General features: G+C 51.5%; 41 protein-coding genes. 20 read left to right on the forward strand and 21 right to left on the reverse strand.

Translation table 11 applies throughout. The annotated features are described in order from the left end of the window. The 6 genes from BZG83_RS04190 to BZG83_RS04215 form a co-directional block, all read left to right on the forward strand. Positions 1-1,041, forward strand: a 1,041-nt coding sequence (locus tag BZG83_RS04190; RefSeq protein WP_077479511.1) for a YfcC family protein, incomplete at its 5' end; no start/stop codon positions are given. Between the two features lie 633 nt (positions 1,042-1,674). Further along, complete coding sequence (arcA, locus tag BZG83_RS04195) at positions 1,675-2,895, forward strand: arginine deiminase (protein WP_077479483.1); 1,221 nt, start codon at positions 1,675-1,677, stop codon at positions 2,893-2,895. A 58-nt stretch (positions 2,896-2,953) separates the two neighbouring features. Next, positions 2,954-3,916, forward strand: coding sequence for a carbamate kinase (arcC, locus tag BZG83_RS04200; RefSeq protein ID WP_069589240.1), 963 nt, complete (start codon positions 2,954-2,956; stop codon positions 3,914-3,916). Positions 3,917-3,942: 26 nt separating this feature from the next. Then, positions 3,943-4,947, forward strand: a complete 1,005-nt coding sequence (gene argF, locus BZG83_RS04205; RefSeq protein ID WP_069589241.1) for an ornithine carbamoyltransferase — start codon at positions 3,943-3,945, stop codon at positions 4,945-4,947. A 168-nt stretch (positions 4,948-5,115) separates the two neighbouring features. Continuing rightward, positions 5,116-5,604 (forward strand): arginine repressor, encoded by a 489-nt coding sequence (locus BZG83_RS04210; RefSeq protein ID WP_069589242.1) that lies wholly within the window; start codon positions 5,116-5,118, stop codon positions 5,602-5,604. A gap of 66 nt (positions 5,605-5,670) precedes the next feature. After that, positions 5,671-6,063, forward strand: a complete 393-nt coding sequence (locus tag BZG83_RS04215) for a RidA family protein (protein ID WP_069589244.1) — start codon at positions 5,671-5,673, stop codon at positions 6,061-6,063. A 61-nt stretch (positions 6,064-6,124) separates the two neighbouring features. On the opposite strand, the gene idi is transcribed toward BZG83_RS04215, so the two are convergent. The 8 genes from idi to nudF all read right to left on the reverse strand — a co-directional run bounded on the left by idi (position 6,125) and on the right by nudF (position 14,411). Then, positions 6,125-6,685 carry an isopentenyl-diphosphate Delta-isomerase gene (gene idi / locus BZG83_RS04220; RefSeq protein WP_077479484.1) on the reverse strand — a complete coding sequence of 187 codons (561 nt, stop codon included), beginning with the start codon at positions 6,683-6,685 and terminating at the stop codon, positions 6,125-6,127. A gap of 14 nt (positions 6,686-6,699) precedes the next feature. After that, positions 6,700-7,434: a 1-acylglycerol-3-phosphate O-acyltransferase gene (locus BZG83_RS04225; RefSeq protein ID WP_077479485.1), complete on the reverse strand. Its 735-nt coding sequence runs from the start codon at positions 7,432-7,434 to the stop codon at positions 6,700-6,702. Positions 7,435-7,542: 108 nt separating this feature from the next. Beyond that, positions 7,543-9,801, reverse strand: a complete 2,259-nt coding sequence (parC, locus tag BZG83_RS04230; protein WP_069589249.1) for a DNA topoisomerase IV subunit A — start codon at positions 9,799-9,801, stop codon at positions 7,543-7,545. Positions 9,802-9,826: 25 nt separating this feature from the next. Then, positions 9,827-11,719 carry a DNA topoisomerase IV subunit B gene (gene parE, locus BZG83_RS04235; RefSeq protein ID WP_077479512.1) on the reverse strand — a complete coding sequence of 631 codons (1,893 nt, stop codon included), beginning with the start codon at positions 11,717-11,719 and terminating at the stop codon, positions 9,827-9,829. Positions 11,720-11,882: 163 nt separating this feature from the next. After that, positions 11,883-12,461 carry an esterase YqiA gene (gene yqiA, locus BZG83_RS04240; RefSeq protein ID WP_077479486.1) on the reverse strand — a complete coding sequence of 193 codons (579 nt, stop codon included), beginning with the start codon at positions 12,459-12,461 and terminating at the stop codon, positions 11,883-11,885. Between the two features lie 4 nt (positions 12,462-12,465). Continuing rightward, a complete protein-coding gene (cpdA, locus tag BZG83_RS04245) occupies positions 12,466-13,290 on the reverse strand; it encodes a 3',5'-cyclic-AMP phosphodiesterase (RefSeq protein ID WP_077479487.1) in 825 nt (274 codons plus the stop codon). Between the two features lie 22 nt (positions 13,291-13,312). Further along, positions 13,313-13,759, reverse strand: a complete 447-nt coding sequence (locus BZG83_RS04250) for a DUF1249 family protein (protein ID WP_108742936.1) — start codon at positions 13,757-13,759, stop codon at positions 13,313-13,315. Between the two features lie 13 nt (positions 13,760-13,772). Continuing rightward, complete coding sequence (gene nudF, locus BZG83_RS04255; protein ID WP_077479488.1) at positions 13,773-14,411, reverse strand: ADP-ribose diphosphatase; 639 nt, start codon at positions 14,409-14,411, stop codon at positions 13,773-13,775. Between the two features lie 231 nt (positions 14,412-14,642). Between nudF and tolC the strand changes: the two genes are divergently transcribed. Continuing rightward, entirely contained in the window at positions 14,643-15,953 is a 1,311-nt protein-coding gene (gene tolC / locus BZG83_RS04260; RefSeq protein WP_077479489.1) for an outer membrane channel protein TolC, read from the forward strand. Positions 15,954-16,025: 72 nt separating this feature from the next. Here tolC and hldE read toward each other — a convergent pair whose 3' ends face one another. Beyond that, entirely contained in the window at positions 16,026-17,453 is a 1,428-nt protein-coding gene (gene hldE / locus BZG83_RS04265; protein WP_077479490.1) for a bifunctional D-glycero-beta-D-manno-heptose-7-phosphate kinase/D-glycero-beta-D-manno-heptose 1-phosphate adenylyltransferase HldE, read from the reverse strand. A gap of 226 nt (positions 17,454-17,679) precedes the next feature. Between hldE and lpxL the strand changes: the two genes are divergently transcribed. Further along, on the forward strand, positions 17,680-18,600 hold the full coding sequence (lpxL, locus tag BZG83_RS04270) for an LpxL/LpxP family Kdo(2)-lipid IV(A) lauroyl/palmitoleoyl acyltransferase (protein ID WP_077479491.1): 921 nt from the start codon (positions 17,680-17,682) through the stop codon (positions 18,598-18,600). Between the two features lie 36 nt (positions 18,601-18,636). Here the strand turns inward: lpxL and glnE are convergent, their stop codons facing one another. From glnE to BZG83_RS04285, 3 genes are all read right to left on the reverse strand, one after another. After that, the gene (gene glnE, locus BZG83_RS04275; RefSeq protein WP_077479492.1) at positions 18,637-21,486 is read right to left on the reverse strand and encodes a bifunctional [glutamate--ammonia ligase]-adenylyl-L-tyrosine phosphorylase/[glutamate--ammonia-ligase] adenylyltransferase; all 2,850 of its coding nucleotides are present in this window, start codon (positions 21,484-21,486) and stop codon (positions 18,637-18,639) included. A 92-nt stretch (positions 21,487-21,578) separates the two neighbouring features. Then, on the reverse strand, positions 21,579-23,180 hold the full coding sequence (locus tag BZG83_RS04280; protein WP_077479493.1) for a methyl-accepting chemotaxis protein: 1,602 nt from the start codon (positions 23,178-23,180) through the stop codon (positions 21,579-21,581). Positions 23,181-23,519: 339 nt separating this feature from the next. Continuing rightward, positions 23,520-25,043 carry a CYTH and CHAD domain-containing protein gene (locus tag BZG83_RS04285; RefSeq protein ID WP_077479494.1) on the reverse strand — a complete coding sequence of 508 codons (1,524 nt, stop codon included), beginning with the start codon at positions 25,041-25,043 and terminating at the stop codon, positions 23,520-23,522. Between the two features lie 222 nt (positions 25,044-25,265). Here BZG83_RS04285 and BZG83_RS04290 point away from each other — a divergent pair, with 222 nt between their 5' ends. From BZG83_RS04290 to BZG83_RS04305, 4 genes are all read left to right on the forward strand, one after another. Further along, a complete protein-coding gene (locus tag BZG83_RS04290) occupies positions 25,266-25,946 on the forward strand; it encodes a TIGR00153 family protein (RefSeq protein ID WP_069590816.1) in 681 nt (226 codons plus the stop codon). Positions 25,947-25,974: 28 nt separating this feature from the next. Then, positions 25,975-27,231, forward strand: a complete 1,257-nt coding sequence (locus tag BZG83_RS04295) for an inorganic phosphate transporter (RefSeq protein ID WP_077479495.1) — start codon at positions 25,975-25,977, stop codon at positions 27,229-27,231. A 128-nt stretch (positions 27,232-27,359) separates the two neighbouring features. Continuing rightward, entirely contained in the window at positions 27,360-27,971 is a 612-nt protein-coding gene (locus BZG83_RS04300) for a TIGR04211 family SH3 domain-containing protein (RefSeq protein WP_069590822.1), read from the forward strand. 166 nt (positions 27,972-28,137) lie between these two features. Next, positions 28,138-29,388 (forward strand): multifunctional CCA addition/repair protein, encoded by a 1,251-nt coding sequence (locus BZG83_RS04305; protein ID WP_077479496.1) that lies wholly within the window; start codon positions 28,138-28,140, stop codon positions 29,386-29,388. Here the strand turns inward: BZG83_RS04305 and BZG83_RS04310 are convergent. The 4 genes from BZG83_RS04310 to BZG83_RS04325 form a co-directional block, all read right to left on the reverse strand. After that, positions 29,385-32,450 carry an error-prone DNA polymerase gene (locus BZG83_RS04310; protein ID WP_077479497.1) on the reverse strand — a complete coding sequence of 1,022 codons (3,066 nt, stop codon included), beginning with the start codon at positions 32,448-32,450 and terminating at the stop codon, positions 29,385-29,387. The two genes, BZG83_RS04305 and BZG83_RS04310, sit on opposite strands and share 4 nt — an antisense overlap. A gap of 11 nt (positions 32,451-32,461) precedes the next feature. Beyond that, positions 32,462-33,865 (reverse strand): Y-family DNA polymerase, encoded by a 1,404-nt coding sequence (locus BZG83_RS04315; protein WP_077479498.1) that lies wholly within the window; start codon positions 33,863-33,865, stop codon positions 32,462-32,464. Next, positions 33,865-34,557, reverse strand: coding sequence for a translesion DNA synthesis-associated protein ImuA (imuA, locus tag BZG83_RS04320; RefSeq protein WP_077479499.1), 693 nt, complete (start codon positions 34,555-34,557; stop codon positions 33,865-33,867). Before imuA ends, BZG83_RS04315 begins: the two co-directional genes overlap by 1 nt. A gap of 94 nt (positions 34,558-34,651) precedes the next feature. Then, positions 34,652-36,067, reverse strand: coding sequence for a transporter substrate-binding domain-containing diguanylate cyclase (locus tag BZG83_RS04325; RefSeq protein WP_158074931.1), 1,416 nt, complete (start codon positions 36,065-36,067; stop codon positions 34,652-34,654). Positions 36,068-36,667: 600 nt separating this feature from the next. Between BZG83_RS04325 and pykF the strand changes: the two genes are divergently transcribed. The 5 genes from pykF (at position 36,668) to treC (ending at position 43,414) form a co-directional block, all read left to right on the forward strand. Further along, positions 36,668-38,080 carry a pyruvate kinase PykF gene (gene pykF / locus BZG83_RS04330; protein WP_069591007.1) on the forward strand — a complete coding sequence of 471 codons (1,413 nt, stop codon included), beginning with the start codon at positions 36,668-36,670 and terminating at the stop codon, positions 38,078-38,080. A 129-nt stretch (positions 38,081-38,209) separates the two neighbouring features. Then, the gene (locus tag BZG83_RS04335) at positions 38,210-38,887 is read left to right on the forward strand and encodes a hypothetical protein (RefSeq protein WP_077479501.1); all 678 of its coding nucleotides are present in this window, start codon (positions 38,210-38,212) and stop codon (positions 38,885-38,887) included. A 283-nt stretch (positions 38,888-39,170) separates the two neighbouring features. Further along, positions 39,171-40,127: a trehalose operon repressor TreR gene (gene treR, locus BZG83_RS04340; protein ID WP_077479502.1), complete on the forward strand. Its 957-nt coding sequence runs from the start codon at positions 39,171-39,173 to the stop codon at positions 40,125-40,127. A gap of 145 nt (positions 40,128-40,272) precedes the next feature. Next, a complete protein-coding gene (gene treB, locus BZG83_RS04345; protein WP_069591000.1) occupies positions 40,273-41,691 on the forward strand; it encodes a PTS trehalose transporter subunit IIBC in 1,419 nt (472 codons plus the stop codon). 58 nt (positions 41,692-41,749) lie between these two features. Then, positions 41,750-43,414: an alpha,alpha-phosphotrehalase gene (gene treC, locus BZG83_RS04350; RefSeq protein ID WP_077479503.1), complete on the forward strand. Its 1,665-nt coding sequence runs from the start codon at positions 41,750-41,752 to the stop codon at positions 43,412-43,414. A gap of 60 nt (positions 43,415-43,474) precedes the next feature. Here the strand turns inward: treC and ilvN are convergent, their stop codons facing one another. The 5 genes from ilvN to BZG83_RS04375 form a co-directional block, all read right to left on the reverse strand. Further along, positions 43,475-43,972: an acetolactate synthase small subunit gene (gene ilvN, locus BZG83_RS04355; protein ID WP_077479504.1), complete on the reverse strand. Its 498-nt coding sequence runs from the start codon at positions 43,970-43,972 to the stop codon at positions 43,475-43,477. Continuing rightward, entirely contained in the window at positions 43,972-45,690 is a 1,719-nt protein-coding gene (locus BZG83_RS04360) for an acetolactate synthase 3 large subunit (RefSeq protein ID WP_077479505.1), read from the reverse strand. Before BZG83_RS04360 ends, ilvN begins: the two co-directional genes overlap by 1 nt. Before the next feature lie 398 nt (positions 45,691-46,088). Then, the gene (locus BZG83_RS04365; protein WP_077479506.1) at positions 46,089-47,879 is read right to left on the reverse strand and encodes an AMP-dependent synthetase/ligase; all 1,791 of its coding nucleotides are present in this window, start codon (positions 47,877-47,879) and stop codon (positions 46,089-46,091) included. 157 nt (positions 47,880-48,036) lie between these two features. Further along, on the reverse strand, positions 48,037-49,164 hold the full coding sequence (locus BZG83_RS04370; RefSeq protein WP_077479507.1) for an MJ1255/VC2487 family glycosyltransferase: 1,128 nt from the start codon (positions 49,162-49,164) through the stop codon (positions 48,037-48,039). Next, positions 49,161-49,700, reverse strand: coding sequence for a phosphatase PAP2 family protein (locus tag BZG83_RS04375; RefSeq protein ID WP_077479513.1), 540 nt, complete (start codon positions 49,698-49,700; stop codon positions 49,161-49,163). Before BZG83_RS04375 ends, BZG83_RS04370 begins: the two co-directional genes overlap by 4 nt. 521 nt (positions 49,701-50,221) lie before the next feature. Between BZG83_RS04375 and leuA the strand changes: the two genes are divergently transcribed. From leuA to leuC, 3 genes are all read left to right on the forward strand, one after another. Next, the gene (gene leuA / locus BZG83_RS04380) at positions 50,222-51,784 is read left to right on the forward strand and encodes a 2-isopropylmalate synthase (RefSeq protein WP_077479508.1); all 1,563 of its coding nucleotides are present in this window, start codon (positions 50,222-50,224) and stop codon (positions 51,782-51,784) included. Between the two features lie 2 nt (positions 51,785-51,786). Continuing rightward, positions 51,787-52,881 (forward strand): 3-isopropylmalate dehydrogenase, encoded by a 1,095-nt coding sequence (gene leuB, locus BZG83_RS04385; RefSeq protein ID WP_077479509.1) that lies wholly within the window; start codon positions 51,787-51,789, stop codon positions 52,879-52,881. A 21-nt stretch (positions 52,882-52,902) separates the two neighbouring features. Then, positions 52,903-54,115 (forward strand): 3-isopropylmalate dehydratase large subunit (leuC, locus tag BZG83_RS04390; RefSeq protein WP_077479510.1); only part of this gene is annotated, 1,213 nt, incomplete at its 3' end.

Consider the following 54,115-nt stretch of genomic DNA (forward strand, 5'->3'; position numbering starts at 1 on the left):
ATCCCTATCCTAATGGGCCTCTTTGCCGCAGGCGGTACGATTTACGGGATGGCCGAAGAGTCCTTGCCTTTTTATACCCTACTCGTTCCTGTGATGATGGCGGCGCGCTTTGACCCTGTAGTAGCAGCGGCTACCGTACTCCTCGGTGCCGGTATTGGTACTTTAGGGTCAACCATCAACCCGTTTGCCACTGTCATTGCCGCGAATGCCGCCGGTATCCCTTTTACCGATGGTATTCTGTTACGCCTCGCTATTTTGGCCATTGGCTGGCTTATCTGTGTTGCCTATGTGATGCGTTATGCCCGCAAAGTGCGCGCTGACCAGAGCCAATCCATTGTTTATGATCAGTATGAGAGCAATAAAAAACACTTCCTTGGCGATCATGACGAAACACAAACGCTTGCCTTCACCACCACACGTAAAGTGATCTTAGGCATTTTTGCTGCCGCGTTTGCCGTGATGATCTATGGCGTCTCCTCACTAGGATGGTGGATGGCCGAGATCTCTGCCGTTTTCCTCGGTGCTGCAATTATTATTGGYCTGATTGCACGYATGAGYGAAGAAGARATCACCACCAGCTTTATTGATGGSGCAMGAGACCTWCTSGGTGTRGCSCTSATCATCGGTATTGCCCGCGGKATCGTGGTGATWATGGATAAAGGCATGATCACAGATACCATCTTGAACAGTGCTGAAGGTATGGTGACTGGGCTATCGTCTTTTGTTTTTATCAACGTTATGTATTGGCTGGAAGTCTTGCTGTCTTTCTTGGTGCCATCATCATCTGGTTTGGCAGTCCTCACCATGCCTATCATGGCGCCACTGGCTGACTTTGCAAACGTTGGGCGCGAGTTAGTCGTGACCGCTTATCAATCTGCATCCGGTGTCGTCAACCTCGTCACCCCCACCTCCGGCGTGGTGATGGGTGGCCTTGCTATCGCTCGCGTTCCCTATGTTAAATGGATCAAATGGGTGGCGCCTTTACTCGGTATTCTTACCATCATGATTATGGTTATGCTCAGTGTGGGTGTCATGCTGTAACCCCTATTAATACACCGACTAGCGCGCTCACGTATTCGTCAGCGCGCTTTTTTATGTCTGCCACTCCCTCGCTCAACCATGCCTCACCACGGTGATATATTCCACTTCTCAAAACAACATGGCACCGTATTTCTCTTTTTTACACAGTTCCGTTACCGGTATAAAACGGATTCCCGCCATCCAGACAATAAACACAGTTATTTTACACTTTTAACAAAAAAAGTATTTATATCGACATCAATCACAGTTTTGAGGAAAAAAACGGCTTTATTTGTTAACAAAGAAAAAATAGAAAGATAGCCATTCACTTATTACGCATACCCTCATCATTCAAAGTAATACTGATTGGCATAAAAAAGAAAATAGATCCGCATTAACAAAGGGAAATTAAAAAATATTTCGTTAGACACTCACAATTCCTGCTTAATTATTAAAAAACCAAAAAACCTCATACCATAAATACCATTAACACAGGGTAAAAAAGGCAAAAGACAATGATTTAATTCACTGTGATCTAACTTCAAGAATACCCCAGACACCGCGTTAGAATGAATCTGTACCCAATAATACATCTGCACTTTTTATTCATCCCTTCCGATAAAAAGCCWAGCAGAGATATACGGAGAAAGAAAGATGAACAACTTCTATGTCGGCTCTGAAATTGGTCAATTACGTACCGTGATGCTGCATCGTCCTGAGCGTGCGCTCACCCACTTAACACCATCAAACTGTCATGACTTACTGTTTGATGATGTTCTGTCCGTTGAACGTGCAGGTGAAGAGCATGACAAATTTGCTCAAACCCTACGTGATCAAGGCGTTGAAGTCCTCCTGCTCCAAAATCTACTGGCTGAGACTCTGGATGTACCTGAAGCCAAAGAATGGCTGATGAACCTAAAAATCTCGGATTATACCTTCGGCCCTTCGTTTGCTAATGACATCCGTTGTTATTTGAATGACCTGCCTCACCATGAACTCGCATCGATGTTCTTAGGCGGATTGGCCTATTCTGAGCTGCCAATCGCAACAACCTCTATGTTGCAAGCCATGCACGCACCGTCCGACTTTATTATTGCTCCACTCCCCAACCACCTATTCACCCGCGATACCTCCTGCTGGGTTTACGGTGGTGTATCAATTAACCCTATGGCCAAACCCGCGCGTAAACGTGAAACCAATCATCTTCGCGCCATTTATAAATGGCACCCTCGCTTTGCGAACGGTGATTTTATTACCTACTTCGGCGGCGAAAATATCGACTATGACAACGCCACCATTGAAGGCGGCGATGTTACCGTCCTCGGCAAGGGCGTGGTGCTTATCGGTATGTCCGAGCGCACAACCCCACAAGGGGTAGAAAACTTGGCTTCTAGCTTATTTAGACACGGCCAAGCCAAACAAGTGATTGCGATGGAGCTACCGAAACACCGCTCTTGCATGCACCTTGATACCGTGATGACCCATATGCGCGAAGATACCTTCTCGGTATACCCAGAAGTGATCCGTAAAGACATCAAATGCTGGAGCCTCACCGGTGATCGCACCGGCAAGCTAAACGTTCGCGAAGAGGATTACTTCCTGACCGCGATTGAAAAAGGACTGGATGTTGGCCCACTAAATCTGATCACCACAGGGGGTGACAGCTTCGAAGCCGAACGCGAACAGTGGAATGATGCTAACAACGTACTGACTGTCCGTCCTGGCGTAGTCGTGGGTTATGAACGCAACACCTATACCAATGAAAAATATGACAAAGCGGGTATCACTGTGTTGTCGATTCCTGGTGACGAATTAGGTCGCGGTCGTGGCGGAGCACGCTGCATGAGCTGCCCAATCCATCGTGACGGCATCTAATCGCCTTGTTGGGCTGAGCAAGTAGCTCAGCCCCCACCGACTGTAGAGAGTATTAAGTATGAAAAAACAAACTGTGGTGGTGGCACTCGGAGGCAATGCACTCCTTCGCCGGGGTGAGCCTTTAGAAGCTGACATTCAACGCGCCAATATTGCCAAAGCAGCAAAAACCATTGCAGCGATTGGCGAACAATACAACGTGGTGCTCGTGCACGGTAATGGTCCACAGGTTGGCCTACTCGCCTTACAGGGGCTGGAGTATAAATCCGTCACGCCATATCCACTTGACGTTCTCGGTTCAGAAACCCAAGGCATGATTGGCTACATGTTAATGCAAGAGCTGCATAACTTAGCCCCCGAGCAACACGTTTCTTGCATGCTCACGCAAATGACCGTCGATCCAAATGATCCCGCGTTTGCCAATCCCACCAAGCCCATTGGTCCCGTTTACGACCAACAAGAGGCCTCGGCGCTGGCTGAAAAATACGGCTGGGACATCAAACCAGATGGCCAATATTATCGTCGTGTTGTACCCAGCCCACAACCAACCGGCATTGTGGAAGATGACGCCATCGCTAGCCTGATTGCGCAAGGACACCTTGTGATTTGTACCGGTGGTGGCGGCATTCCTGTGATTCAAGAAGGGAATCAACTTAAAGGGATTGAGGCTGTGATTGATAAAGACATGTCAGCGGCTTTCCTTGCTCGTCAAATCAATGCCGATGCCTTGCTGATTTTGACCGATGCCGACGCGGTGTATTTGGACTATGGCCAACCCACCCAACGCGCATTGGCGGATACCACCCCTGATGATCTGAGCCAATACACCTTCGACGCAGGCTCCATGGGACCCAAAATTGACGCGTCCTGCGAATTTATCCGTCAAGGCGGAAAACTGGTTGGCATCGGAGCCTTAGAGGATGGCCTTGCTATTCTTGCCGGCCAAGCCGGAACACGTATTCGTGCCCAAGCAGTCAATAACAACAATATTTCTCACGGCCAACCTGCACCAGCGCAAGCCTGAGACCAATAACGAGAGGATTACCCACTATGGCATTTAATCTACGTAACCGTAACTTCCTAAAGCTGCTGGACTTCACACCCCGTGAGATCCAACACTTTATCGACATGGCCATTGAACTCAAAAAAGCCAAATACAATGGCTATGAAACCCCACGTTTAAAAGGTAAAAATATCGCGCTGATCTTTGAGAAGTCGTCGACTCGTACCCGTTGTGCGTTTGAAACCGCCGTGTTCGACCAAGGCGGACAAGTCAGCTATATCGGCCCAACAGGCTCTCAAATTGGCCACAAAGAATCCATGAAAGACACGGCCCGCGTGCTTGGTCGCATGTATGACGGCATTGAATACCGTGGCTTTGGCCAAGCGATTGTTGAAGAGCTGGGCGAATATGCTGGTGTGCCGGTCTGGAACGGTTTAACCACCGAGTTTCACCCCACCCAAATCTTGGCGGATTTGATGACCATGATTGAACATGGTCGTGGAAAACAGCTTCACGAAATGCGCTTTGCGTACCTCGGTGATGCCCGAAACAACATGGGCAACTCTCTGATGGTCGGTGCGGCTAAAATGGGGATGGATATTCGTCTAGTGGCGCCAAAAGCATTCTGGCCTGAAGAAGAGCTGGTCGCACAATGCCGCGCGATCGCTGAACAAACGGGCGCACGCATTACCCTCACCGAAGACGTGCAGGAAGGTGTCAAAGACTGTGATTTCTTGTACACCGACGTGTGGGTATCTATGGGTGAATCCAAAGAAGCATGGGATGAGCGTGTCGCATTGATGAAGCCTTACCAAGTCAATATGGACGTGGTCAAAGCAACCGGCAATCCACACGTAAAATTCATGCATTGCTTACCCGCTTTCCACAACAACGAAACCACCGTGGGTGCGGAGATCGAAGCCAAATATGGCTTAAAAGGCCTTGAAGTGACAGAAGATGTCTTCGAGTCTGACTATTCGATTGTCTTTGATGAAGCAGAAAATCGCTTGCACACCATCAAAGCGGTCATGGTTGCCACTCTCGGCGACTGATCCACGCGCCGGGTGCCTATGCATCCGGCGTCTATTCTTTGCGTCAAGCAGTGACCATCATCAAGGTTTGCCCCCGCCAACACTGATACTATGCGTTTAAAATCACCAGAAAGCAGTGAAATTCACTATTTTCGAGGTTAATAGCCATCGATTATAAAGGAGTGACCGGTGAGTGATTATGCAATTCCGTCGGTGACAGCCTCCAATCCGGAGGAGAACATCCTCTCAGCCTGCCGGCATTTATTACAAACCCAAAGCTTTACCACCCAAGACGAAGTGCGTCAGCAGTTGGTCCAACTGGGGTATCTCGACGTCAGCCAATCTACCGTCTCTCGTTTGCTCTCCAAACTTGGAGTGGCAAAGATCCCCAATGCACATGGACAGAAGGTGTATTCGATCAGCGGCGATATTGAGCCCGTTTACGCGGTGTCATCGGTGGGATCTCAAATTGATGAAATCACGTGCAGTCATGCCATGGTGGTAATCAAAACCCACCCTGGTGGTGCGCAGTTGATCGCGCGCTTAATCGATCTGAATCGTCACCCTGCGATTTTAGGCACGGTAGGCGGTAACGACACGATTTTTGTTGCACCTCGCCGTGTGAGCGAGTTGAACTTATGCGAAAAAGCAGTACGAGAACGTCTGGCAAGCGAGTAAGTACTTTACCTCGCCGCGCAACCGTTGCAGACTATTAACGTCGCTTTTTTAACAAAGGAATACAGCATGACCCAAGTACTGCAAACTGAGCAGGCACCTGAAGCTATTGGCCCATATTCACAGGGTGTCGATCTCGGCAACATGGTACTGACTTCCGGTCAGATCCCTGTCAATCCAGTGACTGGTCAAATTTCACCAGAGATCACTGCTCAAACACGCCAATCACTCGATAACGTTAAAGCCGTTGTTGAAGCGGCGGGCCTCAAAGTGAATGACATTGTTAAACTGACTGTCTTCGTTAAAAACCTTGAGGACTTTGCGGAAATCAATAAAGTCTACGGCGCTTTTTTTGATGAGCACGGCGTAGAAAACTATCCCGCCCGTTCTTGTGTGGAAGTCGCTCGCCTTCCTAAAGATGTAGATATTGAAATTGAAGGGATTGCGGTGCGTCACGCGTAACCTATGCCGTTGCATACAAGAAAGCGGCGTTTAACGCCGCTTTTTTTATGCTTTCTCACACCTAAGCCATAGCATGCGTCGGCGTCATCGCACAAATGTGAGCAAATACCTGTGAGAACCAAGCCGTAAATTGCTCCGGCGAGTCCGCCAGTGCGACTTGTATATCTTGCTCCGACCACCAGCGACAATCCGATACCTCATCGGGGTTTAAAATCATCTCCACATGATTCACTTCACACGCAATCACCTGATCCCACTCGTGCTCAACCAGACCGTTATCCAGTTCAGCACGGTAGATAAAGGCAGGCCCCATGGCGAAATCAAGCGGACGCGCAATACCAAGCTCTTCATATAAACGCCGCTTGGCCGCGGCAGCCACAGGTTCATCTTTTTTGGGGTGCGAGCAGCAGGTATTGGTCCATAACCCACCGCTGTGATATTTGCTGTCAGCACGACGCTGAAGCAAGAACTCACGCTCACCGTCTTGGTTAAGACGGTATAACATGAGCGAAAAGGCCGAGTGCAGCCATCCTTGCTGATGGGCCTCCAACTTTTCAGCGGTCCCCTTGGGTTCACCCTCAGGTGACACCAAGACCACATGGTGACGCTGGGTTGGGGTCATGAGACACTCCTCTGTTATGCAGACTGCTTATTACGCTCAGCCACTTCCGCATCCAACTGCTCAAGTTTCGCTTTCATCAGTTGATGACAGTGTGCAGCAAGTTCGCGCACATTCTCTTTACTGTAGCCCTCGACCGATATCGGTGCCATCACTTCCACAATCACATGGCCGTTGTTCCAACGGTTCGCTTTGCAATGATGGGTCGAGCTACATACCACAGGCACCAGCGGCACTTGTGCGCCAATGGCGGCATGGAATGCGCCCGTTTTAAACGGCAATAAGCCACGGCCACGCGAACGTGTTCCCTCTGGGAATAACCATACGCATAATTGCTTCTCACGGATCTTTTCAATCACTTGAGCAATGGTTCCCATCGCTTTACTGCGGTTAGCGCGATCAATCAATACGTTACCGGTAAGCCAATACAACTGACCAAAAATCGGGATCCACAACAGGCTTTTTTTGCCCACAGTGACCGCACCCGGCATCAGTGCATTCGAGAGCGTGACCATGTCCCAGTTACTTTGGTGGTTAGCAATACACACACTCGCGCCCGGTTCACGTGGTGCGCCCTCGGCAAAGCGCAGCTCTACCTTGGTACCAAATAAGCCAGATAGACGACCAAACCATTTACTAATCTGGTAGCAGTTGCGTGGGTTACGTGGACTGAGTAGGCAATACAGCCCACCAAACACAAATAGCAAGATTGCGACAATCAGTACGGCAATCAGCCGTAACACAATAATCATTTCTCTCTCCAAAAGAGCAGACTGTCAAAGGCGAGTCAGTATACGGATTCGGAACAAAAATGCACCTAGTGAAAAAACGCACCTTCCAAAGAAGGTGCGTTCATTGGACTAGCTGTCTTGCTCGTCAATAAGGATTTCTACCGCGGAGACCCGTTGCAGGCCTCTTGGCAGCATGCTGCCACGACGACCCCGTTCACCACGGAAGTTGTCGAGGTCAGCGGCTTTTAGGGTCAACTTACGCTTGCCTGCATGCAGGGTCACCCCTGCTCCTTGCGGTAAGACATGTAACTGACTGAGCACCTCATCACGTGATTTGGCGCGCGCACCAGGGATATTGATAATCTTGTTTCCTTTACCTTTGCCCAACTGTGGCAAATCATGGATAGGGAATACCAACATCCGCCCCTCATTGGAAATGGCCAAGATCTGATCCGTTTCTAAGTCGTGAATACGGCGAGGCGGCATCACTTCGGCGTGCTCAGGCACAGTTAATAGCGCTTTACCACTACGGTTTTTCGACAGCATGTCTGCCTGTTTACACACAAAGCCATAGCCTGCATCCGAGGCAAGTAACGTCAGTTGGCTTTCATCCGCCATCATCACATGACGAATCGACGAGCCTGGAGTGATATTGATACGGCCCGTGATCGGTTCACCCTGACTGCGCGCCGACGGCAAGGTGTGCGATTCAATGGCATAGCTACGTCCGTCTGACCCCAAGAACACCGCGGGTTGATTGCTCTTGCCCGGCGCCGCATCGAGAAACTTGTCTCCCGCTTTATAGTTCAGCCCAGCCGCATCAACATCGTGCCCCTTGGCATGACGGATCCAACCTTTTTCCGACAGCACCACGGTGATCGGCTCACTGGGGATCAAATCACGCTCCGTCATGGCTTTGGCTTCTTCACGTTCCACCAACGGCGAGCGTCGATCATCACCGTACTTTTCAGCATCGGCGAGGATCTCTTTTTTGATCAAGGTATTCAACCGACGCTCTGAGCCTAACAGGGTTTGCAACTTGTCCCGCTCTTTGCTGAGCTCATCTTGCTCACCACGGATTTTGATCTCTTCGAGTTTGGCCAATTGACGCAGTTTGATCTCTAGAATCGCTTCCGCTTGCTTCTCACTAAGCCCAAAGCGCTTGATCAGTTCTGCCTTTGGATCATCCTCACTGCGGATGATTTCAATCACCTCATCAATATTGAGGTACGCGACCAATAAGCCCTCAAGAATGTGCAAACGCGCCAACACCTTCTCGAGACGATACTCCAAGCGACGACGCACCGTATCCCGACGGAACGTCAACCACTCCGACAGGATCATTTGCAGCCCTTTTACTTGCGGGCGTGCATCGAGGCCGATCATATTGAGGTTAACGCGATAGTTTTTCTCAAGATCCGTTGACGCGAATAAGTGATTCATCAACTGATCACTATCAACTCGGTTAGAGCGCGGCACCACCACGATACGTGTCGGGTTTTCGTGGTCAGACTCATCACGCAAGTCATCGACCATCGGCAGTTTTTTCGCCCGCATTTGGTTGGCGATTTGCTCGAGTAACTTGGCGCCAGAGACTTGATGCGGCAGTGCTGTGATCACAATGTCGCCGCTTTCTTTGTGCCAACGAGCTCGCATCTTGATGCTGCCACGACCACTGGTATAGAGCTTTTTCAGCTCGTGATGAGGTGTAATGACTTCTGCTTCAGTCGGATAATCCGGCCCTTTGACGTATTCCATCAGGCCATCCAGATCGATACTGGGTTTATCAATCATCGCCGCCAGCGCGTTAGCAAGTTCGCGCGCATTATGCGGGGGAATATCGGTGGCCATACCAACCGCAATCCCGGTCACCCCATTGAGGAGAATATGAGGAAGGCGCGCAGGTAAGGTTTTCGGCTCTTTCATGGTGCCATCAAAGTTTGGCACCCAATCCACAGTTCCTTGTCCCAGCTCTTGTAAGAGGACTTCCGAGAAGCGCGACAGGCGTGATTCGGTATAACGCATCGCCGCGAACGATTTGGGATCGTCCGGCGCCCCCCAGTTACCTTGACCATCCACCAGCGGATAACGATAAGAGAAAGGTTGCGCCATCAATACCATGGCTTCGTAGCAGGCAGAATCACCATGAGGGTGATACTTACCGAGCACGTCGCCAACGGTACGCGCTGATTTTTTATATTTGGCGGAGGCAGACAGCCCCAGCTCAGACATTGCATAAATAATTCGGCGCTGTACCGGTTTTAATCCGTCACCGATAAACGGCAGCGCACGGTCCATGATGACGTACATCGAGTAGTTGAGGTAAGCATCCTCTGTAAACTTGCGCAAGGCAAGCTGCTCGACGCCATCATAAGTCACCTCTGTCATGCTGATAGTATCCCGTTATATTTGTTTAAATCTCGGTCAGCTCGGCCATGTCGCCTTTTTGCTGCAACCAGTTACGACGATCTTCTGCCCGTTTTTTACCTAGCAGCATGTCCATCATTAATTGGGTTTGCTCAGGATCATCAATCGTCAGTTGCACCAAACGGCGTGTATTTGGATCCATCGTGGTTTCACGCAGTTGCAAAGGGTTCATTTCCCCCAGCCCTTTAAAGCGCTGTACGTTGATTTTTCCGCGTTTATTACTTAATCGCTCAAGGATGCCTGCTTTCTCGTCTTCATCGAGGGCGTAAAAGACTTCTTTTCCGCAATCAATACGGTACAAAGGCGGCATCGCAACATATACATGTCCTGCTTCGACCAGGGCACGGAAATGCTGCACAAACAACGCACATAACAGCGTCGCAATGTGTAGACCATCAGAATCCGCATCGGCGAGAATGCAGACTTTATCGTAGCGCAATCCGGACAGGTCACCGGAGTCAGGGTCTATCCCTAGCGCCACCGAAATATCATGCACCTCTTGGGAGGCGAGGACTTGGTCAGCTGATACTTCCCACGTATTAAGAATTTTACCGCGCAGCGGCATCACCGCCTGAAACTCACGATCACGAGCCTGTTTCGCTGAGCCGCCTGCYGAGTCACCCTCCACCAAAAAGAGTTCGGTGCGACTGGAATCTTGCATCGCGCAGTCTGTCAGCTTACCGGGCAACGCTGGTCCCGAGGCGACTTTTTTCCGTACCACCTTTTTCGCGGCGCGCATACGGCGATGCGCGCTGGCAATGCACACCTCAGCCAAACGCTCGGCCAAGTGAGGACGCTCGTTCAGCCACAAGCTAAAGGCATCTTTGACCACGCCAGACACAAAGGCCGCACATTGACGTGAGGACAAACGCTCTTTCGTTTGGCCGGCAAATTGCGGATCTTGGATTTTCACTGACAAGACATATGCACAGCGCTCCCAGATATCATCCGCGGTGAGCTTCACACCACGAGGTAATAGGTTGCGGAACTCGCAGAACTCGCGCATCGCTTCCAGCATACCTTGGCGCAAGCCATTGACATGGGTGCCACCTTGCGGCGTCGGAATTAAGTTAACATAGCTTTCAGTGGTTAATTCACCACCTTCCGGTAACCAAATCACCGCCCAATCGACCGCTTCGTTCTTGCCACTGAACTCACCGACAAAGGGAGTGTCAGGCAACAGTTCAAAGCCCTTCACACTGTCGGCAAGATAGTCTTTTAGGCCCGCTTCGTAGCACCAGCTAATGGTTTCATCGGTATTTTTGTCGGTGAAATTGATGGTTAAGCCCGGGCAAAGGACAGCTTTGGCTTTTAATATGGTTTTTAAGCGTGACAGCGAGAACTTACCGGAATCGAAAAACTGACTATCCGGCCAAAAGTGCACCCGCGTGCCACGGTTGCGTCGTCCGCACGTGCCAGTCACGGTCAAGTCTTGCACTTTGTCACCGTTTTCGAAGGCGATGTCATAGACTTGCCCATCGCGCTTGACCGTGATCTCAACACGACGAGACAAGGCGTTAACCACAGAGATCCCGACCCCGTGCAAACCACCACTAAATTGATAGCTTTTGTTGGAGAACTTGCCGCCAGCGTGAAGCTTACAGAGGATCAGCTCAACCCCAGACACCCCTTCTTCTGGGTGAATATCTACAGGCATCCCTCGACCATCATCAATCACTTCTAATGATTGGTCGGCATGAAGGATCACATCGATTTTACTCGCGTGGCCGGCAAGGGCTTCGTCGACACTGTTATCGATCACTTCTTGCCCTAAATGGTTAGGGCGACTGGTATCTGTGTACATACCCGGGCGTCGGCGCACTGGCTCGAGCCCGTTGAGGACTTCTATCGATCCTGCGTTATAACTTTGCTCTGTCATAATCGATTGGCTTAATAAATGTGATGACATGGTCAGCAAGGGGGCCTAGCTTGTCAAGCTCCGCCCCCTGTTACCGCGAGTTTATGTGAACTGCCATCCGCCTCGTACGCCGCCATGTTCAGACGAGACAAGGTTTGCCTAAGACGTTGGCAATAAAAGGAGGCTACAATCCAAGGAACTGGATAATGTCGGCGCAGTAGCGTTCAAAGCCAACAAAGCTATGATCGCCCTCTGGCTCAACCGTTTGTCGACTGGCACTAAATTTCTCAACCGCTTGACGATAGTCGAGCACTTCATCCCCCATTTGCTGCAGCAGCCAAAATTGCGAAGGGTGCGTCAAGGTAGGCACATCCAGCGTGCGCAGCGCCAAAATATCGTCAGCATCGAGTTGATAGCGCTCATGGGTGTAAGGATTCACCTGCTCGCCGATATAATCTTGCAATAACTCATATGGGCGTACCGCGGGATTGACCAACACCGCCGGTATATCATAGCGCTCACTGAGCCAAGTGGCGAGAAATCCCCCCAGTGAACTGCCAACGAGCCCCAGCTGATGGGTGGCACCATAGGTATCGACCAACTCAGTCAACAGGTTCACGGTGGGTTGTGGGTGGCTAGGCAGTTGCGGGACGAGTACCTGAATATCCGGGCGCATCGTTTGACAATACGCCCGCATTTGTCGTGCTTTTAACGACTGCGGAGAGCTATTAAAGCCATGGAGATAGAGCAGTGCTGAGGCCATAGGGTTAGTATCCACTGGAGTCAAAATCAGGACGGAACTGTTGCCCCGTCACACGCTCGACTTGGCTCTCAATTCGTCCATCACTATGCAAATCCAACCAGCGCCAGCCGGGGTTTTGGTTATCCAATGCAAAATCATGCGAGTCCGGCATAAATTGGATACAGGTTGACGGCGATGCCATAACTTGTACACCTTGATGGCGAACATTCAGCGCTTGGTGAATGTGCCCACACACCACAGCTTTTGCCTGTGGGTGGGCCGCCATGATCTGCCAAAACCGTTCGCGATTGACCAGTTTGTGCTGATCAAGCCAAGTACTGCCGGCCTCTAGGGGATGATGATGCAATAATACCAGCGCATGGCGCTGTGGGTAGTCGCTTAAATGCTGCTCCAAAAGGCGTAACTGTTCGCTAGACAATTCACCATGTGGCACGCCCGACACTTGGCTGTCGAGTAATATCATTTGCCAGTGTTTGCCAAGCAACACTTGTGAACAATGCGACAGCGAGCCAGATTGCAACACCGAACGCATTTCGGGTTGAAAATCATGGTTTCCCGGCAGCCAAAAACAGGGTTGCTGCCAACGCTGAATTCCATCTACAAAGCGGCGATAAGATAAAGCTGAGTGATCTTGAGATAAATCACCGGTCGCAATAATGGCGTCAAAGGTACGTTGTGTGGCGCTTATCGCATCAAGCACCGCATGATAGCTATGCAGTGTATTAACACCCAGCAAACTGCCCTGTTCGTCCGCGAACAGGTGCGTGTCGGTGATTTGCAGAAGGCGAATACAATCGCCGTTCGCGTTCTCAATCTGGCAAGGCTGCAACGTTGAAAATACCTTTGCTGGTTTAGTTTAACGATGATTTATACACGGAGTCTGAGGCGGTCACGCCGCGGCGCAAACAGTGCGCCAGCCAATCAGACAAAAATGCATTAACCTGATGTTTTTCATTGCGCTGATGCATGCGCGGATTCGGATAATCATAACGCGGTTTTAGTCGTGAAATCTGCTGCGTGGTACACACTTCAGCAACACGTGCATCATGGTATAGGCGCACGGTTAAATTCGCGCGTAAGTAGTCGGGTGCTTGGCCTTTGCCGAGCTGGGCAATGTCCAGTAAGGTAGTGTAACGGGTTGACTCACGGACAACCAACGCATATTCCTGCCCTTGAATATCGTATCGACACACTTGCCCGACCTCGTCGCGTTTAGGCATTAAACGGACAAGTTTGGCGTAGTTGGTTTCATACAGGCGCATCATCGCCGGCAAGTCGACTCGATAATCTGTTTTCACACACACCTACTGTTTATTGATTGTTTTGTTCATTATAGCTTTGACGTAGCCGACTAGCATTGAGTTCCAACCATTGCAGCGCAATGATGGATGCCGCGTTTTCAATCTCGCCATCGACCACCTTTTGATACGCCTGTTGACGTGAGAATCGATGAACCAAGATATCTTCATTTTCGCTTACCAATCCGTGTACGCCAGTCGCTTCAGACGCATCGACAATCGCCACAAAGACCTCTAATTGTTCCGAGCAGCCGCCGGAGCTGGATAAATAGCGGGTCACTCGCTCCATCTGCTGCAATAAAAGGCCGGCTTCTTCCCGCGCCTCGCGATGTGCCACTTGCTCGGGAGACTCTTGCTTATCCATCATGCCCGCAACAATCTCAAGCTGCCATGGCGAAGCCCCTGCTGCCATCGCACCGACGCGAATTTGTTCTAGCATAACCACTTCGTCACGCACAGGGTCATAGGGAAGTACTGCCACCGCATGACCACGCTCAAACAACTCGCGAACCACGGTGCCACTCCAACCGCCTTTAAACAATCGGTGACGAAACTGATAGCGATGAATTGAGAAAAACCCTTGATAGCATGGTGAGATATCTTCAATCACAATGTCTTCACGGCCAAACTGACCGGGGGGATGGCTGGACATACTCGCTCCTTGCTATTCGTGGTGGCGGTGCAGTCATATCATTGGCACGGCTGCGCCGCAAACCTTAAACTTAACTTTTTTGATAAAAGTTACAACTATTTTTAAGTCCCAATCGCAAACCGGATAGTTTACACTCAATATCTCAACAAATTGTCAGTTTCACGCAAGCATAATTGCGGTAAGCTAGTTGTCGTATTCTTATTGAACAGCTCAAATTCAGGGATTCTACCTATGAAAAAATTGCTCCCTTTGGCATTAGGCTTGGCACTCGGCAGCCTAAGCTCCGTGGCTCTAGCCGACGATCTCGCCCAAATTTACCAACAAGCGAAGCAAAGTGATCCCACACTCAATCAAGCCGCTGCTGAACGTGACGCTGCGTTTTCAGCCGTGGATGCAACGCGCGGTACATTGCTACCCCAAATTGGGTTAAATGCTGGCTATTCGATCACCCGCAATGACAGCAACGATCAGCGTGACAGTAACACCACCAGCGCAGACATCAGTCTAAGCCAACAAATTTTTAAGCGTGATAGCTGGATCAACCTCGATATCAGCGAAATGCAAGCGCGTCAGCTAGATGCCGTTTACGCCGCGCAACAGCAAGGCTTGATGCTGCGTGTCGCACAAGCCTACTTTGATGTACTCCGTGCCATGGACAAGCTGGAATTTGTCAAAGCAGAGAAAGCGGCGGTTGGCCGTCAGCTTGAGCAAACCAAACAACGTTTCGAAGTCGGGCTCTCCGCGATTACCGACGTACACGATGCACAAGCGCAATATGACGCAGTACTCGCCGACGAAATCTTGGCCCAGAATGCCCTAACCAATAGCTATGAAGGCTTGCGTGAGATCACTGGTGAAGCGCCACGTGATTTGCGCGTGTTAGATACCGCACGTTTTAGCGCGAGTAAACCTCAGCAGCAGCCTACCGCGTTGGTTGAAACTGCCGAAGAGAAAAACTTGAAGCTGTTGGCAAGCCGCATTGCGCGTGATACGGCCAAAGAGCAGATCAAGCTAGCTGAGTCTGGCCATCTTCCGACTTTAACGTTTAGCGCTAAATATGGCATGACAGATGTCGATAATCAGCATACTCCAGGCTCAGTCGATTCTAACGAAGGGACTGCCGGACTCACCTTTAGTTTGCCACTGTTTACGGGCGGAAGCACCTCAGCGAATGTTGAGAAAGCGCAGTATAACTACGTTGCAGCCTCGGAAAGTTTGGAAGCCACGTTCCGTTCAACCGTTAAGGACGTTCGCGCCTTCTATAACGACATTAACGCTTCTATCGGTGCCTTGCGTGCCTATGAGCAAACGGTCATTTCTGCGCGTTCAGCCCTTGAGGCGACAGAAGCTGGCTTTGAAGTGGGCACACGTACCATTGTGGATGTGCTTGATGCCACACGCCGCCTGTACGATGCCAACCGTAATCTGTCGAATGCGCGTTACGACTACATCTTGAGCCGCCTTCAATTGCGTCAAGCCGTGGGGACACTTAGCGAGCAGGACTTGCTAGAAATCAACAAAGGCTTGATTGAAAAGCGCTAAGCATTAGCCGCTATTCTTGATCTAAAAAGGTGCCCTCAGGCACCTTTTTTATTGACGGTTACTCGCTCGGTTTTATTGACCGCGACGAATTGACTCAATGATTTCGGTGGTGGAACAGCCGTCTTCAAAATTCAGCACTTTCACCTCGCCACCGTTATCCATCACCGCCTCAGCACCCGCTATCTCATCAACCTGATAATCGCCGCCTTTGACCAATAGGTCAGGCAAGACAGCACCAATCAGGCGCGCAGGTGTTTCTTCACTAAAGGGCACCACCCAGTCGACCGCCCCCAAGCCAGCCAATACTGCCATACGTCGGTCAGTCGGGTTGACGGGACGTCCAGGCCCTTTCAAGGCTTGAACCGATGCGTCGGTATTCACCGCCACAATCAGACGATCTCCCAGTTTGGCGGCTTCATTCAGGTACGCCACATGGCCAGCATGTAAAATGTCAAAGCAGCCATTGGTCATCACCACTTTTTCGCCGCGCCCTTTGGCGACTTTCACCGCCTCAATCAACTGCGCTTCTGTGGTAACACCAAACCCAGATTCGTGCGAGCCATGAATCGCTTCGGTCAACTCTATGGTAGATAAGGTAGAGGTACCGAGTTTACCGACCACTACACCAGCCGCCGCATTCGCCAGTGCGCAGGCCTCTTCGATGGGTTTGCCCGCTGCCAACGATGCCGCCAACACCGAAATCACAGTATCGCCGGCCCCGGTCACATCATAAACTTCTTTAGCCAGTGTCGGCAGATTCAGTGGGGCGACATCGGGACGAAGTAGCGTCATACCGTGTTCACTGCGGGTCACCAATAATGCACCCAACTGATATTTTTCAATCAGCGCAACGCCTTTTTCGACCAAGTCTTCATCACTGTCTACCCGTCCAGCAACCGCTTCAAACTCAGCCATATTTGGGGTTAATAAGCTGGCACCACGATAGCGCTCAAAATCAGTACCTTTCGGATCCACCAAGGTGGTCACACCGGCTTGCTTGGCCGCCTGAATCAAAGGTTGGACTTGCGACAGTGCACCTTTCGCGTAATCGGACAAAATCATGGCCTGACATTGCGGTAAAGCCGCTTCGACTTTTGCCAACATAGGGGCCACATCCACGCCCTCAAACCCCTCTTCAAAATCAAGACGGATCAGCTGCTGGTTGCGACTCATCACCCGCAGTTTGGTAATCGTGGGGTGGGAATCGAGCGCGACAAAATCGCACGCAACCTTGAGCGAGTGAAGTTTCTGCGTGAGCGCATCGGCTTGCTCATCCTTGCCTGTCAAACCAATGAGTTGGGTATGACCCCCTAACGCAGCTATGTTCATGGCAACGTTAGCTGCGCCACCGGGGCGCTCTTCTGTTTGATTGATCTTCACTACAGGTACAGGTGCCTCAGGCGAAATTCGCCCCGTTGGGCCATACCAATAGCGATCAAGCATCACATCACCCACGACCAAGACTTGGGCTTGGCTGTAGTCAGGAAGGCTAAGTTTCATCTGGATCTCCGATACTGTCGTTACTGGGCGATAGTAGCACAGCCCCAATAAAAATGACCTATTGTGAGATGGCGCGCCGTACAAAAAACACGCAAAAACATTTCGATACCGTCACAGTGAGGCAGGTTCGCGCACGATTGTGGCGGGACAGCTTTTTAATTTTGCTCTACAATAGCGCAAGCCTCTCGGCCCCTTCTGGTTTTGGTTTTCATGAGTCATTAACGCTATGAGCGATTTTTCAGCGCCCACTTTTCGGATTGGGTTTGTTCACCCTCGGTATTGGCACACTTGGCTTGGTGTCGGATTTATGTATCTGGCAAGTTGGCTTCCTTATCGCGTCCAGTTTTATTTGGGCCGCGGTCTGGGTCGACTCATGTATACGCTGATGAAACGCCGCGTTGGCATCGCCGATCGTAACCTTGCGCTCTGCTTCCCAGAAATGACCCGCGCTGAGCGTGCCGCGATGGTCAAAGAAAATTTTGCGAATTCGGGCCTTGCCTTGTTCGAAACGGGTATGGCGTGGTTTTGGCCCAAGTGGCGAATCAACAAGCATGTCACCATTGAAGGGTTGGACACTCTGATTGATCTGGAAAAGCAAGGTAAAGGGGTTTTGCTGATCGCCGTCCACTCGCTCAATCTAGAAATCGGTGCACGTGGCCTTAGTGACCAAACACCTGGCGTTGGCGTTTACCGCCCCAATACCAACCCTGTCTATGACTGGTTCCAGTTTCGTGGCCGAATGAAACGTAACATTGGCGTGGATCGAAAAGACGTCAAGTCCATGATCCGCTACCTCAAAGAGGGACACCGGATGTGGTACGCCCCCGACCATGACTATGGCCGACGCCGCTCAACCTTTGCGCCGCTTTTTGCGGTCGAAAAAGCCTGTACCACCACAGGGACGAGCTTGCTCGCTACTGCCGGCCATGCAACCGTGGTGCCTTTTTCCGTGATACGCCAACGACGCAATGGGCAGTATCACGTTAAGATAGAGGCGTCAATCAAACACTTTCCTAAAGACGCCCATGAAGCCGCCGTGGTTACCAACCAAGCGGTTGAACGTTTAATTCTTCGCGCCCCTGAGCAATACATGTGGCTACACCGACGTTTTAAAACACGCCCCGAAGGTGAGCCTTCGTTGTATTGAGTTAAAAAAGGGCTGCTCGCGCGGCCCTTTTTGCGGCTATGGCTGACCTAACCACTGATGCCAAGCCTGTTCGACCACCTCTCTTTGCGTCACAAATTCGCTTTGAGGCACCACCCCTGATTCACCAGCAAGGTGGCTGCGATGAAGCGCATTACGCATACCGGTATACGCCTCTTTCAGCGCCAAAGCTTGTGATATCGGCATCACACCAGTCTCTCCGGCTTGTTCAAAAATACGCGCATTATCGCTGTAGCGCGTTAAGGCCGGATACTGCTGGCTATGGCTTAACACCAAGTACTGCGCCAGAAACTCAATATCCGTGATCCCACCTTTATCTTGCTTAATCGCAAACACGGCTGGGTCATGTCGGTGCGCATGCTGGCGCATTTTCTCTCGCATCGACGAGACCTGCTCACGCAGTGTCTCTGGGTCTCTTGGGATGGTAAGAATGCGCTGACGAACCTCAGAAAATGCCCGGCTTAAAGACGGATCGCCATAGATCATGCGCGCACGCACTAGCGCCTGATGCTCCCAAGTCCACGCTTCGTTTTGCTGGTAATCCGCATACGCTTCCAAGGTACTGACTAACATTCCTGAGGTACCCGAGGGACGCAGACGGGTATCAATTTCATATAACACCCCAGATGCCGTGCGGGTTGAGAAAAGATGCACAATGCGTTGCGCCAGTCGTAAATAAAACTGACGGCCATCGATCACCTTGCGGCCATCGGTTTCTATATGGCTTGGACAGTCATGCAAAAACACCACATCCAAATCGGAGTTGTAACCTAACTCCCAACCGCCGACTTTGCCATAGCCGACCACGGCAAAGCCGCGCCCTTCACGGTCGGTTAAATGCGTAGGCTGACCATATTTTTCGGTCATTTGGTACCACGCTTGATTGACCACCGCTTCCACAATTGCTTCGGCTAAATAGGTTAAGTGGTCACTCACTCGCATCACCGGCAATACCCCCGCAATATCAGCGGCGGCAATTTTCAGTAACTGGGTTTGCTTGAATTGACGCACCGCTTCCATCTGCTGTTCCATATCTTCAACCGGGATCCGCGCCAGATAGTCCCCAAGCTCACTCCGATACGCGTCGGGCGCTAACGGTTGATAGAGATGGGTTAAATCCAATAGCTCATCCAACAGCATGGGGTAACGGGCAAGCTTTTCTGCGACCAAGGGACTCGCGGCACATAAGCGTAGGACTTGGTCAATGGCGCTAGGGTGTTCGTCCAGAAGCTCAAGGTAGGTCGTGCGTGTCGCAATATTGACCAATAAGTGAGTAATATGCGGCAGTACGCGTTCAGGATGAGGCTGCGCCAGTAATTTACTGAGTAATACTGGCATAAGGCGGTTTAGCACATCCCGACCTCTCGGGCCCAAGGTCCGCTTTGCCAGCTCTTGCTTAAAGCTCAGCAATTGATCTGCGATGCTGGTCTCCGGCACGCCAAGATCGGCCAAGATCAAATTCGCATTATCGGGATCCCGCGCCATCGCCCACAAGTCATGATATTCGCTATCAACGTCGGCATCGCCTTCTTGCTCATCATCCCCAATCAAGCCAGAAAACACCTGATGGACCGCATGCATATGCTGGTGAATTTTAGCGACCAAGGATGGCCAATCCGATTCATTTAACGCCGCACACAGACGTGCTCGATCAAGCTCCGTCTCAGGAAGGGTTTGGGTTTGTTTATCGTCAATCGCTTGCAGCAGGTTTTCTACCCGACGCAAGTAAAGGTACGCGGCCTTCAACTGCGCCACATCGTTAGCGGGTAATAACGCCAGCTCATCCAGCGCCGCCAAGGTCTCTAACAAGCCCCGCTGACGCAAACTCGGCTCTCGGCCCCCGCGGATCAGCTGAAAAGATTGGGCAATAAACTCAATTTCGCGAATACCGCCGGCGCCTAATTTAATATTGTCCGTCAAACCACGTCGACGGACCTCACGCTGAATCAACTGCTTCATACGACGCAGTGCTTGAATGGCACTAAAGTCGATATAGCGACGAAAGACAAACGGGCGCAACATCTGACGCAAGCTTTGATAGCAATCGTATTGCTCTTTGCCCATCACCCGCGCTTTGATCATCGCATAACGCTCCCAATCTCGGCCTTGTTCTTGATAGTAATCTTCGAGCGCAGCAAAGCTCATCACTAAAGGACCACTATCGCCAAAGGGGCGCAAACGCATATCAACCCGATAGCAAAAACCATCCACGGTCGGTTGGTCGAGCGCTTTAATCAAACGTTGTCCTAATCGGGTAAAAAACTGCGCATTGGCGATACTGCGTCGCGCACCTTGCGTTTCGCCATTGTCGGGATAGGTAAAAATTAAATCGATGTCTGAGGAAAAGTTCAGCTCACCGCCCCCCAGCTTGCCCATGCCAAGGATCAACATAGGTTGCGCCTCACCTTCCGCATTCATTGGCGTGCCCCATGACTGAATGCAATGCGCATAAAGCCATTGATAGGCGGCCAGTATTTGCGCCTCAGCCAATGCCGATAGATGCTGCAAACTTTGTTCTACTGACCAATTACCTTGGATATCTTGCCAAGCAATCCACACCAGCTCTTGTTGGCGCACCTGACGCAACACGCGATGGAACGCGGCTTCATCGTTAACCGATTCAAGTGCTTGGGCTAATAAGGATGGGTACTGACTCGCGCGACATGGATCATCACGATGTTGGTATAACCAGTCCAATAAACCGGCTTGCTGTAATAGGGCGGCCGCAATAAATTCACTGCATCCAAGCGCCCGCTCGAGTTGCTCGAGGGCACTATCTTGCCAGCGCGCCWATGCGTCTGCACAGTGCGCTTCAAGCTGGGAGGTATGATGATTGATGGTTGGGGCAAGCATATCAGGCAAAGCCATGGTGATTCCTTGTTGCGCTATCCTGCTTTGACATTAACAAAAAACGGCCCGCATGCGCAGCGGGCCGTTCCAGAGTGTGAAAAACGCGTCGATTAAATCTTGAATGCGCCAATTTTTTCATTAAGCGATTGGGCACTTTGCTCCACCATTTCTGCAGTTTCATGCAACTCGGTGACCACGGTCACAGAAGCTTGCACCAGCTCTTTCACGTTGGTGAGATTTTGGTTCATTTCACCCGCGACCGAAGCTTGTTGCTCAGACGACGAAGCAATTTGGAAATTCATATCATTGAGAGAACGGATCTGCGCCACGATTTGATCGAGTTCCCCGCCCGCTTRGCTGACCGAATCAACACTGCTATCAGCCTCACTCACACTACGCTCCATCAAGCTCACTGCTTGTTGTGCACTTTGCTGCAATTGGGTGATCATATCCTGAATCTCCACCGTCGCCTCTTGGGTATGTTGTGCCAACTTACGCACTTCATCGGCAACCACCGCAAATCCACGTCCGCTATCCCCAGCACGCGCCGCTTCTATTGCGGCATTGAGAGCCAGCAAATTGGTCTGCTCAGAAATCCCTTGGATAGTGACAACCACAGTGCCAATTTTTTCCACTTGCGATTCAACTTGGCTCACTACGTGTGAGGACTGACTAATGTCGCTAGACAACTCGTTGATGGTGTTGATGGTCGTTCCCACATAGCGCTGACCACTTGCCGCCTGTTCATTCGACGCTTCAGTGGCTTTCGAGGCTTCACGCGTATGTTCAGCCACATTCTGCACCGTGGCACTCATCTCACTCATCGCTGAAGCAAGCTGATCGATTTCGGCAAACTGTTCCTGCGCAGATTCTTTTGTCTCCGCCATACTGATGGTCATAATCTCTGCTAACGAGGATAACTCATCAGCGGCTTGACGCTGTGCATCAATCACATCCACCAGTTGTTGGCGAGAGGTCTCGAGCTCACGCGCCAGATCGCCAAACTCATCACGGCTGTTCATTTCGATTGGCTCGCTTAAATCTCGCTGCGCCAAGGCTCGAATTCTATCGGTGAGGTAATTGATTTGCCGCAGCATAATATTGGAGCCACCCAGCAAAATGACCATAAAGGAGATAATCATCAGTGCCGTCTGCCAAGCTATTTGGATCATATAGTCGTGATAATACGACTGGGCTTCCGACGTTGGCTGAGAGGCAACAATCCACCAATCACTGCCGGCAACAGGCACCGCATAACCATGTCGTGCACCGTCATACACCGTATAGCTGAATGCGCTGGATTGATTGAGAAATAGGTCAGCCACGTCGCTATCTTGGTGATCATCTGGCACGCGTAGCTCAGCGAATTGGGTCATTGAAGGATGTGCCCACACCTGACGCTTTTTAYCATTCACCAAGTACAAATAGGCACCTTCGTTAAACTCGGCATTCATACTCTCGACCGCTTCTCGCATCAGCCGCTCACCGTCAGGCTGTGCCATCAATGCTTTGGTCATGGCAGCGCCCGAGCGCGCCAATTCTTGTGTCTGTTTGAGGGTAAAATCCACCACAGATTGACGGAATGTTTGTGCATCCCATAATTGCTTACCCACCAACAACACGGTGCTAAATACCATCAAAATAACCAGCTTGGGAACTAAACGCAGATTGGTTACTGGTTTTTCCCATGCATAGAAGCTATGTTTCGCCATAATCCTGCACACTCCATGCCCACATCAATGCTGACTCGCGACCCTACGAGGCGGGCGATAATTATTCTCGACAATTCGTTATATCGGTAAATCCGGCGATGACTAAACCCTTGTTTACCTTATTTGTGATAATTGCCCACATCCATATTCAATAATGATAAGTTAATCAGCACAACAGATGCCCCTGATACCTCACCGCGCGGTTATAACTAACCGAGTAACCTAGCGTTTTGATGTAGATTGCGTTTCTTTCCGCTTGGAGAAGATCGTTATTCAATTTGCGATCGCACACGCAGTATAAAAAAAGCAGCTCCTTGAGCTGCTTTTATAAGAAGGCATTTAATCTTGCCAATAGKGGGTAAGCGTCAGGCCTGTTTGTCGACTTTGCGTCATCGCGTGTAATAACGACTCTTCTTTACGCGCCAACCATTTTTCTGCTTGCTTCTTATCTTCGTCGTCATCCAACTCTGCCACCAGTTCACGCACAGGCTCGAGTAGACGCAGCTCTTCAATGCCTTGCAACATATCCAGCCAAGGCAGGCGGAACGCTTTACGCCGGCTTTTATCAAACAAAGACGCGAGGCAGGTACCCAGTAACAAGTTGCGTTGCAGTCTTGGATACTGATCAAAATAGTCGTGCCGCGTCAGGGTTTTGGTCTCATCAAAAACCGCCAACAGCTCTTGCCAAGAATCAGGCAAGGCTTTGTCGGCAAATTGCTGGATAGGCTGGGCAAGCTTTTCTTCCGCTTTGTCATCTAGGAAAGGCTGCCATCCTTTGGATAAAATCCACCGACTTAAATCCAACAGCAAGTTGCAGTAACGTGACGCATGGAGTAGCGCAACCACGTCTTCTCGCTCAGGCAAGGTTTCGTGCTTGTCTTTCAGTGCCTTAACCAAGGATTTACGGGCATTAAGTTTGCGTAAATATTGCCCCTTATCTTCGCATAAACGAGCAATGGCAGTGGCATGGTCAAGCCAAGCTAGCTCGCCTTCAAACCATTGCAGCTCTTGGCGCAAAAGGGTGCTAGCACGGCGAGGCACCACGCTACCAAACAACGCAAGCGCTTGACGGATCAGTAATACCGCGTAGCGAATTTCTTGCAGCGCATCGAGCGATTCTCGCTCAATGTAGATTTGCTCATGGTAATGCCAATGGCTCAGCGCATGCTCCAAAATACGGATCAGCGCTTTCTCTTGAGAGTCGTCATCACGTAACTTCACAATCGATAGTGCCGTGACCGGATCGCCTTGGTAACCCGTTGCTAAACGATAGCCACGCGCAGCCTTACTTAAATTACCAAGACGCACGCCGCCTTCATCAGCCAAGTTACGCGCCAGTGAGAACAATGCATCGGTTTGACCAGAAATCAACTCCAGTTCAACCTCAGAAATCACGTCTTTATCACCCGCATCCGTCGACACTTCGCCTTGATCACAGGCCAGTTCGATCTGGCTGCCGTCTTCGGTCGCCAAAAGCCACTGACGGCGCACAAAATCAGTCGAAAATAGCGGCTGAAGTTGACTCGCAAGCGCTTGTATATCTAATCCATCGGGCCATGCTTCGACCGGGATCAAAGAAAGGTCCGGCTCAGGTCCGTTAAGCTCGGCGTTGTACTCAGGGCGTTGATGTAGCCCTGCGACCACCCGGCCCGCCGTTTTCAGCGTTTGAATGTAAACGCCGTCAAAGCGGCGCACCCGCAAACCGATATCGTGTTTGCGTAGGGTAAAATCTGGCGTATCAAAGTAGATGTTTCCCAGCTCGCGCTGGCTCTGCTGTAGCTGCTTTACACCGACAATTTTATCGCGAATGCGGTGAGAGAAGTCAGAAGAGACAAAAAACTTGAGCTCTATCTCAGTGTCCATACGGGTACCTATAGCCAATTGCCAGACAAGGATATGAACAATTGATCCTGTCGGCAAGTACTGGAGTTATCAGGCTTGATCAGGCGCAATGAGGGTGAGATCACAAAAGCTGTTTCTTTAACCAATGTTCTGCGCTACCATTCGCCGCTCCGATATACCATCGTTGAACGTTTGGCCTCCATTTTGCCCTTTGGGCACGAGGCAACCAGGTAGATTACGGCTATGCCAGTAAATACAATTGTCGGGCTGTTTGCAAAAAGCCCAATTAAACCCTTACAACGCCATGTTAATCGTGTGAACGATTGCTGTGCGTTACTCATTCCTTTTTTTAACGCCTGTGAGCGTCAAGATTGGGAACAGGCTAACCAACTGCGTCAGCAAATTTCTGATATTGAGAAAGACGCAGATACACTGAAACGCAATATACGACTCAAACTTCCCCGCGGTCTCTTTATGCCTGTTGATCGGACAGACATGCTGGAGCTGCTCACCCAACAGGATAAGTTGGCAAACTTGGCAAAGGATATCGCTGGCCGCGTGATTGGCCGTCAGCTCCGTATGCCCCCCTCGATGAATGATGCCTTTATCGCCTACGTCCAGCGTTGTTTGGATGCAGCCGATCAAGCACGCCGTGTGATCAATGAACTGGAAGAGTTACTAGAAACTGGGTTCAAAGGCCGCGAAGTGACCTTGGTGGCAGAAATGATTCATCAGTTGGATGTGATTGAAGACGATACCGACTCCATGCAAATCCAACTTCGCCAAGCATTGATGGCTGTCGAACACGAATATAACCCGGTCGACGTCATGTTCTTGTACAAAATCCTTGAGTGGGTCGGTGAAATCGCCGATCAAGCGCAGCGTGTTGGCGCGCGCTTAGAGGTGATGCTTTCCCGTTCCTAACCGAGTGATGTAATAACAAGGTACTACAATGGAAATCCTGATGAATCACGGGACCATTTTAATTATGGTCGCCGCGGCTTTTGGTTTTTTAATGGCAATTGGTATCGGCGCCAACGACGTCGCCAATGCAATGGGCACGTCGGTCGGCTCTAAAGCGCTGACCGTGAAACAAGCCATTATTGTTGCCATGATTTTTGAATTTGCTGGCGCTTATCTTGCTGGCGGCGAGGTAACAGACACCATCCGAAAGGGGGTAATTGACACCGCACTCTACGCGGATCAACCGCTTGAGTTGGTGTTTGGTATGATGTCAGCCCTGCTGGCGGCTGGCACTTGGTTACTCCTTGCCTCATACATGGGCTGGCCAGTATCGACGACCCACTCTATCATCGGCGCCATCATTGGCTTTGCCTGCCTGTCTGTCGGCTCTGAGGCGGTGGATTGGCACACCGTACAAAGCATTGTGGGCAGTTGGATTATCACACCGCTTATCTCGGGCATCTTTGCCTACCTCATCTTCCTCAGTGCACAACGCCTTATCTTCGATACCGATCATCCGGTGCTAAACGCCAAACGCTTTGTTCCCATTTATATGTTTATCACTGCGTTTATCATCGCGATGGTAACCATTAAAAAAGGCCTCAAACACGTTGGTCTTCACCTCTCCGCCTTTGAGGCCATTAGCGCGTCTATCGTGCTCTCTGCGCTGATTATGTTCTATGGGGTGTACTATATTTCCCGTAAGTATCGCGGCGACGAGAATCAAGGCTTTCAAGGCGTTGAACGTATTTTCAGCTTGTTGATGGTCGTCACCGCCTGTGCAATGGCATTCGCTCATGGTTCTAATGATGTGGCTAACGCGATTGGTCCTCTGTCTGCGATTGTGGCCACGGTACAAAACCTAGGGGAAGTGGCTGAGAAAACCCATATCGCTTGGTGGATTCTGCCTATGGGCGGCATCGGGATCGTAGTCGGTTTGGCTACACTCGGACACCGCGTGATGGCCACCGTGGGATCAGGCATTACTGAACTCACCCCAAGCCGCGGTTTTGCTGCACAATTGGCGACCGCAAGTACCGTCGTCGTCGCTTCAGGAACAGGCCTGCCTATCTCGACCACCCAAACCTTGGTGGGAGCGGTGCTCGGCGTCGGCTTTGCCCGTGGTATTGCCGCACTCAATTTAGGCGTAGTGCGTAACATTGTCGCCTCTTGGCTTATCACGCTACCGGCTGGCGCCTTGCTAGCTGTGATCTTTTACCATGTGATGACCGCTGCATTTGCGTAAACTGAGCGAGTGATGTCAAATCACGGTCAAAAAAAGGGGAGCATGGCTCCCCTTTCCTTTTGGCCTATGGCACTATGCGCAACAAAGGCGATGTGTACCATACTGAAAAAACGCAAAGGACCCCAGACGTGAAACACCTGTATTCTGCTCTTATGTTGCTGATTGTACTTGTGGCCCCCCGTGCAATGGCAGAAAACTATATTTCCGACGAATTGTTTACCTACATGCATTCTGGTCCAGGTACACAATATCGCATTATTGGTAGCGTCGATGCGGGCGATAAAATCACCGTATTAAGCCGCGACCGCGATGCTGGTTATACCCAAGTGGTTGATAGCCGTGGCCGTAAAGGCTGGGTAAAAAGTGATTACGTCACCACGCAACCGGGCTTAAAAGAGCGACTGCCTGCACTAGAAGCGGAGCTGAAAAGGGTTAAATCCGCGCTGGCAAGCGCCCAAGATGATGCCAAAGCACAACAAAAAGGCTTGGTTGAATCGCTAGCAAAACGCAACGAACAAATTTCCAAGCTGGAAGCACACAGCAGCGATCTCAATAAGAAGTTGATTGAGGCACAAAGTGAAATTCGTGCACTGCGCGCCAAGATTGATACCCAAAAAGACGACCTGCTGATGCGCTGGTTTACCTACGGCGGTATGGTGGCTGGCGGCGGCTTACTGTTTGGCCTTGTGCTGCCACATCTTATCCCACGTAAAAAACGTCGCCGTGACGGCTGGGCATAATGACTGAAAAAGGCTGCCTCGGCGGCCTTTTTTATTGCAACCGCCACGCCAATTTTCAGGCACAAAATATCCGTGCTGCATTTCAATATGTATACTTGGAAAAGAAATCGGAGTCAGCATGGTTGCCATGCCGGATTCCAAGGTTAATCCAAACAAGGAGTCTCGTGTGAAACATTATCTTGTCGGCGGAGCAGTACGTGATGCGCTATTAGGCTTGCCGGTCACAGATAAAGATTGGGTGGTCGTGGGTGCGACCGTCGAGCAAATGCAAGCGGCCGGTTACCAGCAAGTCGGCCAAGACTTCCCCGTGTTTTTACACCCCACCACACACGAAGAATATGCCCTCGCCCGTACCGAGCGTAAATCAGGCCAAGGCTACACCGGGTTTATTTGCGACTTCTCACCAGATATCTCACTGGAAGCGGACCTTCAGCGCCGCGATCTCACCATCAACGCCATTGCCCAAGACGAAGATGGCAGCTTGATTGACCCGTATGGCGGTCAGCAAGATTTACACAACCGGATTTTGCGCCATGTCTCGCCCGCCTTTAGCGAAGATCCATTGCGGGTACTCAGGGTGGCACGGTTTGCCGCTCGTTTTGCGCCGCTCGGCTTTACCCTTGCCGATGACACTCTCACGCTGATGAAGACGATGGTCGCCAAGGGCGAGCTCGCCCACCTCACCCCTGAGCGGATTTGGCGCGAGTGGGAGAAAGCGCTTGGCAGTGATTGTCCCGATGTGTTTCTTGCTGTGCTGCGCGATTGCGGTGCCCTAGCGGTGGTGCTTCCTGAAATCGACGCCCTGTACGGCGTGCCAAACCCAGCCAACTGGCACCCTGAAATCGATACCGGCGTCCACACGGAAATGGTCAGCCGTTATGCCGCCTCATTGACCGACGACAAAGCCATCCGCTTTGCCGCACAAGTCCATGATCTCGGTAAGGCCCTCACCCCAGCCTCTATTTTGCCCGGCCATCGCGGCCACGGCGATCGCGGGCTGCCCGTGATTAAAGATCTGTGCGAGCGACTACGTATCCCCAACGCTTATCGGGATTTGGCCTTGGTGGTCAGTGCGCACCACTCCAAAATTCACAAGTGCGATCAACTCAGTCCTGAGCATTGGGTGGCGCTATTTAATCAAATCGATGCGTGGCGCAAACCCGAACGGGTCGAGCAATTGGCCTTGGCGTGTTTAGCTGATGTGCGTGGCCGCAAGGGGCGTGAAAACTATCACTATCCACAAGCCGATGCCTTACGCGAGCGCTTTGCTTGCGCGCAACAGGTAGACGTTAAGCCGATTGTCGACGCCGGCTTTAAAGGCGCGGCGATTCGTGATGAGCTGCATCGCCAGCGTATTCAAGCGGTGGCCGCGTGTCCGGCGCCCGCCTGTCCCGACGCGGTTAGCGCATCGCGTTAACGGAATTCTCGCGCGGCCACCGACAAGGTGGTGAGCGTCGGAGTCAGGTCAATCAACTTACCGGCAATCACGTGCACCACCTCGCCTTGCCGCTCGACAATGCCATGCACTTTCAACACCTTGGCTTGCATAAAAGCACGGGATTGCGCCCGTGCCGTCCCCGCCCAAACCACCACATTGATATTGCCCGTCTCGTCTTCCAAGGTGACAAAGGTCACGCCACTGGCGGTACCGGGGGATTGCTTGCCCGTCACCACACCCGCTACCGCGACCCAGCTTTGTGGCGCACACTGTGATAACTCAACACCACGGGTAAAACGCCCCAACGTACCGGCTTGCGCCATCAAACGAATGGGATGATCAGTGAGCGACAGCCCCATGGCCGCGTAATCTTCAATCACGTTCTGCCATTGGGAAGGCGAGTGAGGCAACGCCACCTCATCGTCACTGGCGGCCAGTAGCGGTAGTTGCCGCTGCTGATCCATCAGCGCCCAGCGCGCCTGATAGCGATTGCCAGCCAGCGATGCCAGTGCGCCACTACTGGCTAGGGCTTGATAGGCATCGCGGTCAAGATTTATCCCTTGCAGTGCCGACAAAGACGCAAACCCCGTCTCTGGGCGATGGGCCAGCAATCGGTCTATTGCCGCCGCACTCAACCCTTTGACTAACCGCAACCCCAGCCGCACACCCCACTGATCGCCGACCTTTTCTAAATAATGATCCGCCCCCGAGTGTTGCACACAAACCGGTAACACAGGCACTTGGTGGCGCGTGGCGTCTTGCATCAATTGTGACGGTGAGTAAAAACCCATCGGCTGGCTGTTAAGCAAGCCGGTATAAAACGCGGCGGGATAATAATGCTTTAGCCACGCTGATACATAGGCCAAAACCGCAAACGAAGCCGAGTGGCTCTCAGGAAAGCCATAATCACCAAACCCACAGATTTGCCGGTAAAGCTGCTCGGCAAAGTCGGCGCGATAGCCTCGCGCAGTCATCCCTGCGATCAATTTGTCGCGAAACGGCGCCAGTCCGCCCTTTTTTTTCCAAGCGGCCATCGCACGACGCAGCTGATCTGCTTCCCCACCGGAAAAACCGGCCGCCACCATCGCCAGTTTGATCACCTGCTCTTGAAAGATGGGCACCCCGAGCGTACGAGCTAGCACTTGCTCAACCGCTTTGGACGGGTAGCTCACTGCTTCTTTCCCGTCGCGTCGCTGTAAATACGGATGCACCATGTCGCCTTGAATCGGCCCCGGGCGGACAATGGCAATTTGAATGACCAAATCATAATAACAAGCCGGTTTGAGCCGCGGCAGCATACTCATTTGTGCCCGTGACTCAATTTGAAACACTCCCACGGTATCGGCGTGCTGAATACGCGCAAACACCGCCGGATCGTCGCCTTGTTGGGTGATCGCCGCCAAACTCAAGCGAGGGCCACCGGTTTGGGCAATCAAATCAAAGGTACGCCGAATCGCAGTGAGCATGCCCAGCGCCAGTACGTCGACTTTCATCAGATGCAGCGTTTCCAGATCGTCTTTATCCCACTGGATCACCGTCCGCTCTGCCATCGCCGCATTTTCCACCGGCACCAACTCATACAAAGGCCCATCCGCAATCACAAAGCCGCCGACATGCTGAGAAAGGTGGCGCGGAAAACCGATCAATGTCTGGGTAAGCGACAGCCATTGTTGGCTTTTCGCGCTTTTAGGATCGAGGCCCAAGTGCTGAAGTTGCTGCGTCCAAGGCTGGGTTTTATCGCGCCGATTGAGGTTTTGAATAAAAAAATCAATCTGGCTAGCGGGGCTCGACAACGCTTTGCCCACATCGCGCAATGCACTTTTCAGCCGATAACGGATCACGGTTGCCGCTAAGGCGGTCCGCTCTCGGCCATATTTTTGATACAAATACTGGATCACTTCTTCACGGCGCTGGTGCTCAAAGTCCACATCAATATCCGGCGGCTCGTCGCGCTCTTTGCTAATAAAGCGCTCAAACAGCACATCGACTTTGCATGGATCCACCGCGGTGATCCCTAAGCAATAACACACTACCGAGTTCGCCGCCGATCCGCGCCCTTGGTATAAGATCCCACGCGATTGGGCAAAGCGCACCAGATCGTAAATAGTCAAAAAGTAATACGGATAATCGAGCGCCTCGATAAGCGCGAGCTCTTTTTCAATGATGGCTCCCACGTCACGAGGCACGCCCTTAGGGAAGCGCTGCTGTGCGCCTTGCTTGACCGCCTCACGCAGATAGGCCATCGCAGGCTCGCCAGTCGGCACCACTTCTTTGGGGTAGCTGTATTTCAAGCTCGCCAAGGAAAACTGACACTGAGCGGCAATGTGGGCACTTTCCGCCAGCCACTCAGGGGGGAATAGAGAGCGTAGTTTAGACAGCGGGCGTAAGGCGCGCTCTGCATTGGGTAATAACGTCCTTCCCAATTCAGCGACAGGCTGGCGATGCCGAATCGCCGTTAAGGTATGATGTAACGCCAGCCGCTCAGGGTGATGCATCAACACATCACCACACGCTGTCACACGAAGCTCATACTGGCTTGCCAGCATGCGACAGTGTGCCAGATACGGATGGTCGTTATCCGCTAGATCGCGCCGCACGGCCAGATACAAGCGCTCGCCATGATAACGTAACAGCCATTTTGCCCAGTGATGATCACTCTCCGTACCATGAGGTAGCCATAGCACCAAGCCATGACGCACCGACATCAAGTCCCACTCGCTCAGCTGGTAGTCGCCTTTGTGACTGCGCCGCCGCGCATTGGTGATAATCCGACACAGCTCTTGGTAAGCCGCTTGGGTAGGACACAGTAGAACAACATCCAACGCCTGCAGGCGAAAGCGACTGCCAATGATCAGCGAAAGCTGCGGATAATCACGCTGGGCTTGATACGCACGCACCACTCCTGCGACCGAGCATTCATCGGTGATCGCAAGCGCTTGATAGCCCAATGCTGCCGCTTGCGCCACCAGCTCTTCCGGGTGTGAGGCGCCCTCAAGAAAGGAGAAATTGCTGCAACATACCAGCTCGGCATACGTACTCATCGCTTCACCGTCTAACTAAACCAGCCGTGTAAAAACCAAGTTTGCTCTGGCGTGCGAAACACCCACAGCCATTGTTGCTGGGCGTTTTGGGCAATAAAGTAATCGCGCTGGATAGGCGCACCTTCCCACCACCCCGTGACAATCCGCTCCGGCCCTTCACGTAAGGTGACCTTACCAATCAGTGGTGTGGGTTGCGGCAACAATAAACTTGGACGTGGGCGCGTAGGTGCCGAGGCCGTCGGCGTGGCGCTATGATGATGGGGGACATGTTGGCTGGCCGCCTCGGGACGGTGATGATCCACATACGCTAACCGCATAACCGCCTCCTCCCCGAGTCGGGCTGCCAGTGTCGCGACCAACTCATCACGGTTTTGCTCGCCTTGCTGCGCGCTAAAGAGATCGGTTTGTCCAGGCTGGTGGCAATCAATTTGCGTGGCGCGCACACTCACTGCCGTCACTGGCTGGCTCACTTGCCATGACGTCAGCCGTAAACGCACCAATGCCATCCAGCGCTCGACGTCTTTCTCGCCATGCGCGGCCATCACCGGCAAGGTTTCTTCACATCCATCACGCAAGCTAAAGCCCAACGTTAGCGCGGGGGTGCAGGCACTACGCTGCTCAAGAAAGCGGCACAGTGCCGAGACGAGATTCTCGATAATGGGCAATAAATGGGCTTGCTCACTGAGCTCAAACAATAAAACCCGTTGCTGAAAAAATTGCAGCGGTGGCTGAAAATAACGCAGCGGCGTCGGCTTATCGCCACTGACTTCAGCAAGATAATCCACCACAGAGCGCGGAAAACGTCGCGTCAGCGAAGCGGTGGGCAAGGCGATAAGATCTCCTAACTGAGAGAGGCCCAGACGCGTAAACTGGGTTTTCACCGCCTCTGGTAAAGGGGCTGCAGCCAACGGCAGTTGCTGCAAAGCCGCCTGTAAGTGCTCGGGGTCGACACTAACCTTGCCCGCGTGTCCATACGCCATAAGCTCGGCGGCACGCGGCGTTTGGCCCACCCCGGCCTGATAACGGATACCACTTTCCACCAGCGTTTGAGTCACGGCCTGCCATAGCGGAGGAAATCCCTGATATAAGGCCAACATCGGTGACACGTGTAGCCATAAACCTTTAGGGGGATTGAGGCTGATTTCTGCGACCAGCGGATAAAGCTGTGTGGCGAGCTGCTCAAGCGCGGACTGCTCTTTCACCGCGCAATAAGGGTAGACCGCGAGCTGATGACAAATAAGCGCTGCTGCCCCTAATCCCATACCGGTATTCAGACCGTGCGTGCTAGCCGCTACAGAGAGCTGCACTAAACGGCCTTCTTGCTCGCTAACCAGCCCCACCGCTTGCACCGATGACGGCGCATAAAGGCTATCTAACAGCAAGCTCGGGCAATGCAGATACAGCCACAATGACATTACGCTTGCTCCCGCTGTTGTCGTAAGGGAAAGGCAAGCAAATTCTCAGCGTTGCTCGGCCAGGTTACCAACGCGGGCCATTGCGTGCGCCAATCAAGAGTAAACGGGGCCGGTGGCCATTGGCCGCGACAATAGCGCACCGTGACCGTCACGCCACATGCAGAAGGGGCCAGCGCCACGCTTAAATCGACCGGCAAGGTCAATGAGTACGTCTGCTGGCGGCGCAACAGCACCACCGCACATTGGCCATGTTCAGCCGCCAGTTTTAGGCGCTTAACTTGTCCCACCGTGAGCGAAGATGGCCATAACACTACCGCCTGACACGCGCCACTGCGCGCCGCTTGCTCAGCGGCCCACAGCGCATCTTGATCGCTTTTGGGGGACACCAACAAGGTGTTGTCTGTGGAATAGCCTTGCTGATGTAGCATCGCTGCGTTGAGTCCAACCGGTGGACGAATCCACACCACCTGTTGGCCGCTGGCGTGATACAACGCCGGTAACACCAGCCGCAACTCACCGACACCATAGTCACTGATGATATCTGTCACACCTGGAGACGGGAGTCCACCAAGGTACTGATCAAAGGCGCTATAACCGGTCGCTTTTTTATCGGGTAATTCCGCCATTAACGGCCGCTGACTGGCGCGCCATAGGCCGTGTTGTTGGGCTAATTGGTCGAGTGTTTTCATCATCAAAATACCTGTATATATATACAGTATATTTAATGATAAAAACGCTGCAAGAAAAGAAAACGAAAAGCGTGTTTTTACCTAACAGAAAACGGTATCAGGCTTCTGCAATAGGTGTGGTCACTGATTGAGAGGAGGCCAGCATCACTTGATTACGACCACGATCTTTCGCACGGTACATAAGAAGGTCAGCGGCATGGGTCAAGGTATCCAAATCCAGCGAAGCAATGTCGTCAGTAACATCACTGGATACAATTGCGCCAATACTTACGGTGACACGAATCTCGGCGCCATCGAACTCAAACACACTGTCTGCCACATCGCAGCGGATATGGTTGGCTATGTCGATCATTTCATCTAATGACGTGGCCGGACACAGCACGCAGAATTCTTCGCCCCCTAAACGTGCCACGGCACCATGCTTCACGACCCGCTTTAAATAACTGGCAAGGTGCACTAACACTTTATCACCCTGCATATGACCGTATTTGTCATTCACCTGTTTAAAGTGATCGAGGTCGATGAGGATCAGCCCCATTTCTTGCTGACGCTGAAGTTTGGGTTTAAGGCGAGAAAAATAGCCCTCTAGGCCACGTCGATTCAGCAATTGAGTCAGTGGGTCGGTATTGGCAAACTCACGCAAGCGGGCATTGGCTTGGCGCAAGGCAACGGTGCGCTTGTACACCATGCGCTTGAGGAAAAAGATGTACGCGACGGCGCTCAATGCCACCATGATCACTATGGTCGGGATTAACCAATCGGGATACGCCTCAATCCGCTCGGTATTAATCCATTTTTGCTTAATCCGTAGTAGTTCCTCAGACGGAATATGACTGATCCCAACACGTATTTCATCGAGCAATGCTTGGTTGCCTTTCGGCACTGCTGCATAAATTGGACGGGTATAAAGAACCTGCTCCGCGACAAATGCTAGCGGTTTTCCTTGAGTCAAAAAGTAAAAGTTGGCGACCTGACTATCCGCCACAAGGGCTTGGATCTCACCCTCTAGCGCGGCCGCAAATAAATCCTCGTTATTTAAAAAGCGACGTTGCTCCACTTGTGGATAGTGCTTGGCTAAGAACGAGGATTCATAACTTTCTGCTACCACACCAACGACTTGATCTGCCGCTAAAGGCTTAGTATCCGCACTGCCCGGTTGGTTTTTCACATACAAAGAACCATTGATATTAAAAATTGGCGTCGCAAAATCTAAAAAGCGCTCACGTTCAGGCGAACGTAATAAACCGGCATGCACACGGTTACCGCCTTCTCGCATGTAAGAAAGGGTTTCAGGCCAATCTAACAGAACAAACTGAATGGATTCATGATTGTATTTGGCATAAGCCTGCCAGAAATCGATCAATAGCCCTTTGGGCTGACCTGAGTCGGATAAATAGCTATAAGGCTTCCACACAGAGGAGTGGGTGGCGACTAAAATGTCTTTATTTTCTGACAGATAGGCGTCATCGGCCCACACCTGCGTACTCGCATACGTGAAGACTATAAGCAGCATCCCTGTCAAAAACCGTAAAATACGCGCAAACATTGTTAGGCAGCCCATCGAAAGTGCTCTGATAGTAGATAAATTCTAGGTGAACGCAAAAGACTTAATAAAAAAGCATGATCCAGTTCAAATTGGAAGACAGATCACACTCATTAGTGACAAAAGAATCACTAACAGCGCATAAAACAACCACCTTGTCGCATGGGGTGATAATCAACAGAAAACGTAATCATCAAAATAAAAGCGTGCTGAAACCGATTACTGTCACCGGCTTGTAATGATCTGGATGGTGAGCTGTGGTAAATTTACGCGCCCAAAGGATGGGAGGTGAATGGTGAATCGATGGCACAGGGTGAAATCGTGTTACACCAACAACGCCTTTATTGCCCGTGATCAACACAGATCAACGCAGACAATCTATACTCACGATCGATAAAACAGTGACGTCACCTCAGCGTGAAGGCTGCGGTAACGTCATTGAGAAATGCGAGAATTTTGCTAACTGCACCGCGATAACGACCTGTTTATGTTGTTTAATTACATTTAAATCAGTCTTTTGCAGTTAGGCCCCAAGTTTATGTTTCAATTTTTGACCGGAGAAATGCGTCGATGAAAAAGACCAAAATCGTTTGTACGATTGGACCTAAAACTGAATCGGAAGAGATGCTGACTAAGCTTGTTGATGCAGGCATGAACGTGATGCGTCTTAACTTCTCACACGGTGACTATGCCGAACACGGTGCGCGTATCACAAATTTGCGCAACGTCATGAAGACAACCGGTAAGCAAGTTGCGATTCTGCTCGATACCAAGGGCCCAGAGATCCGCACCATCAAACTCGAAGGTGGTAACGACGTCGCATTAGAAGCTGGTCAAACGTTCACTTTCACCACAGACACCTCTGTCGTGGGTAACAAAGATCGCGTAGCCGTTACTTACGCCGGCCTACCTCGTGACCTAAAAGCAGGCAACACTGTACTCGTTGATGACGGTCTGCTTGAGATGGAAGTACTAGAAACGACTGAAAAAGAAGTGGTTTGTAAGGTACTGAACAACGGTGAGTTGGGCGAAAACAAAGGCGTTAACCTGCCAGGTGTTTCGGTGAGCCTGCCTGCACTGGCTGAAAAAGATAAATCGGATCTAAAATTTGGTTGTGAGCAAGGCGTTGACTTTGTTGCGGCCTCATTTATTCGTAAGAAAGAAGACGTGGAAGAAATCCGCGAGCTGCTGGCTCAAAACGGCGGCAGCGACATCAAGATCATCTCTAAAATTGAAAACCAAGAAGGTGTCGACAATTTTGACGCTATCTTGGAAGCGTCTGACGGTATCATGGTAGCCCGTGGTGACTTGGGCGTAGAAATCCCAGTGGAAGAAGTGATCTTCGCGCAGAAGATGATGATCGAGAAGTGTAACCGTGCTCGCAAGATGGTTATTACCGCAACACAAATGCTGGACTCAATGATCAAAAACCCACGTCCAACCCGCGCTGAAGCCGGTGATGTGGCGAATGCGATCATGGACGGTACCGATGCCGTCATGCTGTCTGGCGAGTCAGCGAAAGGTAAATACCCGGTTGAAGCGGTGAGCATCATGGCGCAAATCTGTGAGCGTACTGACCGTCAAATGTCACCTGCGCTGGGTTCTCGTCTCGATAGCGATCGCCTGCGTATCACCGAAGCGGTCTGTAAAGGCGCGGTTGATACCTCTCAGAAGTTGGGCGCACCTTTGATTGTTGTTGCCACAGAAGCGGGCAAATCAGCACGCTCAGTACGTAAGTACTTCCCAACGGCAAACATCATCGCGGTCACCACCAACCCGAAAACAGCCGCTCACCTGTGTCTAACCAAAGGTGTAACACCTGTGATGATCGAAAGCATCGACAGCACCGATGAGTTCTACCGTCGCGGTAAAACCATCGCGCTTGAGTCTGGTTTGGCGCATAAAGGCGACATCGTGGTCATGGTTTCAGGCGCGCTTGTGCCTTCTGGTACCACCAACACCGCCTCTGTGCACGTGCTGTAATTAAGCACCAATAGCAACGCCTACGCCTCGACAATGTCGGGGCGTTTTTTTATCCATGACACGGTGGCATGATAAAGAGGCTTGCATTTAGTCGCGAGCCAACCTCGTCGACCTAGCACAGGAAGTGTTATGAAGTTCACCAAAGCCCAACACGCTATGGAGCAAATCTGGGTAGCCATATTAACCCGCCAGTTATCACTCACAGCGCGCGCAGAGGGCGATTATCCACTCACTGTCTCCGCTTTGTGTGAGCAACTCAGCCTGTCGACGGCCACAGCGCGCGATGGGTTACATTTATTAGCGGTAGAAGGACGGGTTCTTTATCAGCCTCATCTTGGCTATCGGCTCACACCATTAAGCCAAGCAGACTGGCAGGCATTGATTCAAGCCCTAAAAGGTCTGTTTGGTGCGWGCATCGATAGCTTTCCTAGCAAACTTGATGAACACACTGCATTACAGGTGTTGGGACTGATTCATTCTATTCAGCACTTACCCGCCAAAGATAGCGCCGATATCACCACCATGGCCTATTGGCACCAAACCCTGCACACCCAGCTGCTTTGTGGTATCAACCCCTACTTGCAAAAGGCGTTGATTCCAGTCATGGCACAGCACCAGCGTTATCTCACCCATCCTGATGTGAAGATAGATTGGCTGGCACAATGGCAACAGTTATTTCCGATTGTGCGCGGTTTGGTTTCGCCGCGCCCGCAAGCGTATACGCAGCGCTATCAGCTGTACTGGCAATCACTAAACCAGCACATTGACCATCAGCTTATCGCGCTTACCAGTGGACAATTTCTTTGAAGTGCGTTTTGATCAATACCGCTAACGGCACTAAATAAATCGCGCTAAGCTTTAATGCCATTACCGCGAGCGTCAGTGTAGTCATGCGCACTAGGCACTTGTTGATGGTTTGTACGACAGGGTGGCTCATCATCATTTCAGTCTAAAGTAGGATGGTTGTTCAAAAATCAGGCTGTAGTTTACAAATTAATCAATAAATCGCAAGCGCCAATCACGCCTGTTATCATGGCGCGCGAAGAGGCTGAGTCTAAGTCGCTGATTTACCGCTACCACAGAGAAAAAAATGACAAAACCATTAACCATTTTGGATATTGCCCGCTTAGCCGGGGTGGGGAAATCGACCGTATCGCGTGTGCTAAACCATGACGCACGCGTTAAAGACAGTACCCGCGCTAAAGTACAAGCGGTGATCGACCAACATGGCTTTTTACCGTCGAAATCAGCGCGCGCGATGCGTGCGCAACGCAGCGGTGTTGTGGGCGTGATCGTGGCAAAGCTCAGTTCCAACTCAGAGAACACCGCACTGACGGGACTGCTCAATACCTTGTATGCCAAAGGCTATGACGCAGCCATTATGGAAAGCCAGTTCTCACAACAAAAAGCACAAGCCCATCTCGATGTGCTAAAACGCCGTAACGTGGATGGGATTATCTTTTTTGGTTTTTCGGGCTGTGATCTCAACGCGCTAGCGCCATTCGCCCCCAACTGTGTCGTGCTGGCCGTTGATAGTGAGCAATACGCCAGCGTCAGTTACGACAACCAAGGTGCCGTCACGCAAGTCATGGACCACTTTTATCGTCAAGGATGCCGTCATATTGCCTTCTTGGGGATTGATGAGCGCGATGAAACCACAGGTCTCGCCCGCTCTGATGCCTATCAGCGTTTTTGCCAAACCCACCAGCTTTCACCACAACTCCATCGTTGTGAGATGAGCCTGCATGCCGCCTATGCCGCAACAGATTGCCTATTAACCCCACAGACTGACGCCATTGTCTGCGCCTCCGACACTCTCGCCTTAGGGGTCGCAAAACGCCTACAAACCCTAAATCGTGAAGATATCGCCATTGGCGGCATTGGCAACCATGACATGCTACGCTTTATGTTCCCACGCGCAGTGAGTGTGGAGCTGGGCTACCATCAAGCAGGGCAACATGCTGCTGAGTTACTGCTCAAGCAGTTGGATGATGAAGTGACCACTATCACACATTGGACGCAACCCTGTCATCTGGTGACTCCCTAACCTCCTACTAAAAATCAAGCAGTTACGAATTTCTGTGTGATGGTTTTCAAAATGTGGGAACGATTCCACTGATAATTGGCTTAGTACGATCAATAATCAATGGGAACGTTACCAATGAATACCCTACAGCAATACAGGATTGCTTATGAGCCAGATAAATAAAAATGCCGTTGATCAATTGATCACTCATATAGGCGGCAAAGACAACATCGCCACCGTGAGCCACTGCCTCACCCGCTTACGCTTCGTATTAAATGACCCGGAAAAAGCGGACGTCGCCGCCATTGAAGCGATCCCCATGGTTAAAGGCTGCTTTACCAGCGCTGGCCAATTTCAAGTCGTGATCGGCACCAGCGTGGACCAAGCCTTTGTCCTGTTGCAACAGGCTACCGGCGTCGAAGGCCAATCAAAAGATGAGGCCAAGCAAGCCGCGCGTAAAAACATGAGCCTGCTAGAGCGTGCGATTTCACACCTCGCGGAAATTTTTGTTCCCCTTCTCCCCGCGATCATCACCGGTGGTCTGATCCTCGGCTTCCGTAACGTGATCGGTGATATCCGCATGTTCGATGGCAAAACCTTAACCGAGATCAGCGAGTTTTGGGCCACCGCCCACGGCTTTTTATGGCTGCTTGGCGAAGCCATCTTCCACTTCCTGCCTGTCGGCGTGTGTTGGGCGACGGTCAGAAAAATGGGCGGCACGCCGATTTTGGGTATCGTACTAGGTATTACTCTGGTATCGCCGCAGTTGATGAACGCTTACCTTATCGGTAAAGAAATGCCTGAAGTGTGGGACTTTGGCTGGTTCTCAATTGAAAAAGTCGGCTACCAAGCACAGGTGATCCCAGCCATGTTTGCGGGGATGGCGTTAGCGTTTATTGAAACCCAGTTAAAACGCATTATTCCGGATTATTTGTATTTGGTGGTGGTGCCGTTTGTCGCGCTACTCACTTCCGTTATCTTGGCGCACACCCTCATCGGCCCCTTTGGCCGCGAGATTGGTAATGGCGTCGCCTTCTTAGCCCGTTCGGCAATGACCGGCGATTACGCCTACATAGGCGCGGCCCTGTTCGGCTTCCTGTATGCACCTTTGGTGATCACCGGTGTTCACCACACCACCAACGCGGTGGATTTGCAGCTGATGCAAGAGATGGGCGGCACACCYATTTGGCCRCTGATTGCYCTGTCTAACATTGCACAAGCCTCGGCGGTTGTCGGGATCATTTGGATGAGCAAAAAAGAAAACGAACGTGAAATCTCTGTGCCCGCGGCGATTTCCGCCTATCTTGGCGTGACAGAGCCGGCCATGTACGGGATTAACTTACGTTACAAATTCCCAATGCTGTGCGCGATGGTTGGCTCGGCGCTAGCCGCCATTGTGTGTGGTCTTTCCGGTGTGATGGCCAACGGCATTGGTGTAGGTGGCTTGCCGGGTATTTTATCTATTCAGCCACAGTTCTGGGGTGTTTACGCGGTCGCGATGCTGATTGCCATTATCGTGCCTATTGCACTCACCGCCTTTATGTATCGCCGCCAAGCCAGCAAAGGCAAACTGGCGGTCGTCTAACTCCCATTCAGTCTGCGGGGAGCATGCTCCCCGCTTTATTAGCGTTAAGAGAGACATTATGCACGCACATCCCTGGTGGAAAACGGCCACCATTTATCAGATTTATCCCAAGAGCTTCCGTGATACCACACAAACAGGGACAGGTGATCTGCCGGGCATTATCGAAAAGCTGGACTACTTTTCGGCCTTGGGCATCGATGCATTATGGCTAACCCCCATTTATGTATCACCACAAGTCGATAACGGCTACGACATTGCCGATTATTACGCCATCGATCCTAGCCTAGGCACCATGGACGACTTCGACACCCTGCTCGCCGAGGCGCACAAACGCGATATCCGTATCATCATGGATATTGTGATTAATCATACCTCAACCGAGCACCCTTGGTTTCAATCAGCGCTGGCCAGCAAAGACAGCCCCTATCGCGATTACTACATCTGGAAAGATCCGATTAACGGCGGTGCCCCAAACAACTGGCAATCAAAATTTGGCGGTAGCGCGTGGCAATGGCATGAACCGACCGGCCAGTATTACCTCCACTTATTTGCCACCGAACAAGCCGACCTTAACTGGGAAAACCCAGCGGTGCGTTCGGCAGTCAAAGACGTAATGGCTTTTTGGGCCGAAAAAGGCGTGGATGGTTTTCGCCTCGATGTGATCAATTTGATCTCCAAAGATCAATCGTTCCCCGATGATCATCAAGGCGATGGTCGCCGTTTTTATACCGATGGCCCGCGCGTTCACGAATACTTGCAAGAGATCAGCCGCGACATTTTCCAGCGTTACGGCAGCGTCACTGTGGGCGAGATGTCTTCGACCACCTTGGAGCATTGTCAACAATACTCCGCGCCAGATGGCAAAGAGCTCTCCATGGTGTTTAACTTCCACCACTTAAAAGTCGATTATCCGGGCGGCGAGAAGTGGCGACTGGCACCGTTTGACTTCTTGGCCCTAAAGCAGCTTTTCCGTACTTGGCAGCACGGCCTGCATAACCAAGGTTGGGGGGCACTATTTTGGTGTAACCACGACCAACCGCGTGTAGTCAGCCGCTTTGGTGATGATCGCCATCATCGCGTTGCCTCCGCCAAAATGCTCGCCACCGCGATTCATATGCAGCAAGGCACGCCTTACGTGTATCAAGGGGAAGAAATTGGCATGACCAACCCTGGCTATCAGCGTATTGATGATTATCAAGACGTCGAAAGCCGAAACATGTACCGCCTGCTGTGCGAACAAGGCATGCCTGAAGGAGAAGTGTTGGCCATTCTGGCGGCACGCTCACGCGACAACTCGCGCACCCCCATGCAGTGGGACAGTTCAGCAAACGCCGGTTTTACCAAAGGCACACCGTGGCTCAAGCCTGCGCCTAACTATGTTGACGTCAATGTCGACAGCGCACTGGCGGATAAAAACTCGGTGTTCTATCACTACAAGCAGCTAATTTCCCTGCGAAAAACCTTACCCGTGATCCGTGAAGGGGATTATCAGGACTTGCTGCCTGACCACCCACAGCTGCTCGCGTATCGTCGCGACAATGGCGACAGCCAACTGGTGGTAGTGTGTAATTTTTATGGCGAACCAGTTACAGCGACCTTGCCTGTCGCCCCTGCCCCGAACGCAGACTTGGTGAGCCATAATTACCCAGAAGCCAAGCCCTTGATGCCAGAAATGCAATTGGCACCCTATGAAGCCTTGGTGTACTTGATTAACCACGACTAACACGCACAAAAATGGCACGCCTTGGCGTGCCATTTTCCTTACCTCGACCCGTTGCTTGGGTTACTGACGCAGCGCTCGCTCGCCGCGTGCGATGCCCACCACGCCACTGCGTGCCACTTCAATGATCTCGGTAATTTCACCGACCGCGCGAATAAAGGCATCCAACTTGTCACTGTCGCCCGTCAGCTGCACGGTATATTGTGAAGCCGTCACATCGACAATTTGCCCCCGAAAAATATCGGCGGTGCGTTTTACCTCTGCGCGGGCGTAGCCACTAGCTTTGACTTTCACCAACGCCAGTTCACGTTCAATGTGATCGCTCTCGGTGACATTACTCACTTTCAGTACATCAATCAGCTTGTGCAAATGCTTTTCGATTTGCTCACGGTCCGCATCGCTGACCACTGATGTGGTGATATTTAAGCGCGACAAGGTCGCATCATCGGTGGGTGACACCGTCAGTGATTCAATGTTGTAGCCACGCTGAGAGAACAGACCCACCACGCGCGACAAGGCACCCGGCTCGTTTTCCATTAAAACCGATACAATACTGCGCATTAGGTTCTCTCCGTTTTGCTCAACCACATTTCATTCATCGCCCCACCGCGTACCTGCATCGGATACACGTGCTCAGTTTCATCGACATGGATATCGACAAACACCAAGCGATCTTTCATTGCCAGCGCCTTTTCTAGGCCGGCTTCTAACTCAGACGGATGGCTAATGCGCATCCCCACATGGCCATAGGCTTCAGCAATCGCGGCAAAATCCGGCACCGAGTCCATATAGGAGTGCGAATGGCGGCCTTGATAAATCATGTCCTGCCATTGTTTGACCATCCCGAGGAAACGGTTGTTGAGGTTAACGATCACCACCGGGATATCATATTGCAGTGCGGTGGACAGCTCCTGAATATTCATTTGAATACTGCCATCACCGGTAACACACACCACCTGCGCGTCCGGTAGCGCGAACTTCACCCCCATAGCGGCGGGTAGCCCAAAGCCCATGGTGCCCAAGCCGCCCGAGTTTATCCAACGACGTGGTTTATCAAACGGATAATAGAGTGCCGCAAACATTTGGTGCTGACCCACGTCGGAGCTTACATAGGCCTCGCCATCGGTAAGGCGATACAAGGTTTCAATCACTTGCTGCGGTTTGATGCGCTCCGGATCCACGTCATACTTCAAACACTGACGCTCGCGCCAAGTTTGAATATTGTGCCACCAAGTACTGATCGCATCACTGTCGTTACTGCCACCTTGCTCCACCAGCAATTTCAGCATGCTATTTAGTACCGCATCCGCCGAGCCGACGATAGGAATGTCTGCCGCCACGGTTTTAGAAATGCTCGATGGGTCGACATCAATGTGCATGATGGTGGCATCGGGACAGTATTTTTCTAAGTTGTTGGTGGTGCGATCGTCAAACCGGACACCAATACCAAAGATCAGATCGGCTTGGTGCATCGCCATGTTCGCTTCGTAGGTGCCATGCATGCCCAGCATACCCAGCGAGTGTTGATGGGTGCCGGGAAACGCCCCCAGCCCCATCAAGGTGCTGACAACAGGGATGTTAAGGCTTTCTGATAGTTGGCGGATTTGTTCGCCGCAATCGGCCATGATGGCCCCACCACCGACATACAATACTGGTTTTTTCGCCGCCAATAGTGCTTTTAAGCCACGCTTTATCTGCCCTTTATGTCCCGAAGTAGTCGGATTATAAGAGCGCATGCGCACACTGTCTGGATACTGATAAGGGTGCTTTTGTGCCGGATTTAGCATGTCTTTAGGAATATCCACCACCACAGGGCCGGGACGTCCCGTTGAGGCAAGATAAAAGGCTTTTTTAACAATGTTAGGAATGTCTTCAGCGCGCTGGACTAAAAAGCTGTGTTTGACCACCGGGCGGGAGATCCCCACCATGTCGCATTCTTGGAAGGCATCATTGCCAATCAGGCCGCTCATGACTTGGCCAGAAAAAACCACCATGGGGATCGAGTCCATGTACGCGGTGGCAATGCCGGTAATTGCATTAGTTGCCCCTGGGCCTGACGTCACCAGCACCACGCCCACTTCCCCCGTGGCACGCGCATAACCATCGGCCATGTGGACCGCGGCTTGTTCGTGGCGCACCAACACATGGTCGATATCACTTTTTTCGTGTAATGCGTCGTAAATATCCAGTACCGACCCGCCTGGATAGCCAAAAATATGTTTTACGCCTTGATCGATCATGGAACGCACGATCATCTCGGCACCGGATAACATTTCCACTCTACGCCTCCCTGTTTGCATAGTTAGGACTTACTTTTAGCCTAATCCTGCCCCTTACTCTTAGATGTACTGGTGGTCACTCACCACGCGGACATCGAAACCAAATACTGGCGGTAAGGCGGCGTTAGATTGTCACTTGGCCTGCTTCGGATGAAACTGCAATCAATGTAACGTTTTATTTGCAAAACTGTCTATTGGCTAGTCGGTATTTACACTTTTAATCTAAATGTTGAGTTAATGTTGCTAAATAATACTGGTTGGGAGGTCAAAAATCGGAAAGATCCACTACAAGGAAACAATTTTTACAGATTTTCTATACCTGTCGAGGAGAAAAACGATGTGAAAATAGCCTTCAGAAGGGACATTTCTCATCGATGAGAAACATCCCCCTTTACACATCATTGACGCTGGTACATCGCCTCAATGTGATGTTGGTAACGTGAAAGGATCACTTTACGGCGCAGCTTCATGGTCGGCGTGAGCTCGCCACTGTGCATGCAAAAGCCCTGAGGCAACAAAGTGAAACGTTTGACTTGCTCAAATTTGGCCAACTCGTGTTGCAAGCTCTGCAAACGCTTTTCAAATAAGGCCACCACATCGGAGTGTTTCAGCAGCTCTTTGCGATTTTGATATTCGATATTGGCCGCCCGCGCCCACTCTTCCAAGGCATCAAAGCAAGGCACAATCAAGGCCGATACAAAGTGACGCGCCTCGGCCACCACCGCAATCTGATCAATAAAATGATCGCGCACCAAAGCGCCTTCTACCCGCTGTGGCGCGATGTATTTGCCACCAGAGGTTTTCATCAGCTCTTTGATTCGGTCGGTGATAAAGACGTTGCCCTTGGCATCGAGATACCCCGCATCGCCGGTTTTCAAAAAGCCATCCTCGGTAAAGGTGGCAGCGGTCGCATCGGGCTGATTAAAGTAACCTCGCATCACCATTGGCCCGCGGACTTGAATTTCATCCTCCGCACCAATTCGCACCTCCGCCCCTGGCATCGGATAACCAATCGAGTGAGGGTCAAAGCGCGTATCGTCCCAACAAGAAACCGTAGCGGTGGTTTCGGTCATGCCATAACCGAGCTTGACGTTAATGCCTATGGCATGGAAAAACGCGCCAATGTCAGGGTCAAGACGCGCTCCACCGCATGGCATCAAGCGCATCTTGCCACCCAATAGCGCACGCAGCTTACTCAGTACCAGCTTGTCGGCCAATGCTACTTGCCATTGCTGCCGTCGCGACGGTGATTGACCTGCGCGTAACTGAGCAGCATGACGCTCGCCTTGGCGCAGCGCCCAACGGAATAAATGCGGTTTAACACCGGTGGCCCGACTGAGTTTATCGTGAATAGCACCATGAATTTTTTCATAAAAACGCGGTACCGCACACATCACCGTCGGTTTAATCTCCGCCAATGCATCACGTACCTGAAACGGGTTTGAAAGATAACAGTTCACCGCCCCGCGGTGCAGGACGTAATAGCTCCATGCACGCTCGAACACATGAGAAAGCGGCAAAAAGGCCAAAGACACATCATCGGGTCTTAATGCCAAGACTTGGTCATGTACCTCCAGCTGCGCCGCAACATTGGCATAATCCAGCATCACCCCTTTCGGGTCGCCCGTGGTGCCGGAGGTGTAAATCAAGGTAATCAAATCATCCATGCATCGCGCATCAATGCGCGCGTCTAATTCGGCTTGATAGCTGCGATCGTCTTGCAATAACCAACTGGCCCAGTCCCACACTTTGGGATGTGCGGGTGCCTGTGTTTCTTGGTTGAGGGCGATTACTCCTTTGACATTGGGACAGTGTTCAAGGGCAGCAACCGCGCTCTCCAGTTGTTCGTCACCGGCGAAGATCCATTGCACGTCCGCATCATTGATAATGTGTGCCGCTTGCTGATCAGTACTGGTTGCGTAAATCGGCACCGGCACGGCACGAATTTGCAACGCGGCATAGTCCAACATCGCCCATTTTTCACTGTTCGGCGCAAAGATAGCGACGGTTTGCTGAACCTGACAACCAGCTTTGAGTAAACAGCGTGATAGCTGATCGATGCGTTCGCCCAATTGGCGCCAGCTGATACTCGCCCACTGTGACTGTTGCTGAAAACGGATAGCTTCGCGTTCACCTTGGGCAGTAATTTGCTCGCGGATGCGCGTGACGATATGGTTTTGGGTGTTCACTGTGTCTCTCTTGGTTTGCCGTTTGGCGAACACATGTACGCTCAATAATGGCAGCGAGTTTACCGAGCGCACCACCAAACTCAAGAGAAATTGAGTGAATGCTCTAGCGAAAATGTAAAAACGTGATTCAACAGACCAGACCGCCGTTATTGGGCGGTCAGCGCATCAAGCGGTTTAACAGTAAGGGATGCTGACGTCGACGTGGATGCGGGCGGCTAATATCCAGCAAACACTCTTCAACTGCTTCTGGAAAACGGACCTGCGACCAAAGCTGGTGAAATAAACTTTGCGTTTGGTCGAGCTCACCTTTGACCAGCCACTCCGCTAACGCTCTTGCGACATCAGGGTAACGGATCTCGCCACTGGCCGGGGCTTTCAACCAATCTCTCACCGCGCGAGCGTCTAAGTGTGTCATGGCGTGCGCCAACCCTAATTGTGCCAGCGTTGCCACATTACTCAGCTGCTCAAACTGTCCTGCCAAGGGTTTTAGCAACAACTTTTTCCCCATGGTTAATGCTTCAGAAGGCAGTTCAAAGCCACCATTCGCGATCACACCTTGGCAAGCCTTTAGCGCAGCATGAAAGCTGGCTTTCCCAAGTGGCATAAAGCGAATATTCTCCCGCCGATAGCCTTGCTTCACATCCGGATGAAAACAGACAAAACCTTGGTTAAAGCGCAGTAACAGCGCCGTCACTGCATCGAGTGACTCAAAAGGAAGATAGACCAAGACATCCTCTGATTGACTCGCCTTTAGTGAAAGGGTGTCATCACTGCCGATATCAATGATGGGAGGCAAAATCGGCTGATTAAAGTGATACCAATGTAGCCCTATGGCATGATCCGTCGGCGCAAAATAACGCATAATCAGCCGGTTTATCAGTCCTTCTCCCTGTTTAGGGACCGCATAGGCAAAGGCAGCTTGATGGCTAATCGCCACTGAGGGAACACCTTGCTGGCGTGCCGCCCAAGCCGTGATAGGCTCAAAATCGGATACCACTTTGTCGTAGCCGGTAACATCAAGCGCACGAATATCGCGATAAAGTTGCCGAACGTGATTCTTTTTCGCCGTCTCAAGCAGCGCAATTTTACCGTCACGACTGATAAAACTCATCCCGGTAAACGTGCGATAGTCACCAAACGGCGCCATATCAAAATAGCGCTCTGAAGGTCGTCCAGAAAAGACAAAATCCACACTCACGTCATACGCTTTTAGGGCCCTTGCCATCGCCCTTGCTCGTGAAATATGGCCGTTACCGGTTCCTTGCACACCGTATAAAAGCTTCATGTACTTGCCGCCATCCAGTAAAGATCGTCGGTGATGTTTTGTGCCAACGCAGTACAGAGAAGTCCGAGCACCGCGCCGACCAGAATATCGCTAACAAAATGGACCCCCAGCAATACGCGGGACAGCCCAATCAACCCCGCCCAAATAAAGGCCACTGTCGCCAAGGGGGGATAAAAGGTACTAATCAGTGAAGCCATTAAAAAAGCGGCCGCCGTGTGGCCAGAAGGCATGCTGTATAAATCTGAGGGCGTGATAAAAGCGGGCAGCTGTGAAGGCCGTGCGCGGCGGAAGCTCCGTTTAAGAACCCAATAGATGGGCAATTCAATCGCAAAGGCGACGATTCCAGTGCACAACAACCATAAGCCAAATGCACCGTCGAGCCACCATGCGGCCAAGCCAATTCCTGCATATAACGGCCCATCACCAGAGTGTGATATCACCCGCGCTACTTTGGCTGTCGCTGCACTAAATCGATGAGAAAGGCACAGGTACGACACCGTGTAGTCAAAACGTTGAATCGCTGTAAAGCTTCTCATCATGCCCCCGCTTTCGGTTAGCTGATGGTCAAACTCTAGACAGCGGGTATGACAACGGGGTGACGTTACGAGGTCATATTGATGAAGATAACACTCCCTACAGTTTGTTATCCTGACACAGAGAAAGTGCTATCTAACTGTATTCCTTCCCCGCAACCAGCAGCCGTTTATTTCGAATTACACACTCAAAACCAGTGTAATAAACTGGTTTTAAGCGGGTTAACTAAGCAGATCCATTTTTTTATTTTTTTGTGATTGACGCTTTCCCCGCCGCTCTGTTATTTCTGTAACCAGCAAACACATTGAATGGATAGTTCATGACACTGATTACACTACGCCTCATCCTCCTCCTTATCGTGACTCGGTCGCGCGGGTAGGTATTGGGCAGCAATCAGTGAATGCCAAATGTCAAAAACCCGCGCCAGACGCGGGTTTTTTTGTATCTAACGCCGTCAAAATAAAACACAGTGCCCATTAAAAGAGCCATGAAGGCGGCGAGCAAACACAACAGGGAGTCACCCATGAGCGACAACAGTCAGGTCATCATCTTTGATACCACTTTGCGCGATGGTGAGCAGGCCTTATCCGCCAGCTTAACCGTAAAAGAGAAGTTGCAGATCGCCCAAGCCTTAGACCGACTRGGCGTCGACATTATTGAAGCCGGTTTTCCAGTCTCCTCACCGGGCGATTTTGAATCGGTGCGCACCATCGCTGAGCATATGCAACATGCGCGCGTTTGTGCCTTATCTCGCGCCGTTCCTAAAGACATTGATGTTGCCGCTGAGTCCCTCAAAGCCGCCGACGCTTTTCGTATCCACACCTTTTTATCCACCTCAACCATTCATGTAAAAGATAAGCTTCGCCGCAGCTACGATGACGTGGTCGAGATGGGGGTACGCGCCGTCAAGCACGCGCGCCAATACACGGACGATGTGGAGTTTTCCTGCGAAGATGCTGGGCGCACCCCGATTGATAACCTGTGCCGCATGGTCGAAGCGGCAATTGATGCCGGTGCGACTACCGTCAATATCCCCGATACCGTCGGCTACACAGTTCCCAGTGAATTCGGCAATATCATTGCGACCTTGTTTAATCGCGTACCCAATATCGACAAAGCGGTCATTTCTGTTCACTGCCATGATGACTTGGGGATGTCGGTCGCTAACTCCATTGCTGCCATACAAGCCGGCGCTCGCCAAGTGGAAGGCACGATCAATGGCATCGGCGAGCGCGCCGGTAACTGTGCGCTGGAAGAAATTGCAATGATTTTAAAAACCCGCGCCGACTTATTAGGTGTGGAAACCAAGTTGAACCACACCGAAATCGCCCGTACCAGTAAGCTGGTTAGCCAACTTTGCAACATGCCAATCCAGCCCAACAAGGCCGTGGTCGGTACCAATGCCTTTAGCCACTCTTCTGGCATTCACCAAGACGGCATGCTGAAAAACAAAAACACCTACGAAATCATGACGCCAGAGTCGATAGGGTTGGGCAAAAAAGCGCTGAATTTGACCAGCCGCTCCGGCCGCGCCGCGGTGAAAAGCCACATGGAAAACCTTGGCTATACCGAGCAAGACTACGATTTAGACACCTTGTATYAGTCATTCTTGCAGCTGGCAGATCGTAAAGGTCAGGTGTTCGATTACGACTTAGAAGCCTTGATGTTCTTCAACAACCTCAAAGAACAGGACGACTTTTATAAGCTCAACTATCTAGGCGTGCAATCGGGCAGCCTAATGGCGACCACCAGCATCAAGTTGCAATGTGGCGACGAAGAGAAACGCGAGGCGGCGATTGGTAACGGCCCCGTCGATGCCCTTTATCAGTGCATCTACCGGATCACCGGCTATGACATTGAACTGGATAAATTCGATCTGACCGCCAAAGGAGAAGGGGAAGATGGCCTCGGCCAAGCCGACATTATTGCCAACTACAAGGGCCGTAAATATCACGGCACCGGGGTCTCAACCGACATTATCGAAGCCTCCGGTGAGGCGCTATTGCACGTGATCAATGCCATCTATCGCGCGGATAAAATTGCGCAGATTAAGGAACAATCCCACTTAAAACAGGAGACAGTATAACCATGGCCAGCGCACACCAGATTGCAATTTTACCCGGCGACGGTATCGGCCCCGAAGTCATGGCGCAAGCCGAAAAAGTGCTTGATGCGATTAGCGAGCGATTCTCACTCACCTTGGATCGCCACCACTACCCTGTAGGCGGTGCCGCCATTGATGCCCACGGCTCTCCGCTGCCAGCACACACCTTGGCCGGCTGTGAAAAAGCGGATGCGATTTTATTTGGCTCGGTCGGCGGCCCCAAGTGGGAGCATTTACCGCCAACCGAACAACCGGAGCGCGGTGCCTTACTGCCATTGCGCAAACACTTTGGTCTGTTTTGTAATTTGCGTCCGGCACAAATCCATACCGGTCTAGAAGGCTTTTGCCCACTGCGCGCCGACATTGCCGACAAAGGCTTTAACATCGTGGTGGTGCGAGAGCTGACCGGCGGGATTTATTTTGGTGAGCCCAAAGGACGTGAAGGTGAAGGCCGCGATGAAAAAGCGTTTGATACGGAAGTCTATCATCGCTATGAAATTGAGCGTATTGCCCGTATTGCCTTTCAATCGGCCCAGCTTCGCAACAAACACGTGTGCTCAATCGATAAAGCCAACGTGCTGCAAAGCTCAATGCTATGGCGTGAGGTGGTGGAAGAGGTGGCCAAGGACTATCCGGATGTCCGCTTAAGCCATATGTATATCGACAACGCCACCATGCAGCTGATTAAAGACCCGTCGCAATTTGATGTGATGCTATGCTCGAACATTTTCGGCGACATCATCTCCGATGAGTGCGCAATGATCACCGGCTCAATGGGCATGTTGCCATCTGCGAGCTTGAACGCGAGTAAATTTGGTTTGTATGAGCCCGCAGGCGGCTCTGCGCCCGATATTGCGGGTAAGAATATCGCCAACCCAGTGGCGCAAATTCTCTCCGCCGCGCTAATGCTGCGCTACTCGTTAGGCGAAGAAGACGCAGCCTGCGCGATTGAGTATGCAGTCAGCCAAGCGCTGGCGGCCGGTGAGCTAACCGCCGATCTCGCCGGTAACCGCCCCGCATTAAGTACTGAACAAATGGGCGATCGTATCGCCGCCTATATCCGCCAAGGCGCAGAATAATTACCCGTAAGGATACGAGCTATGTCGAATGCAAACACCCAACAAGGCGCTAAGACCTTGTATGAGAAAATCTATCAAGCCCATGTGGTCACCGAGCAGCCAGGCGAAGCGCCGCTGCTGTATATCGACCGTCATTTGGTGCACGAAGTGACCTCACCACAAGCCTTTGATGGCCTGCGGGAAAAAGGGCGCCCAGTGCGCCAAGTGAGCAAAACCTTCGCCACCATGGATCACAATGTCTCCACCGAAACCAAAGACATTAACGCGTCAGGGGAAATGGCGCGTATCCAAATGGAAACCTTGGCCAAAAACTGCGAAGAGTTCGGAGTGACCCTGTACGACTTAAATCATCCTTACCAAGGCATTGTGCATGTAATGGGCCCCGAGCTTGGCATTACCCTGCCCGGCACTACCATCGTCTGTGGTGATTCGCACACCGCAACCCACGGTGCCTTCGGCTCCCTCGCCTTTGGTATTGGCACCTCAGAAGTCGAACACGTACTGGCCACCCAAACACTTAAGCAATCCCGCGCCCGCACGATGAAAATTGAAGTCACGGGCAAAACTGCCCCCGGGATCACTGCCAAAGATATTGTCCTTGCGATTATCGGTAAAGTTGGCCACGCAGGTGGCACTGGGCATGTGGTGGAGTTTTGCGGGGACGCAATCACCGACTTGTCGATGGAAGGGCGAATGACGGTGTGCAACATGGCCATCGAATTAGGCGCAAAAGCTGGCCTGATCGCGCCAGATGACACCACCTTTGCCTACCTAAAAGACAAGAAATTTGCCCCTAAAGGCGAGCAATGGCAACAAGCMGTTGCATACTGGCAAACCTTGCACTCAGATGCCGATGCGCACTTTGATCGTGTGGTCACTCTCGATGGCAGTCAAATCCATCATCAAGTCACATGGGGCACCAACCCCGGCCAAGTGGTCAGTGTGCATGATAGCGTGCCTGCTCCAGAGAGCATGACCGACCCGATAGAGCGCCACTCGGCTGAGCGAGCCTTAAAGTATATGGGGCTGACGGCAGGCCAAGCCATTACAGATATCCGCATCGATAAAGTCTTTATTGGCTCTTGCACCAACTCACGGATTGAAGACATGCGCGCAGCCGCCGCGGTCGCCAAAGGACGACGCGTGGCAGAGGGTGTACATGCCATGGTGGTGCCGGGCTCCGAGCAAGTGCGCGCCCAAGCAGAGCAAGAAGGGCTGGATGTAATCTTCCCCG

Origin of the sequence: Salinivibrio sp. PR919, from assembly GCF_001995355.1 — a bacterium.
Taxonomy (GTDB): domain Bacteria; phylum Pseudomonadota; class Gammaproteobacteria; order Enterobacterales; family Vibrionaceae; genus Salinivibrio; species Salinivibrio proteolyticus.

Excerpts from the sequence above, each read along its gene's own strand:
- arcA (WP_077479483.1), top strand. The coding sequence starts at position 1,675 with ATGAACAACTTCTATGTCGGCTCTGAAATTGGTCAATTACGTACCGTG.
- arcC (WP_069589240.1), top strand. The coding sequence starts at position 2,954 with ATGAAAAAACAAACTGTGGTGGTGGCACTCGGAGGCAATGCACTCCTT.
- argF (WP_069589241.1), top strand. The coding sequence starts at position 3,943 with ATGGCATTTAATCTACGTAACCGTAACTTCCTAAAGCTGCTGGACTTC.
- BZG83_RS04215 (WP_069589244.1), top strand. The coding sequence starts at position 5,671 with ATGACCCAAGTACTGCAAACTGAGCAGGCACCTGAAGCTATTGGCCCA.
- idi (WP_077479484.1), bottom strand. The coding sequence starts at position 6,685 with ATGACCCCAACCCAGCGTCACCATGTGGTCTTGGTGTCACCTGAGGGT.
- BZG83_RS04225 (WP_077479485.1), bottom strand. The coding sequence starts at position 7,434 with ATGATTATTGTGTTACGGCTGATTGCCGTACTGATTGTCGCAATCTTG.
- parC (WP_069589249.1), bottom strand. The coding sequence starts at position 9,801 with ATGACAGAGGTGACTTATGATGGCGTCGAGCAGCTTGCCTTGCGCAAG.
- yqiA (WP_077479486.1), bottom strand. The coding sequence starts at position 12,461 with ATGGCCTCAGCACTGCTCTATCTCCATGGCTTTAATAGCTCTCCGCAG.
- nudF (WP_077479488.1), bottom strand. The coding sequence starts at position 14,411 with ATGTCCAGCCATCCCCCCGGTCAGTTTGGCCGTGAAGACATTGTGATT.
- tolC (WP_077479489.1), top strand. The coding sequence starts at position 14,643 with ATGAAAAAATTGCTCCCTTTGGCATTAGGCTTGGCACTCGGCAGCCTA.
- hldE (WP_077479490.1), bottom strand. The coding sequence starts at position 17,453 with ATGAAACTTAGCCTTCCTGACTACAGCCAAGCCCAAGTCTTGGTCGTG.
- lpxL (WP_077479491.1), top strand. The coding sequence starts at position 17,680 with ATGAGCGATTTTTCAGCGCCCACTTTTCGGATTGGGTTTGTTCACCCT.
- BZG83_RS04290 (WP_069590816.1), top strand. The coding sequence starts at position 25,266 with ATGCCAGTAAATACAATTGTCGGGCTGTTTGCAAAAAGCCCAATTAAA.
- BZG83_RS04295 (WP_077479495.1), top strand. The coding sequence starts at position 25,975 with ATGGAAATCCTGATGAATCACGGGACCATTTTAATTATGGTCGCCGCG.
- BZG83_RS04310 (WP_077479497.1), bottom strand. The coding sequence starts at position 32,450 with ATGAGTACGTATGCCGAGCTGGTATGTTGCAGCAATTTCTCCTTTCTT.
- BZG83_RS04315 (WP_077479498.1), bottom strand. The coding sequence starts at position 33,865 with ATGTCATTGTGGCTGTATCTGCATTGCCCGAGCTTGCTGTTAGATAGC.
- imuA (WP_077479499.1), bottom strand. The coding sequence starts at position 34,557 with ATGATGAAAACACTCGACCAATTAGCCCAACAACACGGCCTATGGCGC.
- BZG83_RS04325 (WP_158074931.1), bottom strand. The coding sequence starts at position 36,067 with ATGCTGCTTATAGTCTTCACGTATGCGAGTACGCAGGTGTGGGCCGAT.
- pykF (WP_069591007.1), top strand. The coding sequence starts at position 36,668 with ATGAAAAAGACCAAAATCGTTTGTACGATTGGACCTAAAACTGAATCG.
- treR (WP_077479502.1), top strand. The coding sequence starts at position 39,171 with ATGACAAAACCATTAACCATTTTGGATATTGCCCGCTTAGCCGGGGTG.
- treC (WP_077479503.1), top strand. The coding sequence starts at position 41,750 with ATGCACGCACATCCCTGGTGGAAAACGGCCACCATTTATCAGATTTAT.
- ilvN (WP_077479504.1), bottom strand. The coding sequence starts at position 43,972 with ATGCGCAGTATTGTATCGGTTTTAATGGAAAACGAGCCGGGTGCCTTG.
- BZG83_RS04370 (WP_077479507.1), bottom strand. The coding sequence starts at position 49,164 with ATGAAGCTTTTATACGGTGTGCAAGGAACCGGTAACGGCCATATTTCA.
- BZG83_RS04375 (WP_077479513.1), bottom strand. The coding sequence starts at position 49,700 with ATGAGAAGCTTTACAGCGATTCAACGTTTTGACTACACGGTGTCGTAC.
- leuB (WP_077479509.1), top strand. The coding sequence starts at position 51,787 with ATGGCCAGCGCACACCAGATTGCAATTTTACCCGGCGACGGTATCGGC.